This is a genomic window from Actinopolyspora biskrensis, from assembly GCF_013408175.1.
In the GTDB taxonomy this organism is placed as follows: Bacteria; Actinomycetota; Actinomycetes; order Mycobacteriales; family Pseudonocardiaceae; genus Actinopolyspora; species Actinopolyspora biskrensis.
Genome location: NZ_JACBYW010000001.1, coordinates 1,207,888 through 1,262,910, shown reverse-complemented (window position 1 = coordinate 1,262,910; position 55,023 = coordinate 1,207,888). Strand labels below are relative to the sequence as shown.

The 55,023-nt window shown below is 69.0% G+C and carries 56 protein-coding genes and 4 pseudogenes (2 of these 60 cut by a window edge); 22 read left to right on the top strand and 38 right to left on the bottom strand.

The genetic code is table 11. From position 1 onward, the window contains the following. The 3 genes from FHR84_RS05490 to FHR84_RS05480 all read right to left on the bottom strand — a co-directional run. Positions 1 to 65: the start of a DUF2267 domain-containing protein gene (locus tag FHR84_RS05490; protein WP_179534281.1), read on the bottom strand. It extends 658 nt beyond the left edge of the window; 65 of the gene's 723 nt are visible here — the first part of the coding sequence; the start codon lies at positions 63 to 65; its stop codon lies off the left edge, out of view. Between the two features lie 144 nt (positions 66 to 209). After that, on the bottom strand, positions 210 to 386 hold the full coding sequence (locus FHR84_RS05485) for a hypothetical protein (RefSeq protein WP_179534280.1): 177 nt from the start codon (positions 384 to 386) through the stop codon (positions 210 to 212). Between the two features lie 57 nt (positions 387 to 443). Next, positions 444 to 1,184: a GntR family transcriptional regulator gene (locus FHR84_RS05480; protein WP_343075151.1), complete on the bottom strand. Its 741-nt coding sequence runs from the start codon at positions 1,182 to 1,184 to the stop codon at positions 444 to 446. A 420-nt stretch (positions 1,185 to 1,604) separates the two neighbouring features. Here FHR84_RS05480 and FHR84_RS05475 point away from each other — a divergent pair, with 420 nt between their 5' ends. After that, entirely contained in the window at positions 1,605 to 2,750 is a 1,146-nt protein-coding gene (locus tag FHR84_RS05475; protein ID WP_179534279.1) for an adenosine deaminase, read from the top strand. Between the two features lie 119 nt (positions 2,751 to 2,869). Here FHR84_RS05475 and FHR84_RS05470 read toward each other — a convergent pair whose 3' ends face one another. The 3 genes from FHR84_RS05470 to FHR84_RS05460 form a co-directional block, all read right to left on the bottom strand. Further along, the gene (locus tag FHR84_RS05470; protein WP_179534278.1) at positions 2,870 to 5,209 is read right to left on the bottom strand and encodes a heavy metal translocating P-type ATPase; all 2,340 of its coding nucleotides are present in this window, start codon (positions 5,207 to 5,209) and stop codon (positions 2,870 to 2,872) included. A 633-nt stretch (positions 5,210 to 5,842) separates the two neighbouring features. Further along, entirely contained in the window at positions 5,843 to 6,124 is a 282-nt protein-coding gene (locus tag FHR84_RS05465) for a metal-sensing transcriptional repressor (RefSeq protein WP_179534277.1), read from the bottom strand. 254 nt (positions 6,125 to 6,378) lie between these two features. Further along, entirely contained in the window at positions 6,379 to 6,759 is a 381-nt protein-coding gene (locus tag FHR84_RS05460) for a metalloregulator ArsR/SmtB family transcription factor (protein WP_179534276.1), read from the bottom strand. A gap of 103 nt (positions 6,760 to 6,862) precedes the next feature. Between FHR84_RS05460 and FHR84_RS05455 the strand changes: the two genes are divergently transcribed. The 4 genes from FHR84_RS05455 (at position 6,863) to FHR84_RS22260 (ending at position 9,352) form a co-directional block, all read left to right on the top strand. After that, the gene (locus tag FHR84_RS05455) at positions 6,863 to 7,894 is read left to right on the top strand and encodes a cation diffusion facilitator family transporter (RefSeq protein WP_218862233.1); all 1,032 of its coding nucleotides are present in this window, start codon (positions 6,863 to 6,865) and stop codon (positions 7,892 to 7,894) included. Positions 7,895 to 8,405: 511 nt separating this feature from the next. Continuing rightward, positions 8,406 to 8,633: a hypothetical protein gene (locus tag FHR84_RS05450; protein WP_179534274.1), complete on the top strand. Its 228-nt coding sequence runs from the start codon at positions 8,406 to 8,408 to the stop codon at positions 8,631 to 8,633. 113 nt (positions 8,634 to 8,746) lie between these two features. Beyond that, positions 8,747 to 8,944, top strand: a complete 198-nt coding sequence (locus FHR84_RS05445; protein WP_179534273.1) for a ubiquitin-like protein Pup — start codon at positions 8,747 to 8,749, stop codon at positions 8,942 to 8,944. Between the two features lie 123 nt (positions 8,945 to 9,067). Then, positions 9,068 to 9,352: a DUF6480 family protein gene (locus tag FHR84_RS22260; RefSeq protein WP_179534272.1), complete on the top strand. Its 285-nt coding sequence runs from the start codon at positions 9,068 to 9,070 to the stop codon at positions 9,350 to 9,352. Between the two features lie 61 nt (positions 9,353 to 9,413). Here the strand turns inward: FHR84_RS22260 and FHR84_RS05435 are convergent, their stop codons facing one another. From FHR84_RS05435 to FHR84_RS05390, 10 genes and pseudogenes are all read right to left on the bottom strand, one after another. Next, positions 9,414 to 9,725: a hypothetical protein gene (locus FHR84_RS05435; protein ID WP_179534271.1), complete on the bottom strand. Its 312-nt coding sequence runs from the start codon at positions 9,723 to 9,725 to the stop codon at positions 9,414 to 9,416. A gap of 379 nt (positions 9,726 to 10,104) precedes the next feature. Beyond that, complete coding sequence (locus FHR84_RS05430) at positions 10,105 to 10,671, bottom strand: hemerythrin domain-containing protein (protein ID WP_179534270.1); 567 nt, start codon at positions 10,669 to 10,671, stop codon at positions 10,105 to 10,107. Between the two features lie 596 nt (positions 10,672 to 11,267). Next, positions 11,268 to 11,576, bottom strand: a complete 309-nt coding sequence (locus tag FHR84_RS05425; RefSeq protein WP_179534269.1) for a hypothetical protein — start codon at positions 11,574 to 11,576, stop codon at positions 11,268 to 11,270. Positions 11,577 to 11,760: 184 nt separating this feature from the next. Beyond that, entirely contained in the window at positions 11,761 to 12,105 is a 345-nt protein-coding gene (locus tag FHR84_RS05420) for a hypothetical protein (protein WP_179534268.1), read from the bottom strand. After that, complete coding sequence (locus FHR84_RS05415) at positions 12,102 to 12,524, bottom strand: phage holin family protein (RefSeq protein WP_218861979.1); 423 nt, start codon at positions 12,522 to 12,524, stop codon at positions 12,102 to 12,104. The genes FHR84_RS05420 and FHR84_RS05415 overlap by 4 nt, the downstream gene beginning before the upstream one ends. 470 nt (positions 12,525 to 12,994) lie before the next feature. Beyond that, positions 12,995 to 13,348 (bottom strand): annotated as a pseudogene (locus tag FHR84_RS05405) (proton-conducting transporter transmembrane domain-containing protein); the annotation flags it as partial. After that, positions 13,327 to 13,488, bottom strand: a pseudogene (locus FHR84_RS23130) (NADH-quinone oxidoreductase subunit K); the annotation flags it as partial. The pseudogenes FHR84_RS23130 and FHR84_RS05405, both read right to left, overlap by 22 nt. Continuing rightward, positions 13,485 to 14,084 (bottom strand): NADH-quinone oxidoreductase subunit J, encoded by a 600-nt coding sequence (locus tag FHR84_RS05400; protein WP_179534266.1) that lies wholly within the window; start codon positions 14,082 to 14,084, stop codon positions 13,485 to 13,487. The gene FHR84_RS05400 and the pseudogene FHR84_RS23130, both read right to left, overlap by 4 nt. A 9-nt stretch (positions 14,085 to 14,093) precedes the next feature. Next, a complete protein-coding gene (locus tag FHR84_RS05395; RefSeq protein ID WP_179534265.1) occupies positions 14,094 to 15,017 on the bottom strand; it encodes an NADH-quinone oxidoreductase subunit H in 924 nt (307 codons plus the stop codon). Continuing rightward, the gene (locus FHR84_RS05390; RefSeq protein ID WP_179534264.1) at positions 15,010 to 15,288 is read right to left on the bottom strand and encodes a hypothetical protein; all 279 of its coding nucleotides are present in this window, start codon (positions 15,286 to 15,288) and stop codon (positions 15,010 to 15,012) included. Before FHR84_RS05390 ends, FHR84_RS05395 begins: the two co-directional genes overlap by 8 nt. A gap of 230 nt (positions 15,289 to 15,518) precedes the next feature. Between FHR84_RS05390 and FHR84_RS05385 the strand changes: the two genes are divergently transcribed. Next, positions 15,519 to 15,803 carry a hypothetical protein gene (locus FHR84_RS05385; RefSeq protein ID WP_179534263.1) on the top strand — a complete coding sequence of 95 codons (285 nt, stop codon included), beginning with the start codon at positions 15,519 to 15,521 and terminating at the stop codon, positions 15,801 to 15,803. Further along, complete coding sequence (locus FHR84_RS05380; RefSeq protein WP_179534262.1) at positions 15,800 to 16,138, top strand: hypothetical protein; 339 nt, start codon at positions 15,800 to 15,802, stop codon at positions 16,136 to 16,138. The genes FHR84_RS05385 and FHR84_RS05380 overlap by 4 nt, the downstream gene beginning before the upstream one ends. A 200-nt stretch (positions 16,139 to 16,338) precedes the next feature. Here the strand turns inward: FHR84_RS05380 and FHR84_RS05375 are convergent. Next, positions 16,339 to 16,688: pseudogene (locus FHR84_RS05375) on the bottom strand (NADH-quinone oxidoreductase subunit A). 317 nt (positions 16,689 to 17,005) lie between these two features. On the opposite strand from FHR84_RS05375, the gene FHR84_RS05370 reads away from it, so the two are divergent. Then, positions 17,006 to 18,082: an NAD-dependent epimerase/dehydratase family protein gene (locus FHR84_RS05370; RefSeq protein WP_179534261.1), complete on the top strand. Its 1,077-nt coding sequence runs from the start codon at positions 17,006 to 17,008 to the stop codon at positions 18,080 to 18,082. A 55-nt stretch (positions 18,083 to 18,137) separates the two neighbouring features. Here FHR84_RS05370 and FHR84_RS05365 read toward each other — a convergent pair whose 3' ends face one another. Further along, entirely contained in the window at positions 18,138 to 18,944 is an 807-nt protein-coding gene (locus FHR84_RS05365; protein WP_179534436.1) for an SDR family oxidoreductase, read from the bottom strand. Positions 18,945 to 19,440: 496 nt separating this feature from the next. On the opposite strand from FHR84_RS05365, the gene FHR84_RS05360 reads away from it, so the two are divergent. Further along, entirely contained in the window at positions 19,441 to 19,896 is a 456-nt protein-coding gene (locus tag FHR84_RS05360) for an STAS domain-containing protein (RefSeq protein WP_179534260.1), read from the top strand. 31 nt (positions 19,897 to 19,927) lie between these two features. On the opposite strand, the gene FHR84_RS05355 is transcribed toward FHR84_RS05360, so the two are convergent. The 4 genes from FHR84_RS05355 to FHR84_RS05340 all read right to left on the bottom strand — a co-directional run bounded on the left by FHR84_RS05355 (position 19,928) and on the right by FHR84_RS05340 (position 25,255). Continuing rightward, positions 19,928 to 21,049 carry an acetate kinase gene (locus tag FHR84_RS05355; protein WP_179534259.1) on the bottom strand — a complete coding sequence of 374 codons (1,122 nt, stop codon included), beginning with the start codon at positions 21,047 to 21,049 and terminating at the stop codon, positions 19,928 to 19,930. A gap of 1 nt (position 21,050) precedes the next feature. Beyond that, a complete protein-coding gene (locus FHR84_RS05350; RefSeq protein ID WP_179534258.1) occupies positions 21,051 to 23,486 on the bottom strand; it encodes a phosphoketolase family protein in 2,436 nt (811 codons plus the stop codon). 95 nt (positions 23,487 to 23,581) lie between these two features. Beyond that, positions 23,582 to 23,998 (bottom strand): DUF2267 domain-containing protein, encoded by a 417-nt coding sequence (locus FHR84_RS05345; RefSeq protein ID WP_179534257.1) that lies wholly within the window; start codon positions 23,996 to 23,998, stop codon positions 23,582 to 23,584. Positions 23,999 to 24,100: 102 nt separating this feature from the next. After that, complete coding sequence (locus tag FHR84_RS05340) at positions 24,101 to 25,255, bottom strand: DUF2267 domain-containing protein (protein WP_179534435.1); 1,155 nt, start codon at positions 25,253 to 25,255, stop codon at positions 24,101 to 24,103. 245 nt (positions 25,256 to 25,500) lie between these two features. On the opposite strand from FHR84_RS05340, the gene FHR84_RS05335 reads away from it, so the two are divergent. Next, positions 25,501 to 26,073, top strand: a complete 573-nt coding sequence (locus FHR84_RS05335) for a hemerythrin domain-containing protein (protein ID WP_179534256.1) — start codon at positions 25,501 to 25,503, stop codon at positions 26,071 to 26,073. A gap of 102 nt (positions 26,074 to 26,175) precedes the next feature. Here the strand turns inward: FHR84_RS05335 and FHR84_RS05330 are convergent, their stop codons facing one another. Beyond that, a complete protein-coding gene (locus tag FHR84_RS05330) occupies positions 26,176 to 26,832 on the bottom strand; it encodes a DUF4383 domain-containing protein (RefSeq protein ID WP_179534255.1) in 657 nt (218 codons plus the stop codon). A gap of 124 nt (positions 26,833 to 26,956) precedes the next feature. Here FHR84_RS05330 and FHR84_RS05325 point away from each other — a divergent pair, with 124 nt between their 5' ends. From FHR84_RS05325 to FHR84_RS05315, 3 genes are all read left to right on the top strand, one after another. Then, a complete protein-coding gene (locus tag FHR84_RS05325; protein ID WP_179534254.1) occupies positions 26,957 to 27,349 on the top strand; it encodes a YidH family protein in 393 nt (130 codons plus the stop codon). A gap of 117 nt (positions 27,350 to 27,466) precedes the next feature. Continuing rightward, a complete protein-coding gene (locus FHR84_RS05320) occupies positions 27,467 to 27,799 on the top strand; it encodes a DUF202 domain-containing protein (RefSeq protein WP_179534253.1) in 333 nt (110 codons plus the stop codon). Between the two features lie 166 nt (positions 27,800 to 27,965). Then, a complete protein-coding gene (locus FHR84_RS05315; protein WP_179534252.1) occupies positions 27,966 to 29,174 on the top strand; it encodes a site-2 protease family protein in 1,209 nt (402 codons plus the stop codon). A 104-nt stretch (positions 29,175 to 29,278) separates the two neighbouring features. Here the strand turns inward: FHR84_RS05315 and FHR84_RS05310 are convergent, their stop codons facing one another. Both FHR84_RS05310 and FHR84_RS05305 read right to left on the bottom strand, forming a co-directional pair. Then, on the bottom strand, positions 29,279 to 30,226 hold the full coding sequence (locus FHR84_RS05310) for a ribokinase (protein WP_179534251.1): 948 nt from the start codon (positions 30,224 to 30,226) through the stop codon (positions 29,279 to 29,281). Positions 30,227 to 30,256: 30 nt separating this feature from the next. Next, positions 30,257 to 31,267, bottom strand: coding sequence for a nucleoside hydrolase (locus tag FHR84_RS05305; RefSeq protein WP_218861978.1), 1,011 nt, complete (start codon positions 31,265 to 31,267; stop codon positions 30,257 to 30,259). 540 nt (positions 31,268 to 31,807) lie between these two features. On the opposite strand from FHR84_RS05305, the gene FHR84_RS05300 reads away from it, so the two are divergent. Continuing rightward, the gene (locus FHR84_RS05300; protein ID WP_218861977.1) at positions 31,808 to 33,181 is read left to right on the top strand and encodes an MFS transporter; all 1,374 of its coding nucleotides are present in this window, start codon (positions 31,808 to 31,810) and stop codon (positions 33,179 to 33,181) included. A 122-nt stretch (positions 33,182 to 33,303) separates the two neighbouring features. Next, positions 33,304 to 34,104 (top strand): HAD family acid phosphatase, encoded by an 801-nt coding sequence (locus FHR84_RS05295; RefSeq protein ID WP_343075150.1) that lies wholly within the window; start codon positions 33,304 to 33,306, stop codon positions 34,102 to 34,104. 299 nt (positions 34,105 to 34,403) lie between these two features. Here the strand turns inward: FHR84_RS05295 and FHR84_RS05290 are convergent, their stop codons facing one another. Both FHR84_RS05290 and FHR84_RS05285 read right to left on the bottom strand, forming a co-directional pair. Next, positions 34,404 to 34,619, bottom strand: a complete 216-nt coding sequence (locus FHR84_RS05290; protein WP_179534249.1) for a hypothetical protein — start codon at positions 34,617 to 34,619, stop codon at positions 34,404 to 34,406. 54 nt (positions 34,620 to 34,673) lie between these two features. Beyond that, positions 34,674 to 36,014: a S8 family serine peptidase gene (locus FHR84_RS05285; RefSeq protein WP_218861976.1), complete on the bottom strand. Its 1,341-nt coding sequence runs from the start codon at positions 36,012 to 36,014 to the stop codon at positions 34,674 to 34,676. Positions 36,015 to 36,480: 466 nt separating this feature from the next. Here FHR84_RS05285 and FHR84_RS05280 point away from each other — a divergent pair, with 466 nt between their 5' ends. Beyond that, complete coding sequence (locus FHR84_RS05280) at positions 36,481 to 36,693, top strand: RNA-binding S4 domain-containing protein (protein ID WP_142076901.1); 213 nt, start codon at positions 36,481 to 36,483, stop codon at positions 36,691 to 36,693. 182 nt (positions 36,694 to 36,875) lie between these two features. Beyond that, positions 36,876 to 37,766, top strand: coding sequence for an MBL fold metallo-hydrolase (locus FHR84_RS05275; protein ID WP_179534248.1), 891 nt, complete (start codon positions 36,876 to 36,878; stop codon positions 37,764 to 37,766). 203 nt (positions 37,767 to 37,969) lie between these two features. Here the strand turns inward: FHR84_RS05275 and FHR84_RS05270 are convergent, their stop codons facing one another. Further along, positions 37,970 to 38,251 (bottom strand): hypothetical protein, encoded by a 282-nt coding sequence (locus FHR84_RS05270; protein ID WP_179534247.1) that lies wholly within the window; start codon positions 38,249 to 38,251, stop codon positions 37,970 to 37,972. 381 nt (positions 38,252 to 38,632) lie between these two features. On the opposite strand from FHR84_RS05270, the gene FHR84_RS05265 reads away from it, so the two are divergent. After that, entirely contained in the window at positions 38,633 to 39,889 is a 1,257-nt protein-coding gene (locus tag FHR84_RS05265) for a hypothetical protein (protein ID WP_179534246.1), read from the top strand. Positions 39,890 to 40,034: 145 nt separating this feature from the next. Here the strand turns inward: FHR84_RS05265 and FHR84_RS05260 are convergent, their stop codons facing one another. After that, positions 40,035 to 41,195: an alpha-hydroxy-acid oxidizing protein gene (locus FHR84_RS05260; RefSeq protein ID WP_179534245.1), complete on the bottom strand. Its 1,161-nt coding sequence runs from the start codon at positions 41,193 to 41,195 to the stop codon at positions 40,035 to 40,037. Positions 41,196 to 41,397: 202 nt separating this feature from the next. Further along, positions 41,398 to 42,303 carry a glycoside hydrolase family 16 protein gene (locus FHR84_RS05255; RefSeq protein WP_179534244.1) on the bottom strand — a complete coding sequence of 302 codons (906 nt, stop codon included), beginning with the start codon at positions 42,301 to 42,303 and terminating at the stop codon, positions 41,398 to 41,400. A gap of 592 nt (positions 42,304 to 42,895) precedes the next feature. Between FHR84_RS05255 and FHR84_RS05250 the strand changes: the two genes are divergently transcribed. Next, complete coding sequence (locus FHR84_RS05250) at positions 42,896 to 43,048, top strand: hypothetical protein (protein ID WP_179534243.1); 153 nt, start codon at positions 42,896 to 42,898, stop codon at positions 43,046 to 43,048. 116 nt (positions 43,049 to 43,164) lie between these two features. On the opposite strand, the gene FHR84_RS05245 is transcribed toward FHR84_RS05250, so the two are convergent. From FHR84_RS05245 to FHR84_RS22250, 4 genes and pseudogenes are all read right to left on the bottom strand, one after another. Next, complete coding sequence (locus FHR84_RS05245) at positions 43,165 to 43,929, bottom strand: alpha/beta fold hydrolase (protein ID WP_179534242.1); 765 nt, start codon at positions 43,927 to 43,929, stop codon at positions 43,165 to 43,167. Positions 43,930 to 44,091: 162 nt separating this feature from the next. Beyond that, positions 44,092 to 45,375 carry a cytochrome P450 gene (locus FHR84_RS05240; protein WP_179534241.1) on the bottom strand — a complete coding sequence of 428 codons (1,284 nt, stop codon included), beginning with the start codon at positions 45,373 to 45,375 and terminating at the stop codon, positions 44,092 to 44,094. A 224-nt stretch (positions 45,376 to 45,599) separates the two neighbouring features. Then, positions 45,600 to 46,144, bottom strand: a pseudogene (locus FHR84_RS23125) (MaoC family dehydratase); the annotation flags it as partial. Positions 46,145 to 46,334: 190 nt separating this feature from the next. After that, positions 46,335 to 47,714, bottom strand: coding sequence for an SGNH/GDSL hydrolase family protein (locus tag FHR84_RS22250; RefSeq protein WP_179534240.1), 1,380 nt, complete (start codon positions 47,712 to 47,714; stop codon positions 46,335 to 46,337). Between the two features lie 408 nt (positions 47,715 to 48,122). On the opposite strand from FHR84_RS22250, the gene FHR84_RS05225 reads away from it, so the two are divergent. Then, the gene (locus FHR84_RS05225) at positions 48,123 to 50,321 is read left to right on the top strand and encodes a tetratricopeptide repeat protein (RefSeq protein ID WP_179534239.1); all 2,199 of its coding nucleotides are present in this window, start codon (positions 48,123 to 48,125) and stop codon (positions 50,319 to 50,321) included. A gap of 31 nt (positions 50,322 to 50,352) precedes the next feature. Here FHR84_RS05225 and FHR84_RS05220 read toward each other — a convergent pair whose 3' ends face one another. The 3 genes from FHR84_RS05220 to FHR84_RS05210 are packed head-to-tail and all read right to left on the bottom strand — an operon-like array spanning position 50,353 to position 53,263. Continuing rightward, the gene (locus FHR84_RS05220) at positions 50,353 to 50,976 is read right to left on the bottom strand and encodes an LUD domain-containing protein (protein ID WP_179534238.1); all 624 of its coding nucleotides are present in this window, start codon (positions 50,974 to 50,976) and stop codon (positions 50,353 to 50,355) included. Next, a complete protein-coding gene (locus FHR84_RS05215) occupies positions 50,973 to 52,499 on the bottom strand; it encodes a LutB/LldF family L-lactate oxidation iron-sulfur protein (RefSeq protein ID WP_179534237.1) in 1,527 nt (508 codons plus the stop codon). Before FHR84_RS05215 ends, FHR84_RS05220 begins: the two co-directional genes overlap by 4 nt. Then, on the bottom strand, positions 52,496 to 53,263 hold the full coding sequence (locus tag FHR84_RS05210) for a (Fe-S)-binding protein (protein ID WP_179534236.1): 768 nt from the start codon (positions 53,261 to 53,263) through the stop codon (positions 52,496 to 52,498). The genes FHR84_RS05215 and FHR84_RS05210 overlap by 4 nt, the downstream gene beginning before the upstream one ends. Before the next feature lie 155 nt (positions 53,264 to 53,418). Between FHR84_RS05210 and FHR84_RS05205 the strand changes: the two genes are divergently transcribed. Then, a complete protein-coding gene (locus FHR84_RS05205; protein WP_179534235.1) occupies positions 53,419 to 54,126 on the top strand; it encodes a FadR/GntR family transcriptional regulator in 708 nt (235 codons plus the stop codon). 252 nt (positions 54,127 to 54,378) lie between these two features. Continuing rightward, positions 54,379 to 54,837: a DUF2690 domain-containing protein gene (locus FHR84_RS05200; RefSeq protein ID WP_179534234.1), complete on the top strand. Its 459-nt coding sequence runs from the start codon at positions 54,379 to 54,381 to the stop codon at positions 54,835 to 54,837. Between the two features lie 87 nt (positions 54,838 to 54,924). On the opposite strand, the gene FHR84_RS05195 is transcribed toward FHR84_RS05200, so the two are convergent. Then, on the bottom strand, positions 54,925 to 55,023 hold the final stretch of the coding sequence (locus tag FHR84_RS05195) for an Orn/Lys/Arg family decarboxylase (protein ID WP_179534233.1). 327 nt of this gene lie beyond the right edge of the window; 99 of the gene's 426 nt are visible here — the last part of the coding sequence; the start codon falls outside the window, past its right edge; it ends in the stop codon at positions 54,925 to 54,927.

The following is a 55,023-nucleotide window of genomic DNA, read 5'->3' as shown; positions in this document are numbered from 1 at the left end:
TCAGCGGAATCCAGCTCCCCGCGAGCCACCACCCCGTCCACGAACTCCTGGTATCGCGCCACCATGGCCGCCCCCTTCCTTCCGTGGTACGCGGCAACGACACATCACTCGGCGTCCCCGCGGACGCCTCCGCCGACGTCCGCCCGGCGGTGTCCGCCCCTGTCCGGGTGAGGCGAGCCGGACGGCGGAGCACGGCGGGACGTGCTCGTTCACCGCCTTTCCCGCAGTTGACGCATGTGATCCTCGCTGCACGCGGTGAGCACGTCCCCCGGAGCGGACTCCTCGGAGCCGCCCACCCGTTCGTAGCGGGCGTTGTCCCGATCTACCGATAGCCCGCACAGGTCGCACACCTCGACCGTGTCCCCGCTGTCCCGTGTGGAGTCCATGTGCCGAGTATGCCCCCGGCGAGGCCGCACGTCCTGCTGGAAGCCCGGTCGCCGCGCTCAGCGGGACTGCAACAACTGCACCGCGGGAGCACCGCTCGGGAGCACGTACTTTCCGACGAGCAACGGGGTGTTCTCCGCGCTGACCACCTGAGTGATCAGCACCACCGGAGTGTCCGAGGGACGCTCGAAGACCTCTCCGCGCTGCTTTCCGAGCACGGTGGCCGTCACACCGCTCGAACCACGCAACGGCAGGTCGTACTGGCGCTCGCTCAGCACGGCCAGCATGGTTCGCGGCTGCGCGGCAGCCGTTTCCAACACTTCCGGCAACGCCGCGTGGACGCGGGCGAGGACCTCGTCCGGCAGCGTCCACTCCTGGACCAGGCACCCCGGCCAGTCGTCCACGTCGACGACGCTTTCCCAGAACCGGATCTCGCTGTTCGCGGGGACGGGAAGGTGCTGCAGCACGAAATCGGTCGGTTCCTCGAAGGACCGGGCGAGCGCACGCACCCGCGTCCGCCCCGGGAACAGGTTCTCGACCGGGGTCAGGCGTTCGAACCCCCTGCGCGGGGTGCTGGTGCTCACCGTCCGGCCGACTCCACGGCGCACCGTGATGACCCCGTCCTCCTGCAGCAGGATCAGGGCCTCCCGCAGCGCGGGACGGCTGACCCCCAGCTCAGCTGCGAGCGTGGGTTCGGAAGGCAGCGTCGAGCCGGGTGGGTACTCCCCGGAGCGAATGCCCTCGACGATGCGTTCGTAGAGATCCACCGACGGTCTGCGTCGCGTTCGGTTCTCCGGCACCACGCACCTCGCTCACAATCGTTGTCAGACAAGCTACCCCCGATGATCGTCGCAGTCAAACTGCTCCGCGCTCGAGCGGAGTGGTATATGCTTGAACGAGGTCGGGCGTGTCGCTTGACGAACGGGGAACGTGTTGTGTAGACACTCCACTCAAATCAAACTTGTCTGACAGCACCGCATCGCTCTTGTCCGCTCCGGAGTACACCGGACCCGGACGGAACCGAGTGACCGCGGGGTCTCCCGTGCCGACGACGGGTGCGGACTCCCCGGCTCCTCGTAGGCCGCTACTCGAGGAGGGCGTCCGCTGTCCGGAGCCCGTAGGAGTTCCCCCGGAGCAGTCACCCCGCGAACCGGGGCAACCCGGGACAACAACCGGGGCAACCCGGGACAACACAGTCCTGCTAGGAGGTACCGCCCTTGATGGCGACAGCACCGACGAAGGAACAGATCGAGCAGGCCCCGAAAGTACTGCTCCACGACCACCTCGACGGCGGAGTCCGCTCGCGCACCGTCGTGGAGCTCGCCGAGCGGACCGGTTACCGGAACCTGCCGACGACGGACCCGCAGGAGCTCGAGAAGTGGTTCGCCGCGGCCACCGAAGCGGACTCCCTGGAGGAGTACCTGGAACGTTTCGCGCACACGGTCGGTGTGCTGCAGACCTCGGACGCGCTGACCAGGGTGGCCGCCGAATGCGCCGAGGACCTGGCCGCCGACGGGGTGGTCTACGCCGAGGTGCGCTACGCTCCCGAGCTGAGCACCCAGGGCGGCTTGGAACTCGACGAGGTGGTCGAGGCGATCCTGGAGGGCTTTCGGCAGGGCACCGACCGAGCGGCCGCGGCGGGACACCGCATTCGGGTCGGGCTGCTGCTGTGCGCGATGCGGCAGGAGTCCCGTTCCTCCGAAATAGCGCGCCTGTCCGTACGCTACCGGGACGCGGGAGTGGTCGGGTTCGACATAGCCGGCCCCGAAGCCGGTCACCCACCGACCCAGTCGCTGGAAGCCTTCGAATACCTGCGCAGGGAGAACTTCCACTTCACCATCCACGCCGGCGAGGGCTTCGGTATTCCGTCCATCTGGGAGGCCATCCAGTACTGCGGTGCCGCCCGCCTGGGGCACGGGGTGCGCATCCTCGACGACATCACTTTCGACGAGAACGGCCAGGCACGACTCGGACGTCTCGCCTCGTTCGTGCGGGACCGGCGCATCCCGCTGGAGATGTGCCCGCGTTCCAACGTGCACACCTCGACGGTGAGCTCCCTGGCCGAACACCCGATAGCGTTGCTGCGGCAACTACACTTCCGAGTGACCGTCAACACCGACAACAGGCTGATCAGCCAGACGAGCATGAGCCGGGAGTTCACCGAGCTCATCGAGCACTTCGGTTACACCCTGGACGACCTGCAGTGGTTCACGGTCAACGCCATGAAGTCGGCGTTCCTGCCCTTCAACCAGCGGTTGGCCCTCATAAACGAGGTGATCAAGCCGGGTTATGCCGCCCTGCGGTCGGAATCCCTGTTCGGCAAGGTCGACGACTCCGTGGGACCGCTGCCCTCCGGCCAGCACTGAGCGCCTCCGAACCGCACGGGCACTTGCACGGAAGCACCTCCCGGCAGGGTTCGCCCCACCGGGAGGTCCCGCGAGGTGGTCGGGAAGCTCGGTCCGGAGCGCCGCGCCCCGCGGAGAGCTCACCCCGCCACCCGTTCGGCTCCGGCCGTGGAGCTCGGCGCGGGAACGCTCTCGAGCTTCGTTCCCCGCGCGGTGCTGCGGAAACCACGCAGCCGCAGGCTGTTGCTGACCACGAACACCGAGCTGAACGCCATGGCCGCGCCGGCGATCATGGGGTTGAGCATCCCCGCCGCGGCCAGGGGCAGCGCGGCGACGTTGTAGGCGAAAGCCCAGAACAGGTTCCCCTTGATGGTGCCGAGGGTCTTCCTGGAAAGCCTGATCGCGTCCACCGCGGCACGCGGATCCCCCCGGACCAGGGTGATGTCGCTGGCCTCGATGGCGACATCGGTACCTGTTCCCATCGCCAGACCGAGGTCGGCCCGGGCCAGGGCGGCGGCGTCGTTGATGCCGTCACCGACCATGGCGACCACACCGCCCGCGGACTGCAACCGTGCGACGACGTCCACCTTCTCCTGCGGAACGACCTCGGCGACGACCTCGTCGATGCCCACCCGGGAGGCGATCGTCCGGGCCACAGCCTCGTTGTCCCCGGTGAGCAGAACGGGCTTCAGACCGAGCTCGCGCATGTCCCGGACCGCTTCGGCGGCCGTGGGCTTGACGGTGTCGGCGATCACCAGCACGGCACGGGCCCGGCCTTCCCAGGCCACGACAACAGCCGTGCTGCCGGCCCGCTCAGCGGCAAGCTTGGCTTCCGCGAGCGGCTCGGGAATCGAGACGTCCCACTTCTCGAGCAGCTCCGCTCGACCGACCAACACCGCTTTCCCGTCGACGGTCCCTCGCACTCCGAGCCCCTCCACGTTGGTGAAGTCCTCGATCGCGGGCAGTGAGCCCGTCCGCTGCTCCGCCCGCTCGGCGACGGCCCGTGCGATCGGGTGCTCCGAACCGCTCTCCAGCGCCCCGGCCAGCGTGAGAGCCTCGTCCGCGGACTCGCCCTCGGCCGTTCGAACGTCGACGAGTTCCATCCTCCCCGTGGTGACGGTTCCGGTCTTGTCCAGCACGACCGTGTCCACCTTCTTGGTGGATTCCAGCACCTCGGGTCCTTTGATCAGGATCCCCATCCGAGCACCGCGGCCGGTCCCCACGAGCAGGGCCGTCGGAGTGGCAAGACCGAGAGCACAGGGGCAGGCTATGATCAGCACGGCCACGGCGGCCGTGAAGGCCACCGAGACGCCACTTCCGCTCCACAGCCAGAAGCCGAGAGTCCCCAGGGCGAGAGCGATCACTACCGGCACGAAGACGCCGGACACCCGGTCGGCGAGCCGCTGGACCCGGGCCTTGCCCGTCTGAGCCTCCTCGACCAGCTTCGCCATCTGGGAAAGCTGGGTGTCGGAACCGACCCTGGTGGCCCGCACGACCAGCCTGCCGCCCGCGTTGACGGTCGCTCCCACCACCGTGTCCCCGGGACCGACCTCGACCGGAACGGACTCGCCCGTCAGCATGCTCGCGTCGACCGCCGAGGTTCCCTCGGTGACGACGCCGTCGGTGGCGATCTTCTCCCCCGGGCGGACGACGAAGAGGTCGTCCACGCGCAGTTCCCCCGTCGGAACACGCTGTTCTCGTCCTTCACGCAGGACGGCCACTTCCTTGGCCCCCAGCTCCAACAGCGCCCGCAGCGCGTCCCCCGAGCGGCGCTTGGACCGGGACTCGAAGTACCTGCCCGCCAGGATGAACGTGGTGACTCCGGCGGCCACCTCCAGATATATCGAGCTGCTCCCGTCCGTCCGTTCCACGGACAGCTCGAACGCGTGGGTCATGCCGGGAACCCCCGCGTCGCCGAACAGCAACGCGTACAGCGACCAGCCGAACGCCGCCAGGGTGCCCATCGAGATCAGGGTGTCCATCGTGGCCGCCCCGTGGCGCAGATTGGTCCAGGCGGCCCTGTGGAACGGCAGGGCTCCCCACACCAGCACCGGAGCGGCCAGGGTCAACGAGATCCACTGCCAGTAGGTGAACTGGAGAACCGGAACCATCGCCATCGCGATGACCGGCACGGAAAGCAGCGCGGAAACGACCAGTCGCTGACGCAGCAGCTGAAGCTCGGCGCCGCCCTCGTCTCCCCCGCCCTCGGGAGTGGCGTCCCCCCCGCGCGCGCTCTCCGGCGTCGCGGCGCTGTATCCCGCCGACTCCACGGTCCTGACCAGGTCGTCCGTTTCGACCCCTGGGGGGTACTGCACCTTGGCCTTCTCGGTCGCGTAATTGACCGTCGCCGCCACCCCGTCGAGCTTGTTGAGCTTGCGCTCGACCCGCGAGGCGCACGAGGCACAGGTCATCCCGCCTATGGACAGTTCCACCTCCGCCGTCGTCCCGGAGGGCCGCGTGTCCTGCTGGTCGGTGCTCATCCTTCCAATCCCTTCCTGCCGGATTCCCGCCCACGGGCGAGCAGCACTCCGCGCCACGGAGCCGCGCGGGCGAAGAGCACCCCTCGTGCGGGCTCCAGTCACACGGTCACCCGGTAGTGGCGCTCTAGGGTCCTTCCGCTCGGCATCGACGAGTAAGGCCCACCCGAACCTCGCGATCCAAAATTATACCCTACGGGGGTACCGTGTCAAACTGCTGCACCACCGCTCCGATCGACATCGTTCCGGGAAACAGCGGCGACCGCACCCGTACGCGGTCAGCACCGGGTTCCGGGCGAACCCCGACCCTGGAAACAGGAATCACGAGCGCAGGAGGGAAAAAGGCTCCGGCACCCCGAAGCGGTCCATCCGGCCACATCACGGACGAACCCGCGACTTCCGGCGGTTACGGCTTCCGCCCCTCCGGGAGGAGAGCGGGGAACGCGCGGGGCGGTTCCGGCACCCGCTGCCGAAGGGTGCGCCGCGGAACCGCGAACAACAGATCAGCCGCCTCGACAGCGGCCTCCGGCTCGCTGCACCGCACTCCGAGGCTTCGGCGCACACCTCCGTTCGTGCTCGGCCCGCGGTGAAGCAACACCAGCATCGCCGGTCACGAACAGGGCTGCGGGGCCCGACTCACGAACGCACCAACCGTGCGATCGCGTCACTGGCCTCGCGGACCTTCTCGTCGGCCTCCTCACCGCCCTCGCTCAGCGCTTCGGCGACGCAGTGCTTGAGGTGCTCGTCGAGCAGCCCGAGCGAAACCGCCTGCAGCCCCTTCGTCGCGGCCGAGATCTGCGTCAGGACGTCGATGCAGTACTCGTCGTTCTCGACCATGCGAGCCAGTCCCCGGATCTGCCCCTCGACGCGTCGCAGCCGCTTGAGGTATTCCTCCTTGTCCTGCGTGTATCCGCGCACAGCACACTCCCATCGCCTACTTGGCCGTCCGCGTCCACACTACCCCCTACCCGTAACCCCGGAAGACACGACGAGACGACCGAGCTTCCTTCCGATACCCCCCGGGGGGTGTTCCGACGCACGAGGTGGTTCCCGTCGCGGGACCTCCCGCCGGCCGGAACGGACACCCTCCCGGGGTAGTGGCGACAGGCCGTGCCGCGGGCGCTCACGCCCGGGGTCGCCACGTCCCACCCCGGAAAAGTCGCCCCGGCGGATCAGTCCCGGTGATCGTCGTGAGCCAGCACCAGCTCGACGAGCTCACGCACGTGGTCGTCGTCGAGCGCGTAGTAGATCGTGCGCCCCTCGCGCCGCGTCCGGACCATGGACTCCGAACGCAGCAGCCGCAGATGCTGCGAGGTGGCCGCCTCGGAGAGGCCGATGGTCGCGGCCAGATCGTTGACCGACAACTCGGTCGCGGCCAACAACGCGATGACGATGCGCAACCGAGCCGCTTCACCGAGCAGATGCAGGGCCCGCGTCACCCGGAAGACGGTCGATTCGTCGGGCAGGGCGGCACTCGCCTCGGACACGCGGTCCGGATGACGCAGCCGGAACGCGGGCTTCGACGACTGAGCCGGACGATCGGTCGGGCGCACCGGTTACCTCCTCCCGACTCCGAAACGCTGCCCGAACAGCCTACTACTTGCACGAATACGCAACTATTTATAGATTCACCTTTAAGTAAATGCGCAAGTGTTGATGCATTGGAGAGCGGGCAGTGCGCGAGCGAGGCTCGGCCCCCGGGGCGCGGAGCACCACGGAAAGCACGATCACGGCCACGGAGTGAAGCCGGACGCGGACAAGAAGAAGCTGGTCCTCGCCCTGGTCCTGCTCGGCGGCTTCATGATCGGTGAAACCGTCGCGGCGGTGCTGGCCAACTCACTGGCGCTGCTGTCGGACGCCGCGCACATGCTCACCGACACGGCCTCGATCGCCTTCGCGCTGATCGCCATGACCCTGAGCACGTGGAGCAGCTTCGGCTCCTACACCTTCGGCCTCAAACGCTCGGGAACCCTCGCTGCCTCGATCAACGGCCTGACGCTCACCGGCCTGGGAGGCTACCTCGGTTACGAGGGCATCCATCGACTGATCGACCCGCCGGAGGTCGGTGGCGCCACAGTGCTGATCGTGGGCTGCACGGGAATCGTGGCCAACCTGCTGGCGACCTGGACACTGGCGAAGGCCAACCGCGACAGCCTCAACGTGGAAGGTGCCTTCCAGCACGTACTCAACGACCTCTACGCCTTCATCGGCACCACCGTCTCCGGGCTTCTCGTCCTGACCACGGGCTTCATGCGCGCCGACGGGCTGGCCGCCCTCGTCGTCGCCGCCCTGATGCTCAAGTCCGGCGCCGGGCTGATCGGCGAGTCCACCCGGGTGCTTCTGCAGGCGGCGCCACGCGGCATGGACCCGGAGCGGATCCGTGCCACGCTGCTCTCCGAGTCGAGAGTCACCGGGATCGGCGACCTGCACGTCTGGGAGGTCGCTTCAGGCTTCCCCGCTCTGTCCGCCCACGTGGTCGTAGGTGACCACAGCGATCCCGACGACGTCCGCAGGCAACTGACCGGGTTGCTCGACGAGGAGTTCGGCATCGATCACACGACCATCGAAGTGGCCCGTTCCTCCACCGCCCCCACCGCGGAGAACATCTCCGCCCGCGGATGCCCCCCGCTGCGGGGGGACTCACCCGTCCGGATCCCCCCGGAAGCGAATCGGGTCCACGAGAGGTGAACCGAGGCGACAAAGCCCTGGCCGCGCCCCGTCCGAACCCCGGGGCAACGTCCGTCCCGGAACTTCCCGAACGAACGCTCCACCGCCGCCCGGAGCACGCAACCGGCCACCCCGAGGTTTGACACGGGGCGAGTCCCGGGAACCCGGAGGCGGAAAGCCCCTTCCATCACGACGGGCCACTGGAGTGATCGAGATGTATCACTCGGCGAAAACCGCTGAGCAACAGCACCCGGAGAAAGAGCTCCGGGAAACGAGGATTTCCACTCCTCCACCCTCCGAACACCCCCGGACGGAGCTCGACCCGGAGGACTCGGAGAACGACACCGTCATCACACTCGGATACAACTGAGGATTCGGCGATCCCTCTCCGAGCTCTCGGAGCACGTTCCGGTCCTCAGGGGCGGCGCTCCCCGACACACGTCGGCCAAGCGCGCCCTCACACACCTTTCCGGAAGCGCCCCTTCCGGCCGGCACGGTGAAAACCGCCCGAAACGCACGAAGAGGAGCTCCCATGGCCCAAGAGCGGGAAAGCCCCTTCAAGGACAAGAACTACAACCTGATCGCCGTACTTCAGCAGTCACTGGAAAACATCTGGATGGTGGACAGCTACGCGAAGGACGCCGAGGCGCAGGGCGACGAGGAACTGGCCAGGTGGTTGCGCGCCATCAAGGAGAACAACCAGAAGGCCGGTGAACAAGGCAAAAAACTCCTTTACGAACGCCTGCGAAGTGAGCAGTGACTGTTCCGCCGAGAACAGCACGCCCCGGTTTCTCCGGTGTCATCAGCGGCCCGTTCCTCCCCCGCGGGAACAGGAACGGGCCTACCGTCCACACCCCGCCCCGGAGATGTTCAATGCAGCAGGAAAGGCCATCACGGAACGACCACGGCGATTCCTCCGAGGAGAACGACGAGAACGGGCAGCAGACGGGAAGCCAACGGCGCGAGCAACTCGCCGACGACACCGAAACCACCCTCGACGAAATAGACGACGTCCTCGAGGAGGACGCCGAGCAGTTCGTCCGCTCCTACGTTCAAAAGGGCGGACAATGACCGCGACCGGGCAGAACGAGCACCGTGCGGGGAATCCCCCGTCCGGGACGATCACGAGGATCACGCGCCGCCCCGCTCCTTCTCGCCCGCCGACGTTCGACCACCGTTTTGAGGCCACCCGCCATGGAACGAGAAAAACCTCCCGGAAATCACGGGCGCGGTGATCAGCCCGAGGAAACCCCCGGTCCGGATCCGGCGAGGACTCCCGGCCTGGACTCCGGAGGATCCGTGCCTGCCGGCGAGACTCCGCCCGAGGCAGGCTCGGCCAGTCGCGCCGTCTCACATCCACAACCCGCCACCGCTCGCCCGGCCACGTGGACGTGGATCACCGTAACGGGTGTGGTCGTCCTGCTGCTGGCCGGTTTTTTCGTCGCCATGGGCATCGGCCTGCTGCCCTTCGGCTGGTGACCACCCGTCCGCGCCGTTGGTTCCACACCGGTCCGGTCCCGATCGGACCCCCAGCAGGGCGCTACCGCCCACCGGTGAGGACCGTTCCGCTCCTGCCTACCTCGGGGGTGCGCCCTTCGAGGAGCATCCGCAGACAGGACTGCCCGGTAGCGGGCGAAAGGCATTCCAGTCCCGATCCCCGCGCCCGGGCCAGCATGCGACCCTGCTCAGGGGTGCAACTGCCGTCGAGCACGTCCTCGTCGGCGATCACGTACCGCACTTCCGGCCCCACTCTTCCGGCGAGTCGGAAACCGGATCTGCGTGCCCATTCCCGGAACTTCTCCAACTCTGCGGATCCCCCGATCAGCAGGATCGTCGTCCCGTTGAAATACATGATCGCTCCCCTTGGTGGTCCGCGAAGAGATTTCCGTCGTCCGCACGCCCGTGCTCCGTTCTCGACGGGACCGCCCGGTCCCGTCCGCGCGGGCGAGGTCGGTGAACGACCGTGCAGCTTCGCACCATCGGCGTACCCGCCCCCCGAGTCGGGCAAACCACCTGCCCGCGTGCACGGCTTTCTCGTCGTCCCGTTGCCCCGGGCGGACGAGCCACGGTCGCGGTGAGTTGCTACGCCCGTCCCCGGAGCGCTCGACGCCGTCGACGAACGCGCCCTGCCCCGAATCCGGAGTCGGGAGGGCTCGCCACCCCGTCCTCGAGCCCGGCAAGCCCCACGGACTCGAGGACGGGAGTTCGGACCGGTCCCGAAGTCCCCTTGGTCAGCGCTCGCGCCCGCTGAGCGCGTCCCTGATCTTGTCCACCAGCCCCGCGCCCGGATCCAGGAGCTTGTTCGCGGGCGGCGTGTCCGGAGCGGACGGGTGTGGTCTCGTCGGAGCCGTCTCCTTGGAACGGCGGATCTTGTTGCCGAGGTCCTGGAGCTGTTCCTCACCGCACCACCGGCGCAGCTTGGGAAAGAGATCGTTCTCCTCGTCCTCGACGTGGTGCCGTATCGACGAGATCAGCTGCCTGGTGGTCTCGTCGAACTGCCGATCCTCGGGATCGAGCCCTTCCAGCCTTTTCATCAACTGCTCGGCCTCGGCGTGTTCGGAGATCTCGTGATCGGCTATCTCGTTACCGTTCTCCAGCGTCTGCCTGGCCACGGGATACAGGTACTGCTCCTCGGCCACGGAGTGCCGCACCAGCTCGGTGATGATGTGATCCACAAGTTTCCTGCGCCGCGAGGCGTCCTCGATCCCGCCCTCGAACTCCTGGAAGGCCTGCTCCACGTTCCTGTGGTCCTCTATCAGCATTCCGATCATGTCGCTGTACTTGGTCGCCTGGGACACGAGTTCCTCCTGAACTGGTTTCCGTCTCGGGAACGGGTTCGAGAATCCGGGAAAGCCCCTTCCGCGGAACGCGGTGGAAAACAGCGGACTCACCGGCACCCCGTCCCTTCCCCGTGCGGATCCACCCGAAACCCGCGTTCACGATCGGACGAAAGATAAACACGGATCACGCTCGTCGAATTCGTCCGATCTTTTCCCTTTCAGCCCACGCGACCGGACCTCGCACGTAAAGGTCAAAATCCGACACGAATCGCGTTGTTCATGAGAGCGTGAACACATTTGACCCCGGAATCGATACAGCAGGCCCCAGGGGGTGTCGAGACTCCCGGCTCCGAGCCGTCGCGGAGCCGTCGCGGACGGTTCAGGACCGCGGCAATCCGCGGACACACCGCGAGTCGGGTGGGGCGAAACGCCACACCGCCCCTGGAGCGCGATCTTTCCCGCTTCCCTGACAACCACCTTCCGCTCGCAGCTGGCCTGCAGGGCAGACTTCGGAAACGCGCTCAGCACGGCTCGGTCCTCAGTTCCGGGCCGGATCCTCGGGATGTCTCTCGCCGGTGCGGTGGTCAGCCGCACCGGAGAAGGGTGGCGGTTCCTCATCGACGCCTCGCGCAGGCCGATCCGGCGACGTTTCGCGGGCCCCGCACCTCGGAAGGACGGTGCCGGAGCACGGCGCCCTCGCCGTAGCACGCCCACCGGCCCCGCCCCGCCATGTCGGTCAGCAGGAGCTCCTCCTCGCCCCGAACCACCGACGCTCCGAGAAGTCCTACCGCCCGGAACGCCTCGGCGCGTGCATCACACGTGCCCGCGAGCCGCCCAGCGGCGCAGAAGGCGACCAGCGGTGTTTCGGCGTACTCGACAGCGGCGTTGCGGGGCCACGGCCCCAGGTCGCTTTCGTTGCGCAACACTCACGCCCCAGGGGACCCGGTGGTCACGGCCTCGACCGCAACCGTCCGCGGAACCGTTGCCGACCACGATCACGGGGGCGGCGTCCTGCTGGGAAGTCGTGCGGCAGTGTGCGCGACAATTCCTCCCTGCGGTCACGTGTCGTGATCACCACGGTCACACGGTCGCTGCGCTGCTCGCCCCTCACAGCCGGAACAACGGGGGCCGGGTGGCGCGGCGCGCCCGGGAGAGGGCGATGTAGGAGGCGGTCGCCACACCCGCCAACGCGAGGAGGGACAACCACACCGCTGTCCGGGTGCCCTTGTCTCCCCGTGCGTGCCCGGCCATGTCCGCGGCGCTCTCCTGCACCCTGGCCAGGTAATCGTGCGCCGCTTCCTGCGCCCGCGAGCTCAGATCGGCCTTGCGGGTCAGCGCCTCGATCGTCTCCCCGATCTCCTGCCTGGCCAGGTCGCGGCGGGCACGCAATCGCTCGTCCTCGTCGGCCGCGGTCGTGTGCGTCCACGGCCGCCGCTCATCGCGGATGGTCATTTCCGCGTCGCCTCCCTGAGAGCGCGAACGTCCCACCGCACTCCGTCGAGAGTTTCCCTCGGAGCGAGCGGTGTGGATCCCTTCAACCATACGGAGCCCACGAGCGCGATCAGTCCCGCGAGCAGCAGCATCCCGCCGCCCACGGTCAGCGCCGCGAGCCACGCGGGCAGTACGACCGCCAGGGCCAGGACCGCGCTGGTGAGCAGTCCCGCGATCCCGAACAGGGCGAGGCCACCGGCCACGCCGAACATCGCGGCCCCTTTGCCCGCCTGCTTGCCCTTGCGTTCCAACTCGTGCTGGGCCAGCCGGAACTCGCTGCCGACCAGGTCGCCGAGCTGGTCTCCGAGATCACGAATCAGTTCGGTGGTCGAATGCTCGGAAACCGGAGACTCCGGAGACTTCTGCTGGGTTTCGGTCACGGCGTCGCCTCCCTGATCGTTTCGACGATGCCGGTTCGCACCGTGGGAGTACCCAGTAGGACGCCGATCGATGCCGGGAAGCGGCCGGACGACACAGAACATCCAGCGAACCGTCCCCGGTTAGACGATCGTCCCTCTCTGTTCCCCGGATGAGGAGAAGCACTGCGAGCCGCCCCGGTGGAGACGATGCGAGCACTGACCTGGCAGGGCAAACGGGACGTACGGGTGGAGAACGTGCCCGAGCCCCGGCTGCGGGCCCCCGAGGACGCGATCATCCGGGGCACCAGCGGCGGAGAACACCGACCCCCTGGGAGTGGAGGACTTCGCCACCCACACCCTTCCGCCGTGGCAAGCACCGCACGGATACGACATCTTCCAGCACAAAAGCGACGGTGCCTTCAAGGTGCTGCTCCGGCCCTGAACCACCGCGACGGACCTCCGGCAACGGACGTCCCCCGCCACGGGGGAACTCAGGGAAGCAGCGGACCGTCGAGCAGCGGAAGCAGCGCGCCACCACCGATCCCCACGAGCAGGGACAGCAGCGCGGCGAACGCGGCGACGGAAGCCGCCCGACGGCCGGAGGGCGCCGGTTCGTCCTCCGCGGTGGCCGGGGAGAGGACGGGAACGAGCCAGCGCAGGTAGTAGAACAGGCTGATCACCGTGTTGACCACGGCGACAACGGCCAACCAGGTGTAGCCCCCGTCGACGGCCGCGCTGAACACTTCCAGCTTGCCCAGGAAGACCGCCGTCGGCGGAGTTCCGACCAATCCCAGCAGACACACCACCAGCACCGCCGCCATGGCGGGACGGCGCCGTGCCAGACCGCCGCCGCGGCCAGGACGATCCCGCCGATCATCAGCTCCAGCCCCATCATCAGCATCACGATCGACTGCTGCGACAGCGCCCCGTAGAGCCCCACGGCTACGAGAGCGGCTCCGAACAGCAGGAACACTTCCAAACTCATCGGCGGCCTCCCGTCTCCGTACCCGCCGCCCCCGTGCTGGCTGTGCCGATCCCGCCCGGGACCGGATCCGCGGGACGGTCGCGCAGCCCGGAACCGAACCGGTCGTAACGCCCCCGTCGCGTGGACAGCGTCACCGTCGCCAGGATCGTGGCGAACAGTACGAGTCCGAGCGTCATCATCGTCGGCATCTGCGCGCCCATCAGCTCACGTCCGAGCGCACCGGTCGGGTCGGCCGGGGGACGTCCCACGCGTTCGGGCCAGTCCACGAGCAGGACCCCGGCCGCGAGCACGACGAAGGTACCCACCGAGATCGACATCGCCGCGGCCTTGTTGTGGTACATCGCCATGGGCATCAGCCCGGCGGGGTTCATCATGTACATGATCATGAAAACCGCCATGATCACCATTTCCATGACCATCATCAGCACGAGCACGGCACCGAGGTAGTTCAGTCCCAGCGACATCACCTCGAAGGCGACGAACAGGAACGAGGCGAGCAGGGCGAAAGTCACCCGGGCCATCGAGTCCAACCGAAACACCAGGAACCCGGACACCACGGCGAGCACACCGAAAACCCAGCACAGCACAGTTTCCATCGCTTACCCTCACCGAACCAGCACGAGCACGGAAACCAGCAGCGCCTGCGCCAGCACCACCGGGAGCAGCACCACCCAGGAGAACTCGGCGAACCTGTCCATCCGCACCGTCGGGAAACGGCGAGCCAGCCAGACCAGCGACAGCACGACCACCGCCGTCTTGACCAGGGTCCACAGCCACGGCGGCAGCACCGGCCCCGCTCCCCCACCCAGGAACAGCGGAACGGACAGCGCGGCCGCGACCACGAACAGCACCCACCGTCCCCCGAGGAACACCAGCCGGTCCACACCGGACAACTCGGCGGCCGCTCCACCGGCCAGATCACGCCCGACGGGCGCGTCGAACGGAGGCCGGAAAGCCATTGCCACGGCGCTGATCAGGTACACCGCGAACGCCACCGGCATCCACACCACGAACCAGCCCCCGGACTGGGCCTCGACCACGCCCCCGACCCGGAGGCTTCCCGCGGCCGTGGCCGCCGTGATCAACGCGAACATGCGCGGCAGCTCGTAGGCCAACCCCTGGGCCACGAACCGGTACCCGCCAACCAGGGAGAAAGCCGGGTTCGGTCCCCAGCCGGCCATCCAGACCGCAGCCCAGGCCAGGATCTCCATCGCGTTGAACCACACGATCCCCACGGCCGGATCGGCCACGGCACGTCCGCCGAGCGGCAGCACGAGCGCGGCCGACAACGCCGCCAGCGGGACGAGCGCCACCCCCGCGCGCCACAGCACCGGATCGGCCGAACGAGTCGTACGCCGCTGGGTCACCAGCAGCCGGGCCGTCTCGCGCAGCGGAGCCGAGAGCCCGCCCACCGCGCTCGCACCGGCCGCGCGGGCGGCGAGCAGGGAGTCGAACGCGACCGCACCGAAGGTGAACACCCTCAGCACCGCGGGCAGGAACACCGCCCACCACAACGGGGTGTCAGCCACCGGAAACCTCCAGGGGACGCGCGGAACACGGCCCGGCCACCTGCGGGTCCAGGCTGGCGACGATCAATCGCGCCCCGGACAGCTCGACCCCCTCCAACAACCGGGGCAGCACGTTCAGCACCGGTGCGGAACGTGCCCGCGCCGCCCCGGGCGGACACTCCTGCCCGGACAACTCGGACGTTCCGTCGACGCCGGGCAGCCTGCTCTCGATCTCGACCAGCCATTCCCGCCAACGCGCGGCGACGTCACCGCCGGAACGGCTCGCCCGCACCACGCTTCCCCGAATCCGGCGTGCCCGGCCGCTTCCGGTGACAGCACTCCCAGGTTGGTGGTGAGCCCGCACAGCGTCCGGCTGGACCGGAGCCGCGCGATCAGCCGCGCGAGCCGACCGCGCACCCGTTCCTCCGACGTGCCGGCGAGCACCTCCCCCCGCAGCCACGCGGCTCGCGCCGCCGGGTCGGGCCAACCGGCCACCGCGAGGAGTCGAACCAGACTGTCCAGATGCGCCGCCACGACGCGTCGGGTCCCGGCGCCGCGCTCGACACGCTGTCCGGCCGCGGCGCGACGCCACGGCTCGGTCCAGAAGTCCTCGTGTTCACCGGTGTCGTCGAGCAGCTCCACCTCGACCTCCTGGACGACGTCGCCCTGCAGGGTCGTGCGAACGACCAACCCCGGCGGCCAGTACGGCAGCGCGGGCCCGAGCGGAACGTGCAACCGGTCGAGCGCGAGCCCGTCCCGATCGGGGCCGCGCTCGGCCACGGCCAGTCCCGCAGGGTTCCCCCGTGACCCCCGTGGCCGCCGTGGTCCCCGTCGTCCTCGTGGCCCTCGTGGCCCTCGTGGCCCTCGTGGCCGCCCGCTCCCTCACCGGAGGAGCTGCCGTGCCCCGCCTCCACGTCGTGGCCCGCGGCGGAGTGCCGGTTCACCACGTCCTCTCCGGCTCCGCGAGGCCGCGCCGAGTCGACCTCCCCCGCTTCCCGCGCACCACCACCGCCCCGGGCTCGGAAGGATTCGCGCAGCTGCCACCCCCGGTCGGAAAGCCCGCCGACAACCCCGTCGAGCAGCTCGGGAACCCCCTCCGGGGTATCCACGTGCCCGAACACGCGGGGCTCCGGGACCCGTGACCACAGGGAGCACACCGCGTTCCACGAGTCCGGCCCCGGAGCCCGGTACTGATCAGCACATCGGTGTCCGCGGGGACGAAGCGAGCCTCCAGCCGCGCCTGCGCAGCTCGTCCTCGACGGTCAGACGTGCCGCCGTCCCCGCGGCCCCCTCCACCACCATCGCCTGGGGGTGGACGCGGCGAAACGCAGCAGAATCCGGCTCAGTCCCATCGCAACGCCCCCTCACGCCACGCGTAGACCACACCGACGAACAGGACGCCGAGGAAGACGAACATCTCCACGACCGCTTTCGTCCCGATCGAGGAGACGACCAACGTCCACGGGTACATGAACAACATTTCCATTTCGAAGGCCAGATAAACCATCGCCAGCGTGTACCAGCGCACGTGGAACCGGCAGAAAGCGTGTTCGACGGGCTCGTGTCCGGAGAGGAACTGGTCGACCGCCTCCCCCTCGGCTTCACGGCCAGTGCCCACGCCAGGCCGTACACCGAGCCGAGGATCAGGACTCCCACCCCGAGCAGCACCAGCGCCGCACCGAAACCGCTCATCACGACACGCTCCCCGACGCGGGCAGGACACGTGCAGCGGCAGCGCGCGACGCGCGGAACGGCACGTCAGCGGACTCGTGCACGATCACTTCCAACCACCGGAACGCGAAACAGATCCTCGCGCACCGAAGGCGTTCCCGCTCGTTGTCGAAAAAACACTCACGTCGCATCCGCCGCGGGGCGTTTCCGTGTCCCGCTCGGACGCGCCACCGTCGGTTCGCACCGTTTGCCGCACTCACCGGGCGGGTATTCGAACGCGGGCAGGCGCAGCCGAGAGTCCGGCCGGCTTCCCCGGTTCCGGACGAGGAGTTGAGACGATGTGCCCGCACGGGGACGCGAACGACGGCGCACACGTGGTCGTCATCGGAGCCACGGGCAATGTGGGGACCAGCCTCCTCGACGCGCTGAGCGCGGACCCGGGGGTTGCCTCGATCACCGGTGTCGTCCGCCGGTTGCCGAGGTTCGCCCCGCCCGGGGTGCACTGGCTGTCCGCCGACATCCGCACCGACGAACTGGTCGAGCACTTCCGGGGCAAGGACGCCGTCGTCCACCTCGGATGGATATTCCAACCCACCCGGGACCCGGTCACGACCTGGCGCAACAACGTGCTCGGAAGCCTGCGGGTGTTCGACGCCGTCGCCGAGGCGGGCGTCGGCACCCTGGTGTACGCCTCCTCCATAGGAGCCTACTCACCGTCCACTGGGGATAACCTCGTGGACGAGTCCTGGCCCACCCACGGATGGCCCGGCGCGGCCTACACCCGGGAGAAGGCGTACCTGGAACGCTGCCTCGACCGTTTCGAAAGCGAGCACTCCGGCACGCGAGTGGTACGGCTCCGTCCTGGATTCCTGTTCAAGCGCGAGTCGGCCGCCCAACAACGCAGGCTGTTCGCGGGGCCGCTGCTCCCCCAACGGCTCGTGCGCCCCGAATCGCTCCCCGTGGTGCCCGTTCCCACCGGACTGGTGCTGCAGGCGACGCACACCGACGACGTCGCCGAGGCATACCGCCTGGCGATCCACTCCCCCTCCGCCGGGGCGTTCAACGTGGCCGCCGAGCCCCCGCTCGACGGCTCCGGACTGGCCGAACTCTTCGGGGCACGTCAACTTCGAATCCCCGCCCGGACCGCACGGTCGGTACTGGCAGCGCTGTGGAAACTGCGCGCCGTTCCCGCCTCTCCCGAGCTGTTCGACGCGGTACTGCGGCTGCCCCGGATGGACACCACACGCGTCCGGGACGAACTCGGCTGGTCACCGCGCTACGACGCCGCCGAGGCACTAGCCGAGGTGATCACGGGTATGCGCCGGGGAGAGGGCGCTCCCACGCCTCCGCTGGAACCACGGGTGGCGGGCGGACGAGCACACGAGATCGCGACCGGAGTCGGAAGCAGACAGTAACGGAGGCCGCCGAGCCCCCGGCCGGGACCCCCGGGTCCCGAGTGCTTCCGGGCCGTCAGGCTCCCGGATGGGTCTCCCCACCGACCGGGGAGAGCACCTCACCCGTGTAGTAGCTGGACAGGAGTTCGGAGGCGAAGAACACGTACGAGGGTGCGATCTCGTCCGGCTCGGCTTTCCGCCCCATCGGGGTCTGCTCCCCGAATCCCTCGACCTTGTCCTCCGGAAGCGTCGAGGGGATCAGCGGGGTCCACACCGGCCCCGGAGCCACGCAGTTCACCCGGATACCGCTCTCGGCCAGGGACTGGGCCAGCGACTTGGTCAGGATGTGCACGGCGGCCTTGCTCGCGGAGTAGTCCATCAGCGCCTTGTTCCCGCGCAGCCCGTTGACGGAGCCGGTGTTGATCACCGATCCGCCCTCCGGCAGGTACGGCAGCGCGGCGCGGGTCAACCAGAACGGTCCGTGGACGTTGACCCGGAAAGTGCGGTCGAACTGCTCGGTGTCGATGACGGTGAAGTCCTCCTGGTAGGCCTGGGTTCCGGCGTGATTGACCAGCACGTCCAGCCCGCCCAGGGAATCCGCGACCCTGCCGGGAAGGCTCGTGCAGAAGGCCTCCTCCGCCAGATCGCCCTTGTACAGCTCGCAACGGCGCTGCTGAGCACGCACCAGGGTGGCCGTGCGCTCGGCGTCGTCGTCCTCGGCGTCCCCGTAGTAGACCACGGCGACGTCGGCCCCCTCCTTGGCGAAGGCCACCGACACCGCACGCCCGATGCCCGAGTCACCGCCGGTCACCAGGGCCCGCTTTCCCTCCAGCAGCCCCCTGCCCTCGTATGCCCGCATCTCGTCCCGCGGAAGCGGGCGCATCGCGTCGGTACGCCCCGGGTAGTCCTGTTGCTGCCCCGGCACGCTCTCCGGTTCCTCGACCACCGCATCCTCCCGGGTACGAACGGCTCGCGACTCGGTCCGCCACCCGGCTTCCCCCCGAGGAGCCGGATGAAACTCCGTTCGCGGCGGGCGCTCTTCGGGGCCGTTCTCGGATTGCGCGCCGGCCTGTCAGGTGCATCTCGGATTGCGCGCCAGCCTGTCAGGTGCATCTCGGATTGCGCGCCGGCCTGTCAGGTGCATCCTGGTGACACGGCTTTCCGTACGAAACGGAACCTCTCGACGGGGGAAGCACGCTTACGGGCCCGGGGACGGAGAAGCGGCTCCGCCCGGGTGGTCGCCTCCGGATCGGCCGATCCACCACAACTCCGTCGAGAGCACGCAGCCGCTGCGATGACGAGACCACGGCCGGACGGGTGGACCGGATTCCCCAGCACGTGTTCCGGTCGGCGGAGCCCTCCCGAATTGTGGGGAGAACATGCCCGAATTCGACATACCCGAGCAGAGCTCCCGCGGCCCGGAGGCGGCGGCCCCCGGACCGCTCTTCCGCCCCGGAGCGGGTCCGGACCATCCGTTGCGCGTACAGGTCCACCGCCCCGGCACCGGAGTGCTCGTGCTGTCCGCGGAGGGAACACTGGACACGGCAACCACCAACGACTTCGCGGAACTGGTGCGGCACCGGCTGGAATGCACCGCTCCGGGGCTGGTGCTCGACCTGTCCGGTATCGAGTTCATCGACACCGACGGGGTGCTCACTCTTCTCGAAACCGCCGCACGGGCGCGGGCCCGTGGGATCGAACTGGTGCTGGTACCCGGCCCAGCCGTGACCAGACTGCTGGAGCTGCTGGAGGTCGGCGACAGGTTCGTCCACGCGGAGTCGGCCGAGCACGCGGTCAGCAGCGCGCAAGCCACCGTCCGGGACCGGCCGCGTTGAACGGCCGCCACCACGTCCCGGCAGAGTGCTGTTACCGAGCGACGTCGTCGAACAGCGGAACGGATTCCGAAGCGAGCTGCAGCTCCTCGCGTGGCTCCACGACGAGCACCGGCGGGCTCTCACCGGAACGGCTGATCACACCGTCCTCGGCACGGTTCCCGGACAGCCCGGCGGGAACCCCCAGCGGCGAAAGCCGCTCGCAGACTCCTTCGCGCACTTCTGGCTGGTTCCAGCCGATCTCGCCCGTGAGCACCACGGCATCGACACGACGCAGATGGGTGGCCATCGCCGCCAGCCCCTCGGCGGCCCGCCCGCAGAACACCTCGATCGCCAGTCCGGCCGCGGCCCCACCACGGTTCGCCGCGGCGACGAGCTCCCTGGTGTCGTCGGAGTACCCCCCGGACAGGCCGTACAGCCCGGACTCCCCGTACAGGGAATCGTTCAACTCGTCGAGGCTCACCTGTCCGTGGCGCAGCAACCACAGCAGAGCGCCGGGATCCACGTTCCCGCTGCGCCGGGCCATCACGATCCCGCCCAAGGGGGTCAGCCCCATGCTCGTCGCCACGCTGGCACCGGCACGCACCGCGCAGACCGAGCTCCCGCCACCCAGGTGGGCCACCAGCACGTCGAGGTCCTCCCGGGGCGCTCGCAGCAGTTCGCCCGTACGACGCAGCGCCCACGCGTAGGAGATCCCGTGGAACCCGAAACGGCGGGTGGCTTCCCTCCAGCGTTCGGGCACCGGCTCGACACGTGCCGCCTCGGGAACGGTCTCGTGGAAAGCGGTGTCGGGGCACAACGCCTGCGGAAGTTCGGGGGCCGCGTGCCCGGCGCGCTGGAGCAGCTGGACGGTGGAGGGAACGTGCTGCGGTGCCAGCGGCTCCAGCTCGTGCAACGCGTCGACGGTGTCCCGGCCGCACAGGTCCGGCCGGGGGAAACGGCGTCCTCCGTGCACCAGCCGGTGGGCCACTCCACGCACTACGGACCGGTGCCTTTCGAGGAACTCGTCGAAAGCGCGCAACGACTCCCCCGAGGTGGGTGGCTCACCCGTGTGGCGGGAGTCCAGCAACCGGGGCGAGAAGTCCGCCGTGACCTCGACCGCATCGAGCCGCAGGCTGTTCGACCCCGGGTTCACCGTCAGAACACCGGTATTCACGTCATCCTCCGATCCCGTGCTCGTCGCCCGCTTCCGCGCTCCCCGCTCCCTCGCCGGAGCGTTCCTCGGAACCGGGGCCCTGCCAGGTCCACTCCGCGACCTCGGGAAGGTCCCGGCCGTGCTCGCGGGTGTGGAGATCGTGCTCGGTGCGTTTGTCGATCATCGCCTGCCGCACGTCCGCGGCTCCCGCCCCCAGCCCGGCGACGTGGTCGATCACGTCGACGACCAGCGCGTAGCGGTCTATCCCGTTGCGCACAGCCATGTCGAAGGGCGTGGTGGTGGCCCCTTCCTCGCGGTAGCCGCGCACGTGCAGGTTCCGGTTCGGCCTCCCGTGCGTGAGCCGGTGGATCAACCACGGATAACCGTGGTAGACGAACACCACCGGCTTGTCGGCCGTGAACAGCGATTCGAACTCGGTGTCCGGGATGCCGTGCGGGTTCTCGTGCCCGCCCTGCAGACGCAGCAGGTCGATCACGTTGACCACCCGCACCCCCAGCCGCGGGAGCCGGTGCCGCAGCAGGTCCACCGCGGCGAGGGTCTCCCTGGTGGGCACGTCGCCGGCGCAGGCGAGCACCACGTCCGGTTCCCCCTCGGCGGTTCCCGCCCACTCCCACGTTCCGATCCCCCGCACTACGTGACGCCGAGCCTCGTCCATCGCCAACCAGTTCGGCTGGGGCTGCTTACCGGAAACGACCACGTTGATTCCGTTCTCGCCGCGCAGGCAGGTGTCGACGACGCAGAGCAGCGTGTTCGCGTCCGGAGGCAGATACACCCGGACCAACTCCGGCTTCTTGTGCGTGACGTGGTCGAGGAAGCCGGGGTCCTGGTGCGAGAAACCGTTGTGGTCCTGCTGCCAGACGTGCGAGCTCAGCAGATAGGTCAACGAGGGGACCGGCCCGCGCCACGACAGTTCGCCGCTGACCTTCAACCATTTGGCGAACTGGTTGAACATCGAGTCGACGATGTGCACGAACGCCTCGTAGCTGACCAGCAACCCGTGCCTGCCCGTCAGCAGGTAGCCCTCCAGCCAGCCCTGGAGGGTGTGCTCGCTGAGCACCTCCATGACCCTGCCGCCGGGAGCCAACCCGACGTCCACCGACTCCGTGTCCGCCTGCCAGGCCCGCGAGGTCGCGGCGTGGACGGCGCCCAGTTTGTTCGAGTCCAGTTCGTCGGGGCAGAAGATCCGGAAGCCGCGCCGCCGCGCGTTCGCGGAGAACACGTCACGCAGGTACTCCCCGAGCGCGGCCATGGGCGATCCGACCCCGCCACCACGTCGGGGGACGTCCACCGCGTACCCGCGGACGTCCGGAAGCCTCAGCGCGACCGCCACGCCCCCGTTGGCAGCCGGATTGGCCCCCATTCTCCTGCGCCCCTCCGGAATCGCGTCGGTGACCACCGAACGGGGCCGGCCCCGTTCGTCGAACAGCTCCTCCGGGGCGTACTCGCGCATCCACCGCTCCAGCAGCCCGAGCCGCTCCGGATCCTCCGCGGGGGACTCCAGCGGGATCTGGTGGGCCCGCCAGGTTCCCTCCACGGGCTCACCACCGAGCTCGCCAGGGCCCGTCCACCCCTTCGGTGTGCGCAGCACGACCATCGGCCACCGCGGCCTGGTTCTCGTGCCGTGCTCCCGTGCGGACCGGCGGATCTCCCGAATGTCGTCGACCGCGCGGTCCAGGGCCCCGGCGAGCTCCCGGTGCACCCGCTCCGGGTCATCGCCCTCGACCAGGTAGGGAACGTGCCCGTACCCGCTCAGCAGCGCGGAGAGCTCCTCGTCGCCGATGCGGTCCAGCAGGGTCGGGTTGGCGATCTTGTACCCGTTCAGGTGCAGCACCGGAAGCACCGCGCCGTCGTGGACGGGATCGAGGAACTTGTTGCCGTGCCAGGCCGTGGCCAACGGCCCCGTCTCCGCCTCGCCGTCCCCGACCACGCAGACCGCGATGCGTTCCGGGGCGTCGAACACCGCGCCGTAGGCGTGCGCCAGGGAATAGCCCAGTTCCCCGCCCTCGTTGATCGAACCGGGGACTTCGGGACCGCTGTGACTGGGCATCCCCCGCGGGAAGGAGAAGTTCCGGAACAGCTCGGCCATCCCGTCCTCGTCCCTGCCCACGGCCGGGTACATCTCGCTGTAGGAGCCTTCCAGCCAGGTGGCGGCCTGCACGGCCGGGCCGCCGTGCCCCGGCCCGGTCACGTACAGCACGTCGAGATCACCGTGGCGGATCAACCTGTTGAGGTGGGCGTAGACGAGCGTGAGCCCGGGCACCGTGCCCCAGTGGCCGAGCAACCTCGGTTTGATGTGCTCGGCGCGCAACGGCTCGCGCAGCAGCGGATTCGCCGTCAGGTAGAGCTGGCCGACGGCCAGGTAGTTCGCGGCTCGCCAGAAGGCGTCCACTCGCTCGTACTCGCCGTCCGCGAGCGACGCCGCGGGAACGGTCCGCATCCAGGAGACCCCCGTCTCGTACGGGCACTTGCGTGTTCTGCACCGAACTCACCCGACCTGACCGCGGACGCGGTCCCGTGTCCACGGGGACGAGGTCAGGTCGTGTGCATCTCGCCGGTGCTTCCGGAGTCGAGGAGCTCCCGGAGCCGCTCCGGCAACGCGTCCCGCACCTTGTCCATCTGACCGCCCTGGGTGGCCTCGCGCAGCACCTCCATGACCACCCGGCTGGAGTACACGGCCTGGGGCTCGTCCAGCCCGCCACGGGCACCCACCCGATCGAGGAACTCCTTCAGGTCGAAGCGCTCGCCGCTTCCCGCGCCGCTGAACACCTCGGTGCGCCGCAGGTGCTCGCCGATCTCCCGCGGAAGCTGGGCGGCCACGTGGTCGGCGAGCTGTTCCGGGATCCGCTCGCCGAGCGTTTCCAGCGTCGCCCGTGTGACCGCCTCGGCCGCCCCCCGGCTCGGCAGCTTGGCACGGTCCTGCACCTGGCCGATGAAAGTGTCGTGTTGCATGATCCTCCCCAATCGACGCCGTACTTCGATCGACGCTGTGCTTCAGCAGGGGGTTACCCATAACGCGCGGCTGTGCAACCTCCCACCGGGAGTCGACGGCGGTCAGTCCGTGCCCTTCTCCTCCCCGACGCCTTCCCGCCTGCGACGGCGCGCTCGGCGTTCCTGCTCCCGCCTGCTGTAAGTCGCCCGCCGCACCGCGGCCTCGCTCTCCAGACTGGATCCCAGCGCGCCGGCGATGGTGCCCATCGAACTGGCCAACCACACCAACTTCACGTACTCGAAGAACCCCACCGAGTGCCCGAGCTGGGCCTCCATGTAGGAGGCGGAGATGACGGCCGCCGCGGCCAGCAGCGTCACGGCGAACAGCAGCACGTACATGCACAGCACACCGATCAGCAGGGTCAGCACGGTGGCCGCGTTGTACAGTGCGGCCCGTTTCGCGTCCACGTGCCGCGCGGGGTGCTCCCACAGGCTGTTGTGCACGGTGATCCAGACGGCCATCACCACCACGGCGAAGCAGGAGATCGCCACCAGCCGCTGCACGCTCAGCGCATCGGCCATACCCCAGATCGACGGGTAGAAGATCCCGAACGCGGCCGCGGCGGCCGAAGCGGCGATCGCCCTGGACAGGCTGGGCACCAGTCTCCACGGGCGGTTGTCCCGCACCATCCCGAACAACAACCGCAGCCTGCCCCGCGCACCGGTCAGCGCCAGGTGCAGATCGATGTTCTCCTGATCGGAGGGAACCTGACGCACCGGAGACGCGAACTCGGTGGGGCGCCTGCGTATGTGATGGTGACTGCGGCTGACCGCACGACTGCCGCTCGCTCCCAGCTTCTCCTTGCTGAGCACACCGACCACGTGCGCCACGGTGTTGCGCGCGTGGGCGCGGGGGCGCAACCAGCCGATCGCGGGCAGTGAGGCCAGCCCGACACCACGCTTCACGTCGACGTCGGCCACCACGGGACGGCTCCCGTCACTGCGGGGCAGCTCGGTGATGCAGACCATGAGGTCCCACTGCTCGGCGGGCATCTTCTCCGCCGCCTCGTCCAGGGGAATACGGCCCTGCTCGTCCAGTGGAACCTGTTCGGAACGAACGCACACCCGCCAGACGACCTCGCTGTTCACCCGGTCCGCCAACACGCCGGGCAACTCCGCGCTCAGCTTCTGAGCGATGTCGGTCGGCCTTCCCGGATCGGACAGCAGCCCCACCGTGGCCGTCGGTGCGGTCCTGTCCTCCCCCGACTCCGCGTTCAACGGCGCTGTCACCTCCCCGGATCGCGAGCCCGTGTTCCTGCGCGGGTTCCACCGGGAAGGTTCCACGGTGATCCCGGCGGCAAACTCCCACCCGAGCGGGAGCGCGCTGCCGCGGGAGGTTTCACCCCGGCTCATCCGGGATATCCGCGAGTAAGCGTGTCCCCGGAACGAGCCGGACACCGAAGTCCCGGGCACCCCCGCCCGAACACTCGAACGCGTGCGCATCGACGCCGCAGGAGAACACCATGCCGCGGGAACTGGTCACCAACGAGGGCGATCTGATCGACATCGTGGACAACGATCACCGCACTCTGGAACGTGCTTTCGAGGAGTACGAGGGCGGGTCAGGTGACTCGCGGAACCGACGTGATCTGGTCGAGTACATCACCGCCGAAATGATCCGCCACATGGTGGCCGAGGAGGAGTACCTCTACCCGGCGGTACGGGAGAAGCTGGACGAGCTCCGCTCCACCACCGAGCGGGAGCTCTCCGAGCACGCCCGGTTCGAGCGGGAGCTGAAAGCCCTGGAGGGCATCACCTCCGAGCAGGAGGAGTTCGACCGGCGCACCCGTGCGCTGTTCCGGGGGTTCCGGGAGCACATGCGCGGCGAGGAACGGGAACTGCTCCCGCGCCTGTACTCCGCGTGCAGCGCCCGGCAACTGCTGGCCCTGGGCAGCAAGATCACGATGGTGCGCTCCGTCGCCCCGACACGGCCGCATCCGGCGGCACCGAGCCATCCGCCCGCCAACATGCTCCTGGATCCGGGGATGGGCCTCGTCGACCGCGTGCGGGACGCGCTATTCGGCAGACAACGTTGACCGGCCGGGAAGCGGTCTCGCCTCGTGGCCGTGGCGATCTCGACGCGGGGGAGCCCGGGCCGGACTCACCGGGCCCGACCGGGCGCCGCCGGAGAAATCCGCTCAGGACCTGCCCGAGGAGCCACGACGCGCGGCTTGACGGTGGGCCCTCGCGTGCTCCGAAGCCCTCCGGCGCGCGTGGTCCCGCCGCACGGACAGGACCTGGTCGACGGTCGCTTTGCCCTCCCCCATGGCGACCTCGGCTTCCAGCAGTCGCCGCTCCTGCTCGTCCGGCTCCTCCGCGCTCAGTTGCTCCTCCGGATCCGGGCGGCGGGAACGCATCGGATGCGCGCGCCGGTAGGGGTTGTCGGGCGGCAGCCCTCCCGAGACCCTGCCGTAGAAACCGAGCACGAGCAGGAAGACACCGACGACCAGGCTGAAGAACACGTTCGGCAACCGGAACGCCAGGATGTTGAACGACGTGTGCAGGATCGCCAGGTGCACGATCCCCGACAGCAGGAACAGCGCAGCGAACACGACACTCGTCGTGGAGGAGGCCTTCGGCCCCCACAGGGCCGCTCCCACCAGGAGCGCACCGGCCACCACGGAGATGACGGCCAGCGCACCGTTGCTGGACAGCCCGTACACCCACTGGCCTTCCGTCCTGAACCAGGAAAGCCCTCGGATCAGCCCCGTGACCGCGAACACGAGCAGGGCGAGTCCGATAACGGCCGCGCCCGAGCGGTGTATCCAGTGCACCATGCGAGGACCCAGCGCCATGGTCGGACCTCCGAGAACCCGAGAGTTCGTTCGACAACGGACTGCCCACTGCCGCGAGATCCGAAACACTCCCCGGCGAGTTCCACGCGATCAACCGCTCCCGCGCCCCCGTTAGGATGGCGCCATGTCCGCGCCGAGCCACGAAACCCGCCGCAGGCCGCACCGGGTCTACCGGGAGGGCACCGACCCGGATCCCCGCTTCTCCCTGGCCAACGAGCGGACTTTCCTCGCGTGGCTGCGCACAGCGATGGCGCTGATGGCCGCGGGGGTGGGCATCGAGGCGGTGAACACCACCACGGCCCTGTTGCACGCCCCGCTCGTCACGGCGCTCGCCGTGCTGCTGCTGATCGGCGGCGTGCTCATCAGCGCGGTGTCGTTCACCCGCTGGGCCACCACGGAAAAGGCGCTGCGCACCGGAAGGCCGCTGCCTCCCCCGCGAATGGGTGCTTTTCTCGGCTACGGGCTCGCGGCCGTCGGGGTGGCCGTCGCGGTGCTGCTGGTACTGCTCGGCTTCTGAGCCCGTTCCGCACCGGAACCGCTGGACCGGCCTCAACGGCCCGGCGACGACCGAGAAGCCCCCGCCCGCGGAGCGCTCCGCCCCGCAAGGAGACCCAAGCGAACGGAGCTGATCGAGATGGGCCACCCCGGTGAGCCCCCCGAGCCCCCGCCCGGGCTGCAGACCGAGCGCACCACACTGGCCTGGCTGCGCACCGCCCTGACGTTCCTCGTGGGCGCTCTGGTGCTGCTCAAACTCGTCGCGCACACCCGCCCGCGGCTCGCGGTCGGCGCGGCCTGCGTGCTGCTGCCGGTGGCGGGAGTGGTCAGCGGCCTGGCCGTACTGCGGCACCACTCCGGGAACCGGGAGCACGAACCGCGGCCGCTGGTCGACGGGACGCTGCCCGCCGGAATCACGCTGCTGGCGGTCCTGGTGGCCGCACTGGGCGCGCTCTACGTGCTGGCCGGTTGAAAACACCGACCTCACGGGCCTCTGCCCTCTCGGAACCTCCTCGGACCCGCCGCAACGGAATACTTGCCCGTGGGAGGAAACGCTGTGACGCTGGTCGTGGAAGGGTCGAACGGAGCAGGACCGGGCCTTCCGGCACGAGACCTCCGATCGGGTTGGCAGATCGGTTATGACAGGCACGATTCCGCTGGGCCGCGTAGCGGGGATTCGCCTCGGACTGCACTGGAGCGTGGCCGGTATCGTCGGGCTGATCGTTTTCGTGCTCGGCTCCTATTGGCTGCCGAGCACCTTTCCCGGCCACGCCGCCTTCCTCTACTGGCTGTCCGGGGGAGTAGCCGCTCTGCTGCTGGTCACCTCGGTGCTGGTGCACGAACTGGCTCACGCGCTCGTGGCCGTCCGGCGCGGTGTGCCGGTGGACGGGATCACCCTGTGGCTGCTGGGCGGCGTCTCCCGGCTGCGCGGTGAGGCGTCCAACCCGCGGGTCGACCTGCTCATAGCAGTGGTCGGACCGGTGGCCAGCGGCCTGCTCGCCGGGGTCTTCGCCGGTCTCGCCTGGGTGCTGGCCGCGTTGCAGGCGGGACAACTGAGCGTGGCCGTCGCAGGGTACCTGAGCGCGCTGAACCTGGTCGTGGCCGTGTTCAACCTGCTGCCCGCGGCCCCGTTGGACGGGGGCCGGATCCTGCGCGCCGCGATCTGGTCCCGAACCGGGGACCGCTTCAAAGCCGCCGTGTGGGCCACGCGCACCGGGGCGGCGTTGGGCTTCCTGCTCATCGCCTACGGCTTCTACAACCTGGTGACCCGCGGTTTCGAGGGGATCTGGGCGGTGCTGATCGGGCTTTTCGTCATCCAGGCGGCCGGGGCGGAGAAGCAGCAGGCCCAGGTGAGCGCGGCGCTCGCGGGAGTCCGGATCGAGGACGTCATCGGTATCGGTCTGGCGCCGATCGGTGCGGAGTCACCGGTGCGTACCGCGCTGACCGTCTCCGGCATGCACGGAAACGCCGCCCTCGCCGTCACGGACACGGCCGGACGTACGGAGGGGGTGGTCGCCCCCGAACAGCTACGCGCGGTTCCGGTCCCGGATCAGGAGCGCACAACGGTACGACAAATCGCCCGGCCCGTCTCCGCGTTCGAGTCCGCCACCGCGGGCGAAGCCCTGACGACCGTGCTCCCCCGGCTCCGGGCCCCCGGTAACACTTCGATTCTGGTTCTCGAGAACGATCGTCCCGTGGGAATGGTTCTCGGCACGGAGCTCAACAGGATCGTCACCGACAGGATGACGAGACCGCGCACCCGGACCGCCCCGGGAGAGACGGGGGCTCCTCCCGGGGCGGAACCGCCCGCGGACTGGTGGTATCCGGGGCAGGGACGCCGCCGTTGAACCCGTTCGAAGTCCCGAGCACGGGGTAACCGCTGCTCGATGTGCCCCGCAAAGCAGCAGGGCTCCGACTCGTGTGCCGGTGGCCGCCCCCGGATGAAACTCCGCTACGGGTCCTCGGACGTGGCCGCGGGAAAGTCCGCCGACAGCGCGTCGCACGTGGGATAGGACGGATGTGTGCCGGGATATCGCACGCTGTACGCACCCACCCGCACGCCCCAGCGGGTCGCGGTGGCGAGTGTGTCTCCGAGGCTGAGCCGCCAGGCCACGGTCGCGGCGAAGGCATCTCCGGCACCGGTGGTTTCGAGCACCTCCACCGCCGGTCCGGGGAAATGTCGGGTGTGGCCGTTCTCGGAGACGACCGCTCCCGCCGCGCCGAGGGTGACCACGGCCGAGCGAGCTCCGAGACGGCACAGCGCCTCGGCGTGGTCGGTGACGGAAGCACCGGGCGGGTGTTCTCCGTTCCGGTGCAGGATCTCGCGGGCCTCGTGTTCGTTGACGATCAGCGGATCGGCCAGTGCCACCACGTCCGGGGGAAGCTCAACGACCGGAGACAGGTTCAGCACCACGCGGGCGGCGGACTCGTGCGCGGCCCGAGCGGCCGCGACGACGGTGGCGACCGGAACCTCGAGAACGAGCGAGACGACGGACGCCTCGACGAGCACCGAGTGCGCGGCATCGAGGTCGGCGGCCGACAGCCGCGCGTTGGCGCCGCCTGCGACGAGGACGGTGTTCTCCCCGGACTCAGCGACCGCGATCAGTGCTGTTCCCGTGGGGGCGTCACCGTCACGAAGGGTGCGTGTGACGTCGACTCCGTCCGCGCGCAGAGCGTTCAGCAGTACATCGGCATGCGCGTCGGTGCCCACTCGGCCGACCATGGCTGTGCGTGCTCCCAAGCGGGCGGCGGCCACCGCCTGGTTCGATCCCTTGCCACCCGCGCTCGTGTTCAGCTCGGTCGCCCGCAGCGTTTCGCCCGGCGACGGATGACGCTGCACCCGCGCGGTCAGATCGGCGTTGAGGGAGCCCACCACGACGAGGTCGATGGCGTGCGACATCGCAGGTCCTTTCTCGCAGGGCCACGAGCGTTACGCGGCGTGGTGGGAGTCGGCGTCGAAAAAGCCGCACAGTCGTTCGGTCAGTTGCTGGGGAAAGCTTCGTTCGGTGCGCAGCACGACGCGCGCACTGGTGTCTTCCCGGTTCGGGAAGTCGCTGTAGCTCCCGCGGGTGTCGGCGATGGTCGCGCCGCGGGCCGGGCCGTCTCCGGTGTCCACATCGACCGCCAAACCAGGTGCCCGGTGACAGGGGATGTCGCCGACGGCGACGGCCGCCGCGAGGGGATCGTGGCAGGCGGCGCTGCGGGCCCCGAACACGTCCCGCTCGTAGAAGTCGAGGTAGTGCCCCAGGATCGAGGCAGCGAAGGAGGGCACCGCACGGCCGGTTCGCTCAAGTCGGTTGTGGTGCTCCTCGGTGAGGAGTTCCGTCATGGTGACGTCCAGCGGCACCAGCGTGATGTCCCACCCCGCGCGAAGGACGATCCGGGCCGCTTCGGGATCGTTGTGGATGTTGGCTTCGGCGGCAGCGGTGACGTTGCCCGGATGATGGATCGCTCCGCCCATGACCGTTACGTGTTCGACCAGTTCGGGCAGTTTCGGTTCGAGCAGCAGCGCTGTGGCCAGATTGGTCAGGGGACCGAGCGCGAGCAGCCGCAGCCGGCCGGGGTGCTGCCGTGCCAGGCGCACGATCGTTTCCGGTGCAGGCTCCTCCCGCGGCGCCGATGCCGGCGCGGGCAACCCCGCGTTGGCCAGGCCGTCCTCGCCGTGCACGAACGGCGCGGGGTGGAAAGTTCCCCGCCAGTTGACGCGGGCGCCGATCGTCACGGGAACGTCCTGACGTCCCACCAGTTCGAGCACGCGCAGTGTGTTGTCCGCGGCCGTGACGGCGTCGGTGTTGCCGAACACGCTCGTGACGGCTCGGAGATCGACGGCGGGGTCACCGAGTAGGTACAGCAGCGCCAGCGCGTCGTCGATGCCGGTGTCGCAGTCGACGATCAGGGGTTCCTCCGTGGCCATCTGTGGGGTGCCTTCCTGCTCGGTCACTCGGTGTCGAGGTGTTTTACGGATCTGGTACGTGGTGGTCCGACGCGCTGCCCGGAGTGGCTGTTCGACGGCAGGCAGGGGCGTGTTCGTCGAGCGGATCCGCTCGGCCCGGGGTGGTGGGCGCGCTACGGCAGAGCTTCCTCCGGAGCGCGGGGGGGAGTCGACGTGTCGCCCGTCGAGATCCACGGGCGGACGTCGCAGCGGTTGACCACCCCATCACGGTCCGCTTCCTGAACACCTTCTGATGTCAGACAACATAGAAAGAGTTCTCTCGTTTCGTCAACACTTCGTCACCTCGGATCGAGATAAATACTAGTCAAAGCTTGACTTCGTTGAGACTGAGCCGGTAAACCCTTCCGTCAACAAGCAGAACTTGTCAGACATGAGTGAGTTCGGTTGCACCCAACCGGGCTCGTCCACGCCACCCGCACCCCCACATGTGGCTCCCCCCCGCTCCCAACCTCGGTAGAGGTGGAAGTTCTTATGACGACGCTCCGAGATCCGTCACCGAGCGCGGTGTCTCCGTCCCGCCATACCGGGTTGCTGAGCACGTTGGTACTCGCGGTGGCCGGATACCAGATCAACGCCACCATGCTCGCCCCGGCGCTACCGGACGTGATCGAACGTTTGGACACCACCAGCGGACCGGCCGGACTGGCCCAGACGCTGTTCTTCCTGTTCGCCGCGATCGGACAGGTCACGATCGCGCGGCTCAGCGACCACGTGGGGCGACAGCGCATGCTGCTGGCGACGCTGGGGACGCTCATCGCCGGTGAAGCGGTCTGCGCCCTCGCGCCGAACATCGGGATATTCGTCATCGGCCGGATGTTGCAAGGGGTGTCCTCGGGGACCTTCTCCCTGGCGTACCTGATCCTGCACGAGTCCCTACCGCCCCGAAGGTTCGGGCGTGCTCTCGGAATCGTCACCGCGGTCAACGGCGGCATCGCGGGCATCGACGCGGTGCTCGGTGGCATGGTCGCCGACACCGTCGGTTTCCGCGGCATCTTTCTTGCCAGTCTGCTAATCACCGCCGGGGCCACCGCAGCGGTGTTCATCTGGGTTCCGTCCACGAGCGCTCCGTCAACCGGCAAGATGGACTGGAAAGGCGCTCTCCTGCTCGGTCTCGGACTGACCGGCGTACTGCTCGCCCTCAACGAAGGCAGCAGCTGGGGGTGGGGTTCTCCCGGAACGCTTGGGCTGCTGCTCGGCGGTCTTTCGGCTCTGGTGCTGTTCTCCCGGGTGGAAGGCAGGACCCGTGACGCGCTCATCGACACCGCGACACTGGCCTCTCGCCGAGTGTGGCCGCTGTTGCTGACCACCGTGTTCACCCTGGCCGGAGTGTTCGGAATGCTCAACTTCACCATCCCGTTGCTGACCCAGAGCTCCGAGAGCGGATACGGGATGTCGGCCACCCTTTCGGCGCTCCTGTTTTTGACCCCGGCCTCGGCTCTCGGGATCGTCGCGGCCCCGATCGCCGGACACTTCGCACCTCGAATCGGCTGGCGACGCTCGATCCTGATCGGCCTCCTGGGTACGGCCGCCGCGTTCCTTCCGCTCGCGCTGGCGCCCCGGGTGCCGTGGGTCCTGTTCGCCGCGCTGGCGATATTGGGCGTCACCTACACCGGCTACAGCCTGACCGCGCTGACCGGGCTAGCGGTCGAATCCGCGCCCCCGGACAAACCCGGCTCGTTGCCCGGGATCAACGGAGCTTGCTTCGGCATCGGCTCCTCGCTCGGCATCGCCGTCGTCTCCAGTGTCGTCACCGGTATCACGTCGGGCGGGCCTCCGACATTCGAGGCGCTGCACACGGCACTGTGGGCATCGGCGGGACTCGTCGTGCTGGCCCTGCTGGCCGCTCTGCTCATCAAACCCACCCCGGAAACCGGCGCGCAGGAAGTGGCCACCGCCCGATGAGGGATGACGAGGTGCCGAACAGCACTTCCGGCTCATCCGGGGCGTACCCGCCGGAGAGCGCCGACGTCGATCCCCGAACGATCCTGTCGTTTACTGCCCTCCAACCATTGAAGGAGTAGAGCGTGTCTCGTCAACCGCTGGTCACTTCGCCGCGCGCTCGTCGCGTTCTCACGGCGACCGCCACGGCCGTTGCTCTCGCCGGTGCTGCGTTGTTCAACACCGGCGAGGGAACCGCGGGGAGCAGCACTCCGCAAACCGACCGGAACATCCCCAACCTCGATCAGGTCAAGACCGAGATCGAGGCGTATTACGGCGACGTCGAGACCGAGAACGGCGAGCATTACGCCTCACCGGACAGCAGCTACGCCAAACAGGTGCGCCGTATCGAGGACCAGATCCGGAGAAGCCTGAACCAGGCCGCCGTGAACGAGGCCGACGGCAAACCGGCCCTCGTCGTCGATGTCGACGACACCACCCTGCTCATGTACAACTTCGAGCGGCGGATAGGCTACGACTTCACCGGCCGAGCCCAGGACAAGTATCTCGAATCGACCGATGCGAACCCCGTCTTCGGCATGCCCGCCCTCGTGAACCGGGCACACGACAAGGACATCGCAGTCTTCTTCGTGACCGGCCGCGAGGAGTACCAGCGCGACTGGAGCGTGCGGAACCTGAAGAAAGCAGGGTACGACGTGCCGGTCGACAAGGAGCACTTCTTCTTGGACAACACCAACAACCCGCCGCCGTACTTGGAGTGCGGCAGCGAGTGCACGACGGTCGAGTACAAGTCGGGGACTCGCAAGCACATCGAGTCCCGGGGGTACGACATCCTCGCCAACGTCGGTGATCAGTACAGCGATTTGAAGGGCGGCTACGCGGACAAGACCTTCAAGCTGCCGAACCCGATGTACTACATCCCCTGACAGTAACGATTCGAGGCGGCCCCGCTGGGCTCCCGTTGATCAGCGGGGCCGCCTCGTCGCGCGGGCGTCGTCCGAGTTCTGCGGCGAGCTCTCCGAGCGGCCGGGTCCAGTGATCGGCGCGCGGGTCACGCGACTTGGGCGGTCCGGTGTGCTCGGTCCCGGCCGCCCGATCCCCTCGTGCGCGGTGTCCCGGGCAGCCCTCGGGGTGATCTCCTTCGGTCGACAGAAGCGTGATCAACCAAGCACTGCCTCCCGAACACCCGGATCGGCACAGCGGCGGCGAGGGATGAGCGACTTGCTCAGGGAATTCCGAAAGTGTCCTCGACCTCCACGGCGGCCACTCCGGACAAGCCGCGCACTTCCTCGGCGTCGGCCGAGGACAACGATCCGATGACCACGCCCAGCTGGTCGAGCACCTGCTCCACGTGCATCCCGGACCGCCGCAGCTCCTCCGCGGCGGTCTCGGGGTCGTTCATCCACTCCTCACCGAGGGTGATCACCACTCTCTCGGACATCCACCGTCCCTTCGAGAACCATCGCCCGGTGCGGAAAAGACCGCACGCACACCGTCACAACGGGGCCTTGACCAGGCCTGCCCCCACGTCGGCCGCGGGCAACTCCAGACGTTGCGCCGCACGAACCAGTGTCGACCACAGGGCCTCCCCGCGCGCGCCGCTGCGCTCGGCCCACAACGCGGCGATACCCGACACGTGCGGGGTCGCCATGCTCGTCCCGGAGATCGTGTTGTAACGCTGGTCCATGGGCCAGCTCGAGTAGACCTCCACTCCCGGTGCTGCGATGTCGACCTGTCCTCCCTCCACGGAACTGCTGCGTGCCGAGAAGTCGGCGATGCCGAGCTTGGAGTCCAAGGCGGCAACGGCCATGATGGAGGGGCTGTTGGCCGGGACGCCGACGAATCCGGGGTCGCCCGCGCTGCGTTCCGCGTTGTTGCCCGCCGCGGCGATGATCAGCGATCCTCGGTTCAACGCACGCTGCCCGACGGTCTCGTAGCGTTTCGAGACCTGGCGACTGTTGGCGCCCAGCGACATGGAGATCACTCGGCAGTCGTTCTTGATGGCCCAGTTGATCGCGGCGAGGATCTCGGTGTCCGAACCCGACCCCTGGTCCCCGAGGACTTTGCCCACCAGGATTTCGGCCTCCGCCGCGACACCGTAACGACGGCTGCCCGGGGGTTCGGGTGGGTTCTGCGGTCCGCAGGAGGTGCCCACGCAGTGCGTACCGTGCCCGTTGCCGTCCTGGCCCGGTTGGCCGGGCACGAACGACCGGGTGCTCAGCTCGCGTCCCTCGAAGTCCGGGTGCTGCGTGTCGAATCCGGTGTCCAGTACGGCCACGCTGATGCCCGCACCGGCCAGCGGCGACTTCGTCGTATCCGTGGCCTGCAGCCCCCAGGTGGCCTGATCCGTGTCGGCGAACTGCTGGGAGGGGCTCGCCACCGACCAGGTGGGGGCCGCTGAGATCCGCTCGGCGGTTCCTCCATCCGCTTCGGACGCCCGTCCGGAGTCTCCCAGCGCGTACATGAGCTGCTCGGGCTCCACGGAAACGATCCGGGAGTCCTGCGCGGCGGCCTCGGCGATCGCCTCGGCTCTGTCCGGATCAGCGCTGAACACGCCGAGCCCCAGATCGCCGAACATCGTCGCGCCGGCGCTCGCCGCCTGGTCGACGTCCAGCGCGCCGAATTCGAAGTCGCTCGTGCTGACGATGTCGCTCGTCCCGCTCAACGAGCGCAGTGTTTCGATCCCGTCGGCTTCCCGGGCGAAGACCTCGTCGCTCAGTACCACCACATAGCGCCCGGTGGAGGCGTCCGACCCCTCAGCCGGGGCGCCGTGGGCTCGTTTCGAGTCGCCATTTCCCGAAGACGGGCTTCCCGGGGACGGATTGGAACCGGCCATGATGACATCTCTCCTTCGGAACGATCAGCTTTACGGGGAGTTCGGAGTAACGGCCGCATCCGAGTCGATCACGCGTTCCGCGCGGGACGGCGATACTTCGGTTCCGACGGAAAGCCATTTCCCGAAACCACGCACGGTCGACCCGAACTGATCCACACTTGTAACCGTAGCGTGACCCAAAGGTTATTAGCCACCTTCTGCAAGATTTTTGAATAATTTCATTCCGACGGGTGAGTATCACAGTGCCTCGAAGCAATCGACAGTGAACACCCCGAAAGGAGAACACGAAACCGAGTGAATCCCTTTCCCCGAAAGAAGGAACGGCCAAAACGAAATATTTTCAAGTGCTGCCCGGGTGTCCGTCTTGCGACATCACCCGCCCGTGCAGCCCCCGCGACGAGCTCCGGGCCGGCGACGGTCGCACACCCTCGAACCACCCCGGCACCCCGCGGGGAGAATGGTACCCATGGAGGACGTGGAGATCCGGGACGAGACCATCCGACTCGGGCAACTGCTCAAACTGGCGGGAGTGGTCGAGCACGGCGCCGAGGCCAAGAGCCTCGTACAGGCGGGCGAGGTGCGGGTCAATCAGGAGGTCGAGACCCGCAGGGGGAGGCAGCTCGTCCCCGGCGACGAGGTCTCCGTGGGCGAGCAGACACTGCGGGTCAGCACCGGCTGACCGATGTCTTCCGCTCTCCACGTCGTGAGTGCTCGCCGAGCGGAACTTCCCGCGGGTTCGTGAGTGGGCGCCCCGGCACCGGGTAACCACGGGCGCCCCACCCGGCGAACCTCCCGAGACGCCGACTCACGTGCCCGCCACCCGACCATCCGAGCAAGCCGTACCGTGAGGATTCCTGAACGATGTCGGTCCCCGAAACCCGGCCGGTCGGCCCGCGCACCACCGCGTACCTGCAACCACCCGGCGGGTGGTTTCTCAACAACGCGGGCTGGATCTGCGGCGCCGAGCACCTGGTGCTGGTGGACACCTGCGCCACAGAACAGCGCAGTCGCCGCCTGATCGAGCAGGCACGGAGCGGCAACCGGGACCGGGGGATCAGCGCGGTGCTGACCCACGCCCACGGTGATCACGCCAACGGAGCAGGACACGTGGAGCTGGCCGGTGGAACCGTGCGCGCCACGCCTGCCGCGGCCGAGGAGATACGCGGCGGACCGCACACCCATCCCGAGATCTTCGGAGAGGTCCCCTGGGGGGAGATATCCCCTCCCGAGCTGATCACTCCCGTCCCGGAACCGACCGAGATGGATCTGGGTGAGACCCGGATCGAGATCCATCCCGTTCCCGTCCGGGCGCACACCGGTGGGGACCTGGTCGTTCACCACCCGGCCGACAGTGTGCTGTTCACCGGCGACCTGCTGTTCTCCGGAGTCACTCCGCTGGCGTTGCACGGCAGCATAGGCGGATGGATCGAAGCGCTCGAATGGGTGAAAAGGTTCGGGGCGAGCACGCTCGTTCCCGGACACGGTCCGGTCACCACTCCGGCCGAGGACGTGCTCGAGCGGCAGTCCGCTTACCTGCGGTGGCTGCTCGCCGTCACCACGGACCCCGAACCCGAGCACAGCACGCTGCAGCAGCGTGCCCGTGAACACTGGCCGGAGTGGCAGGACGCGGAACGTCACGCGGTCAACCTGCGCCGCGCGCACGCCGAGAACCGCGGTCACGACTTCGATCTCGCCGACGCGGCGTTGGCCATGCTGAGCGCGGCCGGCGGACGCATCCCGCTCGACATCTGATCCGAGTCCGAACCTCCCCTCGGCCTGCTTTCCGTCCGGCGGCCTCGTGCCGACGGAAGCGCACGAGCGACCGCGGGACGGACCGCGCTCACTGATGTTCTCCGATCGTGCTGACGACTGGCGCGGTGCTTTCGGCACCGGCAGCGCCGAGCTCTCGATCCGAGCAGACGGCACCACCGCAGGAGGTTTCGTTCAGCGACCACCTACGACAAGCCGAACAGGAATCCCGACCAGGCCACCGTGTCGAGGAACGTCTTCAACGACTCGGCCGCCTGACGCAGCATCGTCAGACCTTGCTGTGCGGCCGCCGCGGCCTCCTGCGGCGAGTCGGCGACCCACCACACCAGCAACGCGACTGCTACCAGTGAAAGAAGCCCCTTCAGAAGCTCCCCCTTCCCCCGGTTCCCCTGACCCGAGCCAGTGTCCCCGAGCTCGGCCCCGTTCGCTCGCTCGAACAGCCCGCTGCCCGGAAGCGGCACGCCCATAAACCCCCAGTGTTTCCGCATCGTTACCGAGCTGCCTCCGCGACTCCCCGGCGAGCGCTCCACCGTCCGCGGCACTCGCGCGGGCGGCCACCGCTACCGCCCGCGTACGGAGCGCACGGAAACCCGCTCGCCGAAATGCACCTCCGGTCACGCCGAAAAATCTTCGCCGAAGACAATTGATCAAAAAGCGCTCCACGATGACGAGAATCCCCCGAAAGCAGCAACCGGAAGCAACTCCGTTCGGACCAGGACGGGCGCAACGATGAATTCGATTTCCCCGTCCCGCCACGCTGTTGACGCCTTGTCCCGCTCTGAACGAGGATCCCCGCGAAATCCACGAGAGGAAAACACCAGCCAAGTTCGAGACGGAAAGGTTGACTCATGAGATTCGGCGCGCGGAACGATTCCGAAAGACCCGATGACGGCTCCCTCGCCCGGAGGAACTTCCTGAAGCTCGGCACGGCGGGCGCGGCCGGTCTCGCGGTGGCCGGGTTCTCGGCCGGTACGGCCGCGGGCCGCACCGGTTCCGGTCCGCACCGGCCTGCGGGGTCCGCTCCGCTCGCGGTGAACACGATGCCCGACCCGGCACCGGTCGACCTGAAGCAGGGCGGCGGAAAGACCTACCACTCCAGCCCGGGGGACGCGCCCTCCTTCCACGTGAACGACTTCGACGGGTTGAGAGACGCGTTGGAGCAGGCCGGTGACGGCGACATCATCCGGGTCGGGGACGACGCGCGGATCGACCTGACGGGCCGGGAGAACACCCTGTCCATCGCGTCCGGGGTGATCCTTTCCGGTGGACGGGGCAACAACGGCAGCCTGGGTGGGCTGCTGTACACCACTCGGGACAAGAACCCGGTTTCCGACACTCCCCTGCCCATGTTCAAAACCCGCGGTGACCGGGTGCGGTTCACCGGGCTGCGGATCCAGGGGCCCAGACTCGCCGACTACTGGGACCCCGAGGGCAACGAGGGCGACCCCTCCGAACACCAGGAATACAAGAACTACCTGATCGGCGGGATCCACTTCCTCGGCGAGAACTGCCGGGTGGACAACTGCCAGCTGTACGGCTTCACCCACGCGGCCATCTCCGTCGGCGCCAAGGGGTACCCGGTCTCCGCACGGGTGGACCACTCCAGCATCCACAACAACCCCATGGAGCACTTCGGTTACGGGGTGAACCTCTACAACGGGGAATCGGTGATCGAGTGGAACTACTTCGACTACAACAGGCACTCGATCGCCGGATTCGGCTACGAGGAGAACGGCTACACGGCCCGCTACAACCTCGTCGGGGCGCACCCGATCAGCCACGCCTTCGACATGCACGGGTTGAATCAGAACAACGGTGACGGCGAGGTCGCTGGTGGAACCATCAACATCCACCACAACACCTTCCGGTTCACCCACGACGTTCATCCCGACAACCGGGCCCAGGAGGCCATCGCGATCCGCGGCGTCCCCGCCGACCGGTGCGACATCGACAACAACTGGTTCTACCACGGGTCCAAGCCCACCGAGGTCAACAAGCAGGGCAACGCCTACCGGCAGGAGAACGAGAAGTGGATGCACGTGTGGGCGTCGGGCAACCACTTCGGCCCCGGGGAGCCCGGCTCGGACGTCGGACACCCGCGCTGAGCGTCCCGCCGGGGACGGAGACCACCGCGCGGCTCCGGAAGCGACGGGGGCCGTCCCGCCCCTCCCCATGAATCCGTCCACAGTGCTGCCCCGACCGGGGCAGCACTTCCGGAGCCGACCGGCTCGGGTGAGCACCGGCGGTCGTTCAGAGCTGCCGCAGATCCGCCTGCCGCAGCGCGGCGAGGTCCGGGTAGCCGTCGACGGCCATGAGCAGGTCGGCCTCGGCCAGCAGGGAACGCAGCTGGTGCGCCACGGCGTGCTCACCGCCCGCGGCCAGGGCGTAGGCGTAGGGCCTGCCGACGCCGACGGCGGCGGCTCCGAGGGCGAGGGCCTTGACCGCGTCCGTTCCACTCCGGACTCCGGAGTCGAACAGCACGGGCAGCTCCCCGGCCGCTTCGACGACCTCGGGAAGCATCCGCAGCGCGGGGACCCCGCCGTTGGCCTGCCGTCCGCCGTGGTTGGAACAGTGGATCCCGTCGACACCGTGGTCCTTCGCGCGGCGCACGTCGTCGGGATGCTGGATGCCCTTGAGCAGGATCGGCAGGTCGGTGGCTTCGCGTATCCAGTCGAGGTCCTGCCATCCCAGGGACCTGCCGAAGACGTTGACCCACTCGCCGACCACCGCCGAGGGGTTCTCGGCCGGATTCGCGGGCAGCCGACGGAGGAAGGCTTCGTCGCTGGTGTAGTTGGCCAGGCAGTAGCCGCGCAGCTGCGGGAAGTTGGCCGTGTTCAGGTCCCTGGGGCGCCAGCCGGTCACCCAGGTGTCGACGGTGACGATCAGTGCGCGGTACCCGGCGTTCTCGGCGCGGTGGATCAGGCTCAGCGCCAGGTCGCGGTCGTCCGGGGTGTAGAGCTGGAAGAAGCCCGGCGTGTCACCGAGCTCGGCGGCGACGTCCTCCAGCGGGTCCTGCGTGAGGGTGGAGACGGCCATCGGCACACCGGTGCGGGCGCAGGCACGTGCCGTGGCCAGGTCGCCGTGGAAGTCCTGGGCGCAGAGGCCGAGCACCCCGATAGGCGCGAGGAACAGCGGGTGCGGCAGGGTCAGGCCGAACAGCTCGGTCGACAGGTCGCGATCGCGGGCACCGTTGAGCATGCGCGGCACCAGGCCCCACCGCTGGAACTCGGTGACGTTGACGCGCTGGGTGTGCTCGTCACCGGCACCGCCGGCGACGTAGGAGTGGATCCACGAGGGAAGAACTTCGGCGGCCTTGCGTTCGAGGGAGGCGAAGTCCACCGGCTGGGCCGGCAGGTGCCCGGCGAGCCCGCCCGCGTAGATCTCGGTCTGGTAATCACCGTAGCGCGTCATCCTCGTCTTCCCTTCCGAACACCGGGTGGTGACGAAAGCCCCCTGGGGCTCTTGTCGCTCGGCAGCCTAACCGGCGGTGTGGTTCGGCGTCAGGGCTGCGGCGGCACCGATTCCCCCCGGAGCCGCGCCCGCCCGGCGGGAACGGCCCCACCGGGCGGGCATCGCACTGGTTCTCAACCGGACGCGGTGTTCCGGTCCGGCGTCACTGCCGGACCCGTACCCAGTCGATCAGGTAGCGGGCGGAGTCCGCGGCCACCTCGTCCACGGTGGACTGCGGAAGCCCCGGGTAGGGCTCGGTGACGCCGTTGACTCCCTGCGGGTAACCACCGCCGAGGGCGAAGTTGAGGATCATGAACTGCGGATCGTCGTAGACCCAGGTCCAGCCGTTGTTCTGGATCTCCTGCTTGGTGATCCGGTAGATCCGCTGGTCGTCGACGTAGAAGCTGATCCCGTCGGGGCTCCAGTCGGCGCGGTAGACGTGCCAACCGCCCGGGTCCGTGCCCTCGAAGTGCTGGTCGGCGGTGACCGGCGTGTCACCGTGGTACTCCGGCCCGTGCAGGGCGCTGCTGGTCCACGGTTCACCGACGTGCTCCATCACGTCGACCTCACCGTTGTTCGGCCACGGTTCACCCTCGTCGATCTTCGCGCCGAGCGACCACCAGGCGGGCCACAGCCCGGACGCGTTCCCACCCGAGGGCAGTTTCACGCGTGCCGCGTAGCTTCCGTAGGTGAACTCGAACTTGTCCTGGGTGTTGACCCGACCGGACACGAAATCGTAGGTCCTGCCATCGGGTGCCTGGTAACCCGGTCTGTAGCGCGGGTGCAGCGCCAGGGCACCGTTGCTGGAACCAGCCGCGCCCTGGTCGATGTAGATCGTCTCCGGCGAGTCCACATAGGCCTGCTGCTCGTTGTTGACCGTACCGAAGTTCTCCCCGGTGACCTCGACGTTCCACTTCGACCGGTCGAGCGAACCGCCGGAGAAGTCGTCGAAGAAGACCTGGGTGTCCGCCGCGGTGTCCTGCTGTGGAGCGGCCATCGCGGAAGAGGACATCAACGCGGCCAGCGTCAATGCAGCGGCGGTGGCCGCCGTCTTCGATCGTACGGGCATGGTCCTTCCTCTCGTGGGGTCCAACACGGACATCCCCCCGGTGAATCGATACTGTGCGCCGCGCCCGGTTGACCGATCAAGACAGGAATCGATTCAGTCGGCGGTTTTCACGCCGCACGACCCAGCCGACAGGTCCCTTCGGAGCAGCGTGGTGCAGCAGTCTCCCGCTGTGTGACGCGCCATGAAAGCGATCACGTTGTTCGGTTGACGGACCACACGTGCGACCACGATGCCCCGGGCACGGGACGAAGACCGTTGATCTCCCGGGGTCGTGCTCGTGTGGCCGTACTGACCGGTTCGGGAGTGCTCGCGGTTTCCGGGGCCCTCCGCGTGGTGGAGGCCCCCGAAGCCGTGGAAACCCGGCAAGCACCCTCCACGACGGAGACGAGCACCGCGCCCGGCACGAGCGCACCGGTGAACCGCCCGGCCCCGAACCCGGTGGAAGTGGGGGCCGAAGCTGCGGGCCACGCACGTCGCGGAGTCGTGCCTGGCGGACTCCTTCGGTGAGGAGCGGGCCACCGCCGTCGAGGACCTGCTGGGCGACATCGGGGGCGAACCCGCGTACTCGGAGGCCGTGGCTGAATCACGGAAAGTGCTCGACGCGCTGGACCACTGGAAGCAGAAATGCGCGGGCGCCGCCCCCGGCAGCCAACAGCACAGCACCTGCCTGACCCGCACCGCACCGAAAATCCAGATTGGCCACCTGGAGATCACCCGGGCGGTGTTGCAGGCGGGCATCGACTAGTACCGGGACTTCGCCTTCCCGCTCCACGGGGAGCGTTCCGTGGTGGAGTCTCCCCCGTCTCCCGCCGCTGTTCCCCGCTCGGGACGGCGGCGTTCACCGCGACAAGCCCCGGACTGTCACGAACGGGAGAGGAAGTCCTCCATGCGGGCGATCAGCGCCAACGGCACCTCCTCCGGCGCGTAGTGCCCGGCGTCGGTGAACACCTCCAGCTCCGCGTTCGGGTACCAGCGCAACCAGGTCTCCCGCATGACCTCCGGCGAGAGCGCCTTGTCGTGCGCGCCCGCACACACCAGCACCGGGATTTCGCTGCCCTCGATCCGCTCGTGGATGTCGGTTCCCGCCCACGAGTCGAGATAGCGGCGGAAGGCGCGCTTGTCGCTGCGTTCCACCGAGCGGCGCACGGCCGCCTCCAGCCAGGCCTCGGGGAGACGGTTTCCCGAGGTCATGTCGATGATGGCTTTGCGGTTCACCGGGTTCTCCGCCGCCCCGGTGAACAGTTCCCGGCTCTCCTCGTCCAACGGAACACCCGAGGCGGGTACGGGGGAGACGCCGACCAGGGAACGCAGTCTGTTCGGTGCCTTGATCAACACGTGCTGGGCGATCATGCCGCCCATGGAGTGCCCGAGCACGGAGAACTCGGGCAGTTCCAACGCGTCGGCGGTGGCCAGCACGTCCTCGGCCGCCTCGGAAACCGTGTACTCGCCCGCGTGCTCGAGGGCCCGCCCGTATCCGCGCAGGTCCACGAACACGTAGGAGAACTCGGATGTGTCCAGGTAGGGGTGCAACCCGGCGAAGGTACTCCGGTCGCCGAACCAGTTGTGCACCACCAGCACCGCGTGCTCACCGGAACCGACCCGGTCGTGGGGCAGTGCGTGCGCCATTTCGCCTCCCGAGTGTTCAGAACTCGCAACAGGGTCTCGCGCGGAGCACCGAGGGCGGACCGCCGTGCCGAACGAACCACGCCGTCAGGAGCTCTCGAGTTGTCCGCACGCGAGCCTGTTCTCCCGCCGCGACGGGGTCAATTCCGCGGACGGGTGACACTGTCACCCAGCCTCCCCCGAACGCTTCGCCGCCGGGGTGAATCGCACCGGCAGGTGTTTGATCCCGTTGATGAAGTTCGACACCAACCGGCGCGCCGGACCGGAGAGTTCGAGATCGGACATCCGCCACAGCGCTTCACCGTAGAAGACGCGCAGCTGCAACCGGGCGAAGTGCGCCCCCAGGCACACGTGTGGCCCGTCGCCGAACGCCAGGTGCTCGTTGGGGTCGCGCCGGATGTCGAACTCGTGCGGCCGGGGGAACTTCCGCGGATCGAAGTGGGCCGAGCAGTGGAACACCACGACTTTCTCCCCCTCCCGCACGGGAACCCCGGCGAGTTCGACATCGGTGGTGGCCGTGCGGCGGAAGCTCAGCACCGGCGGGTGGTAGCGCAGGGTCTCCTCCACGGCAGAACCGAGCAGCCCCGGATCGTCCAGCAGGGCTCTGCGCTGGGCGGGATTCTCGGCGAAGGCACGCATCCCACCGGGCAGCGCGCTGCGCACGGTGTCGTTGCCCGCCACCGACAGCAGGAAGAAGAACATCTCCAGCTCGGCCTCGGACAGCCCCCGCCCGTCCACTTCGGCGGTGGCCAGCACGCTCATCAGGTCGTCGTCCGGCCGGCGACGCTTGTACTCGGCGAGCTCGCGCGCGTAACCGAACATGTCGGCCAGCTGCTCCGGCGAGCGCGGGTTGACCGGTTCGCCCGCGGAGTCCACCGCGGACGCGGCGTGTTCCGGGTCCTGGTAACCGATGATCCGGTTGGTCCACTCCAGCAGCATTCCGCGGTCCGACTCGGGCACCCCGAGCAGGTCCGCCAGGTTGAGCAGCGGGAAGTCGTCGGTGACCTCGGCAGGAAGGTCGCACTCGCCGCGTTCGATCACCCCGTCGACCAGGTCGCGGGCCCGCGCGGCCACGTCGGCCTTCAGCCGTTCGACCCGGCGGGGTGTGAAAGCCCGGCTGACTACCCTGCGCAGCTTGTTGTGCTCCGGCGGGTCCAGGTTGAGCATCATGCGGCGGATGAACGGCAGGTCGGCCGGGTCGGGGTCGCGGATCTGGGTGGCACCCAGCCAGGAGGAGAACTCCGCCGGGGACTTCAGCACCCGCACCACGTCGTCGTGCCGGGTGACGGCCCAGAACCCGGGGCCTGCGGGCCAGTCGCCGACCGCGTGCTCACGCTGCCAGCTCACCGGCTGGTTCTCCCGCAGCCAGCCGAAGGCCTGATGCGGGATGCCGTGGGCGTAGCCCCCGGGGTCGAAGACGTCGGGCGGTTCGGACAGGGTGCCGGTCATCGGGCCTCCACGGAGGACGACGCGCTGTCACCGGCCAGCCTGCCACCGCCCGGCGGTGTTGTGAATCACTCCACCTGACCGAGGTCCTCCGCTCTCCCCGGTCGCAGGTGCTCGTTGAGCGGAACCTCCGGAGAGGCCCGCGAGCGGGTGCCCCCACCTCGGGCGGCGACGCACCGCCGCGCTTTCTCACTGCTCGGGTGCGACGGCCCTGCGCGCCCGTTCGTCCACACCGGCCGCACCGAGCGCATCTCGGGGCCGTGCCCTCTGCGGTGGACGAGCAGGGTGCGCTCGAAGGTGATGACCACGACACCGTCCTGGTTGAACCCGACGGTGCGCACCCGCACCACCCCCACATCTTCCCTGGACTCGGAGAGGCGCGCTTCCAGGACCTCGGACTCGGAGTACACGGTGTCGCCCTCGAACACCGGGTTGGGCAACCGCATCCGGTCCCCAGGTTGGCCATCACGTTCTGGGACACGTCGGTGACGCTCTGCCCGGTCACCAGCGCCAGGGTGAAGGTGGAGTCCACCAGCGGGCGGCCGAACTCCGTCCGGGCCGCGTAGTGCCGGCCGAAGTGCACCGGAGCCGTGTTCTGGGTGAGCAGGGTGAGCCAGGAGTTGTCCGTCTCGGTGACCGTGCGCCCCAGCGGGTGGCGGTAGACGTCGCCCACGTCGAAGTCCTCGAAGAACCTGCCCCGCCAGCCGGTGCGCTCCCGCGGCCGCGGGGACTCCGGGGCGGTGTCGGGCTCCGCTCGCTCGTGCTCGTTCATGGGCCGGTTCGCCGCCCTCCTCGTCGGGTGGTCACCACTGCCCGCGCCAGTGTATCCCCGCCCGCGGAACCGCTGCCTTCGAAGACCCCGCCGCTCCGCTCGGCGATCGCGGAGCCGGTGTGGACGGAGCTGTTCCGCACCGTCCACACCGGCGTGCCCGGCGCGGTCACCGGGCGGTCCGCGCGGGTGCTCAGTTCCGCTGGTGCAGTGCGGACAGCTCCACCGCTGCGGCCATGGCCCTGGATCCCGCGTCGTTGGGGTGCAGCCCGTCCCCGCTGTCGTACTCGGGACGCAGCCGCAGCGGGGCCTCGGGGTGGGCGGTGGCGGCGGCGAAGTCCACCACGCCGTCGAAGAGCTCGGTGCCGCGGATCCACTCGTTGACCCGCTGCCGGGTGCGCTCCCGCTCGGGCGTCCACACCACAGAGCCCTTGAACTGGGTGAGCGTGCCGCCGAGCACCCGCATCCCGTTGCGGTGCGCTCGCCGCACGAGCTGCTCGTAGCCGTCGATGAGCTGGGCGGCGGTGGCGTCGTCGGAGATGTCGTTGATCCCCTCCAGCAGGATCACCGTCCCCGCCCCGCTCTGCCCGAACGCGTCCCGCTCGAGCCGGTCGAGTCCGGCGGCCCCGGAATAGGGCTTGCCGGGGCGTTCGGCCAGCAGCCGGTTTCCGCTGATCCCCGCGTTGACCACCGAGAGCCCCGTTCCTCCCTCGGCCGCGCGCAGTCTCCTGGAGAGGTAGTCGGGCCAGCGGTGGTTCGCGTCGACGGTGGTGTCGACCCCGTCGGTGATGGAGTCGCCGAAGGCGACCACCGCGCCCCCGGAACGTGGTTCCGCGGCGACGTCGACCCCGCTCACTCCCATCCAGCAGGTGGTGGTGCCGTAGTGACCGCCCGTGGGCTCGTGGCTGCGGTTGCCCTGGGCGACGTAGTTGGTCTGCGCGGTGAACGGGTGCTGGGTCAGCGGACCGGTCGATCCGGGGTAGTAGACGCTGACCAGCAGCGTGGACAGCGCCTCGACGTCCAGGGCGACCGGGTCGCTGAACACCTCCTCGCCCGCGGGGACGGTGGTGTGCTCGCGCCCGTCGAAGGTCAGCGCACGCATCGTCCCCTCGACCGCTCGGGCCCCCGATCCCTGCACGGCCACCGTGGCCCGACCCACTCGCAGGGGATCCTGACCGAAGGCGTTGGTCAGGCGGATCCGCACCCCGGGGCCACCGGTGCTGAGGAACACGACGTTGCGCACGGTCTGCCCCCGCAGTCCCCCTCCCGCGGGGCACTCGAAGCCGGGGACCTCGCTGCCGCGCACCGGGCTCGCCGCCCAGCTCGCCGTCCACTCCGGACGATGTCCGTGGTGGTCCTCTCCCGCCGCTGCCGCTCCGGGCAGCAGCGGCAGCGCGAGAGCCAGCGCCGCGCCCAGGCCGAGCACCGCGCGCAACGGCCGGGAGAACCGCCCGCCCCGTCGGGGCGGGGAGGTTTCCGCGAGGTCCTCGTTCGGTCGTTCGGTGCACCTGCCCGCCCGGAGGATCGACGACCGGTGCCCTCTGGTGGATCGTGGTTCCCGCGCTCGCGCCATGATTCCCCTCTGGTGGGAGCCAAATTCTGGAAAGCGCATTCCAACACTCCGCGCCGGCGCACAACAAGACTGCGCCCCCGAAAGGAGCAGCCGGTCAGGCCGACTCGCGCGTCCGCGTTCCCGCGCAACCGCCTCGACGGGGAAAACCCGTGGAGCGTCCACCGACGACAGCGATTCCGGCACCGCCCCCCATCACCGCCACGGCGGTACCGCTCGACCGAACCCACCGCCCCGTGACCGCGGCGATGACCACGGCAACTCCCGAATTCCGGACTCGCCGGGCGAAGTGCTTGTCCGGTCGAGAGACCAGTACTACCCACGAACAAGGCGAATGGCGGATCCGTCGGGAACGTTCCACTGATTGCATGGCGGGAGTCGGTAGTGCCGCGAACTCGGGGGACAGCAGCAGTGCCAGGGGAGAACACACCGGCTCACCGCGACAATCACACCACCGGCCCCGCACCCTCCACCACGGACAACGGGCTCTCCGGCCCGGTGTCGGGAAACGTGATCCAGGCCGGAACCGTCCACGGCGGGCTGCACCTGCACGACCACTCCCCCGGCACGCCGCCCGCGCCCCAGCAGCTTCCCCCGAAACCACACCTGCTCGTGGGCAGGGAAGCGGAAGAGGCCGAACTGGACGACCGGTTGCGGGACACGGCCGAACACCCCGTGCTCATCTCCGTCAGCGGTCCCGGAGGGGTCGGCAAGACCACCCTGGCGCTGCACTGGCTGCACCGGCAGCGCGCCCGCTTCCCCGGCGGACAGCTCTTCGTCGAAGGCAGCTCACCCTCCGCGGACACCCCGCGCTCGGCGGCCGACATCCTCGGGCACCTGCTGCGCTCCCTGGGCGCGCCCGCGGAGGAGATCCCGCTGGACGTCGGCGAACGGCTGAGCTGGTACCGCTCGCTGACCTCGGGAAAGTCCCTGGTCGTCTTCGTGGACAACGCCGTCTCCGCCGCGCAGGTGCGCCCACTGCTGCCGAACTCCCCCACGGGCGCCCTGCTGATCACCAGCCGGACACGCCCGGTCAGCCTGGCCCTGGACGGGGCGCACTTCCTGGAAGTCCCCCCGCTCGACGAGCGAAGCGGCCTGCGCGTGATCTCCGGGCTCCTCGGCAGCCGGCGCACGGAAGCGGAACCCGACAACGCGCGTGCCCTGGTGAGACTGTGCAACGGCTTCCCCCTGGCCCTGGCGGTGTCCTCCGCACGCCTGGCCGCTCATCCGCAGTGGACGCTGGAGCACACGGTCGCGCGGCTGCGCGACCGGCAGAGCAGGTTCGCCGCCCTCGCCCTCACCGAGGACCTGTCGGTGTCCACCGTCTTCGATTCCTGCTACCGCGGTCTGTCCGCCCGGGCGGCGACGCTCTACCGGCGCCTGGCCCAGCACCCGGGCCCCGACCTGCCCCACGAACTGGCGCGACACCTGGCCGAACCCGACGACGCCGACCACACCACCACCCTGGCCGAACTCCGCGAAGCCCACCTGCTCCAGGAAACCGACCGGCGTTACTGGTTCCACGACCTCGTCCGCGCCCACGCGCGAACGACCGGCGAGCACGCCGACACTCCCGAGTCGCGCGCGGAGACCCTGCGGCACGCGCTCCACTGGTACCTCACCCGCGCCGCCGCGGCCGACCTGGTCATCACGCCGCAACGCCAACGACTCGGCCCGCACCACGCGCGGCAGGCCGCGCACCGCCCCACCTGGTCCGGCGCTACCGAGGCGCTCGACTGGTTCGACCGCGAACGCGCCAACCTCGCGGCCGTGCTCACCGAGGCCCACCGGACCGGGCAGGACGAGGTGGTCTGGCAGCTGTGCGAAGCCATGTGGAGCTTCTTCCTGTACCGCAAGCACTACCGCGACTGGATCGACTCGCACCACCTCGGCATCGAAGCGGCCCGCCGCCTCGGCCACCACCGCGCCGAAGCACGCCTGCGCTGCCAGCTCGGCTTCGCCCACCTCGACCTGGAGCACTTCGACGCGGTGATCGAACTCTGCACCCCGGCGCTGCGGCTGGCCGAAGCCTCCCTCGACCGCTCCGGAATCTCCACGGCGCTGTCCCAACTCGCGAAGGCGGCCCGTGGCCGGGGCGACCACGAGCTCTCCCTGCGCTACTTCCGGCGAGCCCTGCGGCTGGACGAGAACACCGGCAACCGGCGCGGCATCGCCCTGCGCTGCCGACGTATCGGCACCCTGCTCGCGGAAACGGGCAACCACGGCGAAGCCGCGGTCAACCTCGACCGGGCGCTCGGGCTGCTGACCGAGCTCTCCGACCACCGTGGACGCGCCAGAGCACTGACCGACCGGGGCGATCTCCACATCCGCCGCGGGGAGCTCGCCGCGGCCGAGACCTGCCTGACCGAGGCGCTGGCGGTGATGCGCGAATCCGGTTCGCCCACCTACCAGGCCGACGTCCTCGGCGAGCTCGGCGAGCTCGCGACACGGCGCGGCGAACTCACCACGGCCCTGCGGCACTGGAGGGAGGCCGAGCGGTTGTACCGCCTGGCCTCCCACCCGCGCGCGAACCGGGTGCGCGCGCGGCTGGACAGCCTCGCCCGTGAACATCCCGGTGACACCACCCCCGGCGAACCGCCGCGAGACTGAGCTGGCGGGCCGACTCCTCCGCCCTCCTACCTCAGCCGTCCACTCGCACCACCACGCGCAGCGTGCGCGGACCGTGCACCCCCTCGACCCGGTCCAGCTCGATGTCCGAGGTCGCCGAAGGGCCACTGATCATGGTCGTCGGGCGCACGGGGTCGAGCCTGCCCACCGCCTCGGGCACACCGACGACCACGGAGGACAGATCCACCACGCACACGTGCAGATCCGGCACCAGGGTCAGCGCCCGCCTGCCCTGATCGGCCGACGCGTCCAGGAAGACGGTCCCGGTCTCGGCGCACGTCACCGCCGAGGAGGTCACCACCCCGTCCACGTCCTCCAACCACCGGACGGGCAACTCCGCCGAGTCGACCTCGACCCGGCCGGTGAGCTCCTCCGTCCAGGAGCCGTCCAGCCCGCCGGGCACGGCGACCAGCCGCACGTCCCCGAGAGCCTCGGCGACCGTGGCCGCAGTCTCCGCCACCGAACACCGGTACACATCCGCCCGGTACTCGCCGAGCCGGTCCACGAGCAGCTCCATCCGCTGCTCGTCGGGCAGCTCACGTCGCCCCCGGTAATCGCGGGGAACGGTGACCGGCTCCGGGGGCGCGGCGGCCAGCGCGTCCCGCACCCGTCCCAACACGACATCACGCGCGTTCACGACTCACCTCGCTCCGCCTCGCGACGGGCAGCCCGGACCGCTTCCCGGCCGTCCTCCGAGTCCCACCACTCGCGGAACGTCCGCTTCGGGGGCGCGGGAAGATCCCGCGCGGAGGTCCAGGCGTTCAACGGCGGCGGAAGAGCGCTGATCCGCCCGTCCGCGCCCCCGAGCACCCGGCCCAGCCGGGACGCGCGCTGCGCCTTGGTGAAACGCTTGGCCGAGGACATGGCCAGCGAGGAGGCCCGCATCATCGCGGCCTCGGCGGTGTAGCGGCTCTGCTCCACGTGCTGGTGGCGCAGCTCCACCAGCAGCGAAGGAATGTCGATCTTGACCGGGCACACGTCGTAGCACGCCCCGCACAGGCTCGACGCGTACGGCAGCGAGGCGTTCGGATCGTCCCGCGACTCGTGCATCCCCGCCAGCTGCGGGGTGAGCACCGCGCCGATCGGCCCCGGATAGGTCGACCCGTAGGCCTTGCCCCCGGTGCGCTCGTACACCGGGCACACGTTCAGGCAGGCCGAGCAGCGGATGCACTGCAACGCCTCCCGCCCCACACCGTCGGCCAGGGTGGCGCTGCGCCCGTTGTCCAGCAGCACCAGGTGGAACTCACCCGGACCGTCCCCCTCTGTCACCCCCGTCCACATCGAGGTGTAGGGGTTCATCCGCTCCCCCGTGGAGGAACGCGGCAGCAGCTGGAGGAAAACCTCGAGATCGGTGAAGCTCGGGACGAGCTTCTCGATGCCCATCACCGTGATGAGCGTTTCCGGCATGGTCAGACACATCCGACCGTTGCCCTCGGACTCGACCACGCTCAGCGTGCCCGTGTCGGCCACGCCGAAGTTCGCCCCCGAGATCGCCACCCGCGTGCTCATGAACTTGGAACGCAGGTACTTGCGGGCCTCCTCGGCCAGCCGCACCGGATCGTCGTCCAGGTTCGGATCCACCCCCGGCATCTCGCGCAGGAAGATGTCCCGGATCTCCGCGCGGTTGCGGTGGATGGCCGGAACGAGGATGTGCGAGGGCCGATCGGCTCCCAGCTGGACGATCAACTCGGCCAGATCGGTCTCCACGGGCGCTATCCCCGCGGACTCCAGGTGCTCGTTGAGCCCGATCTCCTGGGTGGCCATCGACTTCACCTTCAGGACCTCGTCCGAGCCCTTCTCCGCCACCAGGCGGGTGACGATCTCGTTGGCCTCGTCGGCGTCGCGGGCCCAGTGCACCACTCCCCCGCGCTCGGTCACCTCGCGTTCGAACCGCTCGAGCAGCTCGGGAAGCCGGGCCAGCACATCCGCCTTGAGCGCCGCCCCCGCCGAACGCAGCTCCTCCCAGTCGGGCAGCTCGTCGGCCATCCGGTCGCGCTTGCCCCGGATCGTCGCGGTGGCCTTGCCCAGGTTGCGCCGCTGCTGCGTGTTGTCCAGCGCGGTGTGCGCCGCGTCCGGGAAGGACTGGTCACCGCGCAGGTGCCCGGTCGCGTACGGGGCCCGGGGCGGCGGGGTGGGAATCCCGAGGAACGCGCTGCTCATGCGGAAACCTCCTCTTCCGGACGGACCCGCTGCTCGGTGGAAGCGAGTACCTCTGCCAGGTGCACCGTGCCGATCCCGGTGCGCAGCCGGGAGAGCCCACCGCCGATGTGCATCAGGCAGGAGGAATCGCCCGCGCTGCAGAACTCCGCGCCGGTCGTGGTCACCGCGCGCATCTTGTCCGAGAGCATCGCCGTGGAGGTCTCGGAGTTCTTGAGCGCGAAGGTCCCCCCGAAACCGCAGCACTCCTCGGCACCGGGCAGTTCGACCAGGTCGATCTCGCGCACCTGCTTCAGCAGCCGCAGCGGTTTGTCCCCGACCCGCAGCATCCGCAGCGAGTGGCACGTCGGGTGGTAGGTCACCCGGTGGGGGAAGTACGCGCCGACGTCGGTGACCCCCAGCACGTCGACGAGGAACTCGGACAGCTCGTAGGTCTTGGCGCCGGCCCGCTCCACCCGTTCGCGCAGGGACCGGTCCCCGTAGCGCTCGGCCACGATCGCGTGCTGGTGGCGGATCGAGCCCACGCAGGAGCCGGAGGGCGCGACCACGGCGTCGATCGACTCGTCGGCGAAGTCCGCGGTGTAGTTGCGCACCAGCGGCAACGCGTCGGCCTGGTAGCCGGTGTTGACGTGCATCTGCCCGCAGCACGTCTGGCCGGGCGGGAACACCACTTCCTGCCCGAGCCTGGTGAGCAGGACGGCCGTGGCCTTGACCGCGTCCGGGAACAGGGTGTCGCCCAGACACGTGGCGAACAGTGCGACGCGCATTTCCTTCCTTCCCTCTGTGGTCTGACCACACTAGGCCACCTTCGACCGACCGTGAAGTCCCCGTCGGGAGAACGATCACCCGTTCTCCGAGTGTGCTCGCTCGAACGGACGCGAGCAGCGGGAGACCACGCGGCGACGCCGATAGACTCGGCCGCATGACCACCGCTGCTCCGCGCGCTTGGGAACGAGTACTCGCACACATCGAGTCCGACCTGCTCAACGGCAGGCTCACCCCCGGACAGCGAGTCCCGGGCGAACGCGCCCTGGCCGGCGAGCTCAACGTCGGGCGTTCCTCGGTGCGCGAGGCGATGCGCGTGCTGGAGGCGCTGGGGGTGCTGCGCGCGCAGACCGGATCCGGCCCGGATGCGGGAGCGATCATCCTCACCCGCCCGACCGGCGGAATGAGCGCCCTGATGCGGCTGCAGGTGGCGGGGCAGGGCTTCCCGGTGCCGGACGTGGTCCGCACCCGGGTGGTCCTGGAGACCTCCTCGGTGTCCGAGCTGGCCGCCCGCCCGGAGCCGGTGGACCTGTCCGAGGCCGAAGAACTGCTCGACGCGATGGACGATCCCGAACTGTCCCGGCAGGACTTCCTCGCGCTCGACGCGCAGTTCCACCTCACGCTGACGCGGGCGGCGGGAAACCAGGTGGTGACCGCGATGATGAGCGGACTGCGGGACTCGATCGAGACCTACACCGGGCGGATCGCGGACGCCCTGGGCTCCTGGGAGGACACCGCGAACCGGCTGCGCGCGGAGCACAGGGCGATCACCGCCGCCGTGCGCGACGGCGCCGCCGGCCTGGCCGGTGAGCGCGTGGCCGACCACATCAGGGGCTACTACGCCGCGGCCGCCCCGGAGGAATGAACGCCCCGGGAAAACCGAAACACGGTCACCGGCGGGAGAATTCCCGCAACACCTCGTTCGGGGCGGGAACTAAAAGGTTGAATTTCCTGCTCCGAACGGGTTCAGAACGGAAACCGCCCTGGAACCCCCCGAGATTCGGGCGCATGATGATCCGGAACGTCCTCACCGGGACACGGGAGATCCGAATCGATGTGCTCCCCGCGAGAACGCTCGCCCCATTCCGGTTCCTCGAAATCTCGGGAGTTGGTAGTCATGCGCAAATTCGCCCTCCCGGCGTTGCCTCTCGCCGTCCTCCTCGTTCCGCTGGCCGCACCGGCGACTTCGGCCCAAGCTGCTTCCACCCCGGCCACCTGCGGCGGCGCGGGCTGCGACGATCTCGACCCGGCTCGAACGGGCTGTGACGACAGCGCCATCACCGTCGACACCGTCAGCTCCTCGAAGGGCACCTTCAAGCTGCGCTACTCCACCACCTGCAAGACCAACTGGCTCTACGTCGGCAACTACGCGGGAGGAAGCAGTCGCTCCGACGGCAAACTGGAAATGCGCGTCGAGGACCACGACCGATCCGAGGGATTCTCCTACTACGCCTCCTCGGCGGCAGGAACGCACTGGAGCAACATGATCTACTCCCCCGGCGACAACTGCGGGATCGGCGCCGCCGACTGGAACTACGGCGACTGGGACGCCGTGGTGAACTCGAGCGGCTGCTGAACAACTGCCACGTTCGGATCCGCGCCGAGCGGATCCGAACGGCTCGCCCACACGCGTTCTCGATTCCCTCTCCGAGATATCCCGGAATCACCCGGACGCATCCCGAAGGCAGTCGATCCAGTACTCCCCCGAGCGATCCCTCGTCAAACCGCGCACGTCGTGTTCGAACCCCGGAAAACTCCGATC

Excerpts from the sequence above, each read along its gene's own strand:
- FHR84_RS05485 (WP_179534280.1), bottom strand. The coding sequence starts at position 386 with ATGGACTCCACACGGGACAGCGGGGACACGGTCGAGGTGTGCGACCTG.
- FHR84_RS05475 (WP_179534279.1), top strand. The coding sequence starts at position 1,605 with ATGGCGACAGCACCGACGAAGGAACAGATCGAGCAGGCCCCGAAAGTA.
- FHR84_RS05470 (WP_179534278.1), bottom strand. The coding sequence starts at position 5,209 with ATGAGCACCGACCAGCAGGACACGCGGCCCTCCGGGACGACGGCGGAG.
- FHR84_RS05455 (WP_218862233.1), top strand. The coding sequence starts at position 6,863 with ATGCATTGGAGAGCGGGCAGTGCGCGAGCGAGGCTCGGCCCCCGGGGC.
- FHR84_RS05450 (WP_179534274.1), top strand. The coding sequence starts at position 8,406 with ATGGCCCAAGAGCGGGAAAGCCCCTTCAAGGACAAGAACTACAACCTG.
- FHR84_RS05445 (WP_179534273.1), top strand. The coding sequence starts at position 8,747 with ATGCAGCAGGAAAGGCCATCACGGAACGACCACGGCGATTCCTCCGAG.
- FHR84_RS22260 (WP_179534272.1), top strand. The coding sequence starts at position 9,068 with ATGGAACGAGAAAAACCTCCCGGAAATCACGGGCGCGGTGATCAGCCC.
- FHR84_RS05435 (WP_179534271.1), bottom strand. The coding sequence starts at position 9,725 with ATGTATTTCAACGGGACGACGATCCTGCTGATCGGGGGATCCGCAGAG.
- FHR84_RS05420 (WP_179534268.1), bottom strand. The coding sequence starts at position 12,105 with ATGACCATCCGCGATGAGCGGCGGCCGTGGACGCACACGACCGCGGCC.
- FHR84_RS05400 (WP_179534266.1), bottom strand. The coding sequence starts at position 14,084 with ATGGAAACTGTGCTGTGCTGGGTTTTCGGTGTGCTCGCCGTGGTGTCC.
- FHR84_RS05385 (WP_179534263.1), top strand. The coding sequence starts at position 15,519 with ATGCGCCGCCACGACGCGTCGGGTCCCGGCGCCGCGCTCGACACGCTG.
- FHR84_RS05370 (WP_179534261.1), top strand. The coding sequence starts at position 17,006 with ATGTGCCCGCACGGGGACGCGAACGACGGCGCACACGTGGTCGTCATC.
- FHR84_RS05365 (WP_179534436.1), bottom strand. The coding sequence starts at position 18,944 with ATGCGCCCGCTTCCGCGGGACGAGATGCGGGCATACGAGGGCAGGGGG.
- FHR84_RS05360 (WP_179534260.1), top strand. The coding sequence starts at position 19,441 with ATGCCCGAATTCGACATACCCGAGCAGAGCTCCCGCGGCCCGGAGGCG.
- FHR84_RS05350 (WP_179534258.1), bottom strand. The coding sequence starts at position 23,486 with ATGCGGACCGTTCCCGCGGCGTCGCTCGCGGACGGCGAGTACGAGCGA.
- FHR84_RS05345 (WP_179534257.1), bottom strand. The coding sequence starts at position 23,998 with ATGCAACACGACACTTTCATCGGCCAGGTGCAGGACCGTGCCAAGCTG.
- FHR84_RS05335 (WP_179534256.1), top strand. The coding sequence starts at position 25,501 with ATGCCGCGGGAACTGGTCACCAACGAGGGCGATCTGATCGACATCGTG.
- FHR84_RS05330 (WP_179534255.1), bottom strand. The coding sequence starts at position 26,832 with ATGGCGCTGGGTCCTCGCATGGTGCACTGGATACACCGCTCGGGCGCG.
- FHR84_RS05325 (WP_179534254.1), top strand. The coding sequence starts at position 26,957 with ATGTCCGCGCCGAGCCACGAAACCCGCCGCAGGCCGCACCGGGTCTAC.
- FHR84_RS05320 (WP_179534253.1), top strand. The coding sequence starts at position 27,467 with ATGGGCCACCCCGGTGAGCCCCCCGAGCCCCCGCCCGGGCTGCAGACC.
- FHR84_RS05315 (WP_179534252.1), top strand. The coding sequence starts at position 27,966 with ATGACAGGCACGATTCCGCTGGGCCGCGTAGCGGGGATTCGCCTCGGA.
- FHR84_RS05310 (WP_179534251.1), bottom strand. The coding sequence starts at position 30,226 with ATGTCGCACGCCATCGACCTCGTCGTGGTGGGCTCCCTCAACGCCGAT.
- FHR84_RS05290 (WP_179534249.1), bottom strand. The coding sequence starts at position 34,619 with ATGTCCGAGAGAGTGGTGATCACCCTCGGTGAGGAGTGGATGAACGAC.
- FHR84_RS05285 (WP_218861976.1), bottom strand. The coding sequence starts at position 36,014 with ATGGCCGGTTCCAATCCGTCCCCGGGAAGCCCGTCTTCGGGAAATGGC.
- FHR84_RS05280 (WP_142076901.1), top strand. The coding sequence starts at position 36,481 with ATGGAGGACGTGGAGATCCGGGACGAGACCATCCGACTCGGGCAACTG.
- FHR84_RS05275 (WP_179534248.1), top strand. The coding sequence starts at position 36,876 with ATGTCGGTCCCCGAAACCCGGCCGGTCGGCCCGCGCACCACCGCGTAC.
- FHR84_RS05270 (WP_179534247.1), bottom strand. The coding sequence starts at position 38,251 with ATGGGCGTGCCGCTTCCGGGCAGCGGGCTGTTCGAGCGAGCGAACGGG.
- FHR84_RS05265 (WP_179534246.1), top strand. The coding sequence starts at position 38,633 with ATGAGATTCGGCGCGCGGAACGATTCCGAAAGACCCGATGACGGCTCC.
- FHR84_RS05260 (WP_179534245.1), bottom strand. The coding sequence starts at position 41,195 with ATGACGCGCTACGGTGATTACCAGACCGAGATCTACGCGGGCGGGCTC.
- FHR84_RS05255 (WP_179534244.1), bottom strand. The coding sequence starts at position 42,303 with ATGCCCGTACGATCGAAGACGGCGGCCACCGCCGCTGCATTGACGCTG.
- FHR84_RS05245 (WP_179534242.1), bottom strand. The coding sequence starts at position 43,929 with ATGGCGCACGCACTGCCCCACGACCGGGTCGGTTCCGGTGAGCACGCG.
- FHR84_RS05240 (WP_179534241.1), bottom strand. The coding sequence starts at position 45,375 with ATGACCGGCACCCTGTCCGAACCGCCCGACGTCTTCGACCCCGGGGGC.
- FHR84_RS22250 (WP_179534240.1), bottom strand. The coding sequence starts at position 47,714 with ATGGCGCGAGCGCGGGAACCACGATCCACCAGAGGGCACCGGTCGTCG.
- FHR84_RS05215 (WP_179534237.1), bottom strand. The coding sequence starts at position 52,499 with ATGAGCAGCGCGTTCCTCGGGATTCCCACCCCGCCGCCCCGGGCCCCG.
- FHR84_RS05210 (WP_179534236.1), bottom strand. The coding sequence starts at position 53,263 with ATGCGCGTCGCACTGTTCGCCACGTGTCTGGGCGACACCCTGTTCCCG.
- FHR84_RS05205 (WP_179534235.1), top strand. The coding sequence starts at position 53,419 with ATGACCACCGCTGCTCCGCGCGCTTGGGAACGAGTACTCGCACACATC.
- FHR84_RS05200 (WP_179534234.1), top strand. The coding sequence starts at position 54,379 with ATGCGCAAATTCGCCCTCCCGGCGTTGCCTCTCGCCGTCCTCCTCGTT.